We start from the raw sequence: 56,599 nt of genomic DNA, 5'->3' as shown, positions 1-56,599 counted from the left end.
GCGCCGGGCGCGATGACGGGGAACAGTCCGGGGGGCGGGAAGGTCGCCTCGTCGACCGCGTCCAGTTCGACCGCGAGCCGAGCCGGGTCCGAGGAGAGCGAAAACCGTCCACACATGCCGACATCCTTGCACCCGGGTCCTCCGGAGGCCGCCGCGATGGGCGACAATGGCCAGGTGAGTCATTGGAACGCACCCGTCGCCGCCGGCCCAGTGGACGCGGATGTCACCGTCCCCGGGTCCAAGTCGTTGACCAACCGCGCCCTGGTGCTCGCGGCGCTGGCCGACGGGCCCTCCCGCCTCGTCGGCACCCTGCGCAGCCGGGACACCGACCTCATGATCGCGGCGCTGCAGGCACTGGGGACGCGCGTCGAGGGCCCGTTCGGTCCGCTCGCACCAGAAGAGACGGACCTCGTCATCACCCCCGGGACGTTGCAGGGGGCCGACGTCCAGTGTGGCCTTGCCGGCACCGTGATGCGCTTCGTGCCCCCCGTCGCCGTCTTGGCCACCGGCCGATCCACCTTCGACGGCGACCCCGCGGCACGCGTCCGCCCGCAGGCGACGGTGCTCGACGCGCTGCGTTCACTCGGCGCGGAGATCACCGGGAACAGCCTGCCGTTCAGCATCGACGGCCGCGGCTCGCTGCGTGGTGGCCGCGTCGAGATGGACGCCTCCGCCTCCTCCCAGTTCGTCTCCGGCCTGCTGCTCTCGGCCGCGCGGTTCGACGAGGGCGCCGAGCTGGTCCATGTCGGCTCCTCGTCGGTCCCCTCGGGTCCGCACATCGAGATGACCGTCGAGATGCTCCGGGAGTCCGGCGTCACCGTCGACGAGCCGACGCCCGCGTCCTGGCGGGTCGCCCCGGGTCCGATCACAGCCGTGGACAGGGTCGTCGAGCCGGACCTGTCCAACGCCACCCCGTTCCTCGCTGCCGCCGCGGTCACCGGCGGGACGGTCCGCATCCCGCATTGGCCGGTCACCACGACCCAGCCCGGGGACGCCATCCGCGGCATCCTGCGAGACATGGGTGCGTCCGTGACGCTCGACGCCGCGGACGGTGCGAGCCACGGCACCCTCGTCGTCGTCGGACCCGGGCGCCTCTCCGCCGTCGATAAGGACTTGTCCGCCATCGGCGAGCTCACCCCCACTGTCGCCGCGCTGTGCGCTTTCGCCGACGGTCCCTCCAAGCTCACCGGGATCGCACACCTACGTGGGCACGAGACCGACCGCCTCGCCGCGCTGGCAGCCGAACTCGGTGCCGTGGGGTGCGGTGTCACCGAACTCGACGACGGACTCGAGATCACCCCGGCCCCGCTGCACGGCGCCCCGTGGCGCGCCTACGCCGACCACCGCATGGCCACCGCCGGTGCCATCGTCGGCCTCGTTGTCCCGGGCGTCGAGGTCGACGACGTCGAGTCCACGTCAAAGACCATGCCCGGTTTCACCACGATGTGGGCCGACATGCTCACCGGCCAGAGCTGACGGGCGGCCATGCCGAGCGGACGGGGTGCAGGGAACGCACGCGGGTGGGACGAGACCGACGTCCGGATCAGGCCCGGGAAGGGCTCACGCCCGCGGACTAAACGCCGGCCCAGCCACTCGGACGCCGCCGCCGCGATGGTCGTCGCAGTGGACCGCGGGCGTTGGGGCTGCGTTCTGCTGGACGACGGGCCCGAGCGCACCGCAGGCACCCGTGTCGTCGCCATGCGGGCCCGGGAGCTGGGCCGGACCCCCGTGGTCGTGGGTGACCACGTGGGTGTGGTCGGCGATCTCACCGGCGCGCGGGACACCCTCGCCCGGATCGTCCGCGTCGAGGAGCGCTCCACGGTGCTGCGCCGGACCGCCGACGACTCCGACCCCTACGAGCGGGTGGTGGTCGCCAACGCCGAACTGCTGCTCATCGTGGTGGCCGTTGCCGACCCACCGCCGCGGGCCGGGTTCGTCGCGCGCGCTCTCGTGGCCGCCTACACCGGGGGGCTCGAACCGGTCCTGTGCCTGACCAAGGGTGACCTCGACGACCCGTCGGTGTTCGCCGCCGAGTTCGCCGAACTCGACGTGCCGGTGCTGCGGGTGGGCGTCGACGACGAGTTGAGTGACCTCCACGAGCTGATCGACGGCCGGATCTCAGCCATGATCGGACACTCGGGTGTCGGAAAATCGACGTTGGTCAACCGCTTGGTTCCCGATGCGGAAAGGGCGACGGGCGTGGTCTCAGGGGTGGGCAAGGGCCGGCACACCTCCACCCAGTCGGTCGCGCTCGAACTGGCGACCGGTGGTTGGGTGGTGGACACTCCGGGAATCCGCAGTTTCGGGCTGGCACACGTCTCCCCCGACGACGTGGTCGCCGCCTTCTCCGACCTCGACGAGGTCGCTCGCGACTGCCCGCGCGGCTGCACTCATCAGGGCCCGCCCGCGGACCCCGAGTGCGCCTTCGACACGATCGTCGACCCGGCCGTGCACCGGCGGGCCCTGGCCGTGCGCGAACTGCTCGGGGCACTTCAGTCCAACGATCCGTGGGCGCTGGGGCAGGACCACGACTGACCCCGCTGGTCCGACGGTCCGGGGCCTGCGCGACCCGCACCGGAAGCGGGGCGCTGGCTAATCGATCAGATCTTGAGCTCGACGTCCCCCAGCGCCACGGAGACGCAGGTCTGGATCCGCTCCCCCGGCCCGTGGTCGGTTCCATTGCGCAGGTCGCGCACGTGGCCCTCCTCCAGGCCCACCACGCACGTCTGGCAGATGCCCATGCGGCAACCGAACGGCATCTGCACACCTACACTCTCCCCGCCCTCGAGGATTGTGGTGGCGCCGTCGAGTTCCACCGACTTACCAGTGGAGCCGAATGTGACCGTCCCACCCGAGGCTCCCGCGTTCCGATCCACGGTGAAACGCTCGACGTGCAAGTCGTCTCGCCCGGTGGCCTCGAAGTGCTCCGTCAGCTCATCGAGCATCGCCGAGGGGCCACACGCCCACGTCGGACGCTCCGACCAGTCCTGCACGAGCGCCGACATCTGCTCGGAGTTGATGCGGCCGTCCTCGCTGGTCACGCGCACGTGCAGGGTGTAGCCCGGTTGGGTGCGCTCCAACGCGAGCAGTTCGTCGTGGAAAAGCGCGTCCTCACGATTCCTGATCGAGTGGACGTGGACCACGTCGGGGAACCGCTCATCCGCCGATCTCCGGTCCAACGACCGCAGCATCCCCATGACCGGGGTGATGCCCGAGCCGGCGGTGACGAACATCAGCTTGTCGGGCGTGGGAGAGGGCAGGTGGAAGTCACCGGCCGGCGCCTGCAGCCGGACGATGGTCCCCGGCTCGACCGTTCCGACGATGTGGTTGCTCAGCAAGCCCTCCGGCATGGCCTTGACTGTCACCGAATACTCGCCACGGCCGCTTGTGGGCGCGGAGGTCAGTGAATACGACCGCCACGTCCACCGGCCGTTGAGCAGGACGCCGATCCCCAAGTACTGGCCGGGACGGTACTCGGGCATGGCACCCCAACCGGGCTTGATCACGAGGGTTACGGCGTCATCGGCCTCGCGACGCACGGAGACGACCTCACCGCGCAGCTCGCGCGAGGACCACAGCGGGTAGATGAGCGACGAGTAATCGTCCATCTTCAGTGGGTGGGTGAGGCGGTTGATCAACCTGCGCGCCCCCCGCGGCTCCGGAACCCGCGCGGCCGCTGCCCGAAGGACACGATTGAGCCCTCTTCTCGACTCGGACACTGGTGCCTCCTAGAACCCGGATATGTGTGGCCCGCGGGTCGGACCGACGGTTCCGGGCGATGAACCTACGGTAGCGTAGGTTCCCCTCCGGCGGGACAACCCGGGGCGACTTTTCATCCGCACCGGTCCGGGCAGTCGGGTATCAGAGCAGCGTGAGCAGGAATGGAAGCTCCACGGCGTCGTACCATGCCAGATCCACGTCCAGTGCGTCGCCGACCGTCAGTTCGGCGTCCTCGTCCCCCAGATCGGCTCGGTCCACCGCCTCGACTGCGTCCTTCACGAGGTCTACGGCCCCGGCCAGGTCCACGTGGACGGCGGCGATGTCGGCGGTCTCCACTGTGCCGCCAGTCAGCCGCACCACGGCGGTGTCCAGATCCGGACGCAGCTGCACGCGCTCGTCGGGGGCATCGACGCTCACTACCACCCGTCGGTACGGGTGTGCCTCATGTGCGGTCCCGGAGTCGAGTTCCCCGCCGAGCAGCCTGAGCGACGCTCGGGCCGCCTCGAGGAACGCGACGTGCTCGATCTCCTCCATGTCGCCCTCCGCGTAGGACTCGACGAGCGCAGGGGTCGCCGCGAACGTAGTCCCGCTCCGCACCGGCATCTCGCCCGCCTCGAGCAAGGTCTCGAGCATCGTCAGGGTGGCGGGGATGAACAAGCGCATGGTGGGACCTCCTGGGGTGGGGGACGGTGAGCGGGCGGGTCCGGTCACGTGGCCATTCGGGTCACGTAGCAGTCTCGGTGAGCTCGTCCAACGCCGACGAGATGAGCTCGCCGATCTCCTCGACGTCGGGAACGGCCTGGCGGTCGGAGGTGAACCCGCAATACACGGTGCCGGAGTAGCTGCTCATCGACACCGCTAGCGCCTGACCGTCGAGTAGCGCTGGGACGGGGTAGGCCTCGACAAGTTCGCCGTCACCCCAGAACACCTTCCGCTGAGGGCCGGGCGCGTTGGTGACCACCAGGTCGTAGCTCTCCGACGGCAACATAATCGCCGCCCGGGACGCCAGCGCGTGAAGGGTGGGTGCTGCGAAGCCGGACAGTCGCGCCAGGGACTTCGCGCCCACCGCCTCACGCGGATGACGCTGGGTGGCGGTCTCGCGGGCAATTTGCGCCAAACGCATGCGGGGATTGGGCTCGCCGACCGGCATGCCGATGAGCGCCGAGGCGATCTCTGCGGAGGTGGCCCCGTTGTGCCCCTCTTGCCCATCGGCTTCCGCGGTCACCGCCATCGGCACGATCGCCCTGAGGGTGTCCGACGTGGACAGGGGATGGCCACACGACAGGATCCAGGACCGCAATGCCCCACACAACACGGCGAGCACCACGTCATTGACCTTGCAGGAGTGCTCACGGGCGATCTCCCGCGCCGTCGCCAGCGGGAACGACGCCAAGCCCACCCGACTGCCGCGGGGGCGGTTGGTGCGGAACATCTCCGCCAGGCCGCCGGAGGGACGCAGCACCGCCAAGTTTACCGCGCCCACCAGGCCTCGGGTGGCCCGCTCAAGCGCGTGGCCCAGGCGAGCCGAGCGTCGTACCAGCTCCAGCGGGTCGGTCGCGATCGTCATGAGCGCGTCCAGGACGAGGACTCCGTTCCCGGGGGATGGCACCGGGGTCCAGGTCGCGACCTCGGCGACCTCCGCAGAGGCCCTCTCGTCCGTCACGAGCACCTGGGCGAGGTCCACGGCGTTGGGTCCCCCCAACAGCGCATGGTGTGTCTTGGTCAGGATCGCCAGTCGCCCGTCCGGGAGCCCCTCGATCAGATAAAGCTCCCACAGGGGGCGATCCGCCTCCAGCGGCCGGTCGACGAGCCTGGCGACCAGGTCCGCCAACTGCCGCATCTCGCCGGGTGCGGGGAGCGCCGACCGTCGCACGTGGAAGCTCAGGTCGAAGTCCGGATCATCCACCCAGACAGCTCTCGCCAGCGCGAACGGGACCTGTCGGATCCGCTGACGATAGCGGGGCGCATCGGCCAAACGGGCGTCGACGAACTCCATCACGCGATCGATGTCCCACGGCTCATCTCTGGCGACCAGCGCCAACGAACAGGAGTGCCTGCTCCGGGATCGCGCGGGGTCCCCGAGGAGCAGGTCCGCGTCCGCGGTCGCCAACCTGGTCGCCACGGTGTCAGACCGTCTCGTCCAGCCCGAGGAGTCCCCGGATCTCCACGGCCGCGCGGTCGAATACCTGGTAAAACACGCCGATCATGCCGGTTTGTACGGCGCCGAGAACGTTCTCGATCGCGTCGTCGACCATCACGCACTCCCGCGGCTCGAGCTCGAGCCGGCGGGCCGCCTCGAGGAACGCGTCGGGATCGGGCTTTTCCACACCGGTCACGCCGCTGAGCACCACGTGCTCGATCCCTAGGTCGCGAGCGTCCGCGCGAACGCGATCCGCCCCCGGCCCCTCGGGCTCATTGCTCAGAATGGCGAGACGAACGTCGTTCGCCCTTGCACCGGCCAGTATCGACCGCCAGTTCTCACGGTCCTCCTCCGTGCCGTCCAGCACCCCGAAGTAGTCGACTATCAGTCCACGCATGGGGACAGCCTAGGCAACACCCGGTCACGGTGCAGTAGCGAGGTGGAACCGGGCGCCCGATCCGGAGCGTCAAGAGGGGTAGAGGATGCCAGACCAGTCCGGGTCCGGCGCGGGAGGGAGAAGACCCCAGATGGCACCAACACCCGTTTCACCGACCACTACCGGGCGACCCCCGCCCTCGGCCGGCACGGTTCAGGAGGCTGGCCGGGTCCGTCCGCTGCCCTCGATCGAACCGTCGCCGGGCGCGCCGAGCGGTGCGGTCCGGGAAGACCGCGAACGCCTCCTCGATCGCGTTCCGAGGCCGCTGCCGGCACCTGACGGTGACGTACCGGTTCCCGCCAGGAGGGCTGCCCACGCCCTTGTCGTCATGGCACTGGAGGTCGTGGACCGCAGACGCGCGCCACAGCACACGAAAGGCGCGTTCCCGCCGCATCTCATGGAGATGCTGCGCACGCTCGCCCGCGACGGTGTGCCCGGACGGCACCTCGGCCCCGCCAGGGTTCACCGCCTGCACATCCAGGCGCCCGACCCCGGCCGAGCGGGCCCCGGATCTGCCGACGACAGAACCCCTGTCGACTATGAGGTATGCGCCACTTACGCCCGCGGACCGCGACTCTTCGCCGTCGCGGCCCGTATCCGGGTCGGCCCTACCGGGGCCAGCTGCGCAGCGCTCAGGCTCGTGTGAGCCACCCGGGGGTGGCAGGACCCGCGGGTCAGTCCTTGCGTCCCCTGGAGGCGGTCTTGGCCGCCCTCTCGCGGCGCTCTGCACGCTGCTGGCGCTCCTGCGATCGCCGCTCGGCACGGTTCGCGGAGGCGCCCTCGTCGACCAGTTCCGCCTCGCCGGTCTCCGAGGGGCCGGAGAACTGCATCTGGTCCGCACTCACATCCCGGCCCGTACCGGCGGCCTGGAAGATCGGGTTGGCGCCGGCTAGGGCCGCGGCCTGCGCCGCGGACGGACCAGCCATCGCCTTCTGCTGCTGGCTTGCCTCGACCTTGACGTTGAACAGGAACGCCACCGTCTCCTCGCGGACGCCGTCCATCATCGCCGAGAACATGTCGTAACCCTCGCGCTGGTACTCGACGAGCGGATCGCGCTGAGCCATCGCCCGGAGACCGATTCCCTCCTTGAGATAGTCCATCTCGTAGAGGTGTTCGCGCCACTTCCGATCGAGCACCTGCAGCATGACCGACCGCTCGAGTTGACGCATCGCGCCCTCGCCGCCGATGCCCTCGATCTCGGCCTCACGCTCGTCGTAGCGAGCGAAGACGTCGTCGAGGACAGCGTCCTTGAGGTTCTTGGCGGACAGGTCTCCGGACGCCCCGTACTCGTCCCCATCGATGATGTCCTGCGCGGAGATCGTCACCGGGTAGAGCTGACGCAGTGCGTCCCACAGCTTGTCCAGATCCCAGTCCTCGACGTACCCCTCGGCGGTGGCCCCGTCGACGTAGGCGCTGACGACCTGGTAGATCATCGACTCGACCTGGTCGGTGATGTCCTCGCCCTGGAGAATCCGCTTGCGCTCGCCGTAGATCACCGTGCGCTGCTGATTCATGACCTCATCGTATTTGAGGACGTCCTTGCGGATCTCGAAGTTCTGCGACTCGACCTGCGTCTGCGCGTTCTTCACCGCACGGGAGACCATTCCGGCCTCGATCGGCACATCATCGGGAAGGTTCAGACGGTTCATGATCGCCTCGACAGCGGCACCGTTGAAGCGCCTCATGAGCTCATCCCCGAGCGAGAGGTAGAAGCGTGACTCGCCCGGATCGCCCTGACGCCCTGAGCGTCCTCGCAACTGGTTGTCGATGCGCCGTGAGTCGTGGCGCTCGGTGCCGAGGACGTACAGTCCGCCGGCCTGGCGCACCAGTTCGGCCTCCTCCTTGGTGAGCTTGCGCATCCGTTCGATCTCGACGTCCCAGGCCTGCTCGTACTCCTCCGGGTCGTCCACAGGGTTGAGGCCGCGCTCGCGAAGGTTGAGATCGGCGATGATGTCCGCGTTGCCGCCGAGCACGATGTCCGTGCCGCGACCGGCCATGTTCGTGGCGACGGTGACCGCACCGGGCCGGCCGGCTTGGGCGACGATCTGCGCCTCCGAAGCATGGAACTTGGCGTTGAGGACGTGGTGCTTGATCCCCTTGCGCGTGAGGAGCTTGGACAGGTGTTCGCTGCGCTCGACGGAGGCAGTGCCCACGAGAACCGGCTGCTTTTTCTCGACCCGCTCGGCGATGTCCTCCACGACGGCGGAGAACTTCGCCTCCTCCGTCTTGTAGATGAGGTCCGCCTGGTCCTCGCGCGCCATCGGTCGGTTGGTCGGGATGGGCATGACCTCGAGCTTGTAGATCGAGTAGAGCTCGGCGGCCTCGGTCTCGGCCGTGCCCGTCATCCCCGCCAGCTTCTCGTACAACCGGAAGTAGTTCTGCAGCGTGATGGTGGCCAGTGTCTGGTTCTCGGCCTTGATCTCCACGCGCTCCTTGGCCTCGATGGCCTGGTGCATACCCTCGTTGTACCGGCGACCATCGAGGACGCGCCCAGTGAACTCGTCGACGATGATCACCTCGCCGTCTCGGACGATGTAGTCCTTGTCCTTGGTGAACAGTTCCTTGGCCTTGATGGAGTTGTTCAGATAGCTCACCAGTGGCGAGTTTGCGGCCTCGTAGAGATTGTCGATTCCCAGCTGGTCCTCGACCAACTCGACGCCCTGCTCGCTCACGCCGATGGTCCGCTTCTTGCGATCGACCTCGTAGTGCGTGCCCTCTTCCAGCAGCGGCGCGATGCGCGCGAACTCGGCGTACCACTTGCTGGAGCCGTCGGCGGGCCCGGAGATGATGAGCGGGGTACGCGCCTCGTCGATGAGGATCGAGTCGACCTCGTCCACGATCGCGTAGTTGTGACCGCGCTGGACCAGCTCCGCGGTGTCGTGCGCCATGTTGTCGCGCAGGTAGTCGAAGCCGAACTCGTTGTTCGTCCCGTAGGTGATGTCGGCGTGGTAGGCCTCGCGGCGCTGCGCCGGGGTCATCCCGCCGAGGATCGCGCCCACCGACAGTCCCAGGAAGCGGTGGACACGGCCCATCCACTCCGCATCGCGCTTGGCCAGGTAGTCGTTGACCGTCACCACATGAACACCCTTGCCTGACAGGGCGTTGAGGTAGGCGGGCAGTACACAGGTAAGGGTCTTTCCCTCACCGGTCTTCATCTCGGCCACCGAACCGGTGTGCAGGACGATGGCTCCGACGATCTGCACCTTGAATGGCTTCTGCCCGAGGACGCGGTGCGCTGCCTCGCGGGCCACCGCGAACGCCTCCGGCAGGAGGTCGTCCAGTGTCTCCCCGTCGGCCACACGGCGCCTGAACTCGTCGGTCTTCGCCCGCAGTTCGTCGTCGCTCAGCTTCTCGATCTCGTCAGAGAGCGAATCCACGTAGTCGGCGAGAGCGGTGTACTTCTTGAGCTTTCGCCCCTCGCCGGCCCGGAGCAGCTTGGAAAGAATCGACACAGTCTCGAACGTCCTCGTGGTCGGGGAAGTGGTCGTGGATACGGCAACCTGCATGGCGACACGCAGGCCCGTCATCATCCTAGGGGCTGCGGGCCGTTGTGACACGCCGAGGGCGGTCCGGTAAGGGGAAACCGGACCGCCCTTGTGGGGTACGGGACGGGGCCGTCAGGCCTCGTCGCTCAGGGTGATGAGCCCGTAGTCGAACGCGTGCCGCCGGTAGACGACGGTGGCGCGACCGGTCTCGGTGTCGCGGAACAGGTAGAAGTCGTGACCCACCAGCTCCATCTTCTCGAGCGCCTCGTCGACTGACATCGGGGTGCCATCGTGCTCCTTGCGCCGCACGATCTGCCCCGGCATCTGGTCATCGTGCCCGTCGCCGTACTCGGCGCCGTCGACCCGGTCAAGCACCTCGGCCGGGGCGGCGTCGGCGGTCAGCTCCGCAGTCGCCTCGGCGACCGACTGCGGGCGACGGTGGCCGGAGTGGCTGATCTTGCGACGGGTCCGGGCCTTTCGCATCTGCCGTTCGAGCTTGGCGACGGCCGACTCGAGGGCCGCGTAGAAGGTATCCTCGGCCGCCTCGGCGCGGGCCACGCCGGGCTTTCCCTTCAGGGTGATCTCGATGCGCTGGCTCACCTTGGACAACCGGGGGTTGTTCTCGTGCAGCAAGATCACGTCGAACCGCTGGATGGAGGGCGAGATCTTCTCGATCTTCGCGAGCTTGGCGTTGATGCGGTTCGCGAAGTGATCGGGGACCTCGACATTACGGCCACGAATAGTGACCTGGGCCTCCGGAGTACCGGGATCATCGGTCGCCGGACCGTCGAAGGTGGCGGGGTCGAGCAGGACTGCGGGGGTCTTCGCCATCGAAGCTCCTCCTCATCGGGCCTGCGGCGGACCGCTGCGACCAAGCCCGGTGACCGCCCAGGAATCCCGGCCGAAGCGGCCACCCACATGGCTGAGTGGACACTCTACAGACGCGGTCCACCGAAGCCAGAAAACGGCGAACGTGCAGGTGAACCCGTCCAAAACCCACCCTACCCGCTCGCGTGTGCGCCGACCCGGGGACCGCAAAGGTCGCGCCTCCCCTCCCCCACCACGGCCCTCAGGCAGCGGTCACGGTGAGGACCCCGGTGACACGCAGCCCGCCCGATTCCAGAACCGCGACACAGTGCGCAGCCGTCGCGCCCGTGGTCACCACGTCGTCGACGAGCAGCACCGTCGACGGTGTTTTCAGCAGGGCGGGGACAGTGGACGGTGCCCCCGGAGACGCTGTCAGCGGGGTCCCCAGCGGACGCCGACCGATCCGCCCCGAGAGGTTGTCCTCGCGGGCCCGGGCTCCGAGCCCGGAGGCGTCCTTCACCCGTCCACGGACCTCGAGTACCGGGGCCACCCCCACCGGGCCGCCGGGCAGAGATCCCGCGAGTTCGGCAGCGAGGACGTCCACCACCTGACGGACGTGGTCGAACCCCCTCCGTCGGCGGGCGCGCGCCGACGCCGGGGCGGGTACCAGCACGGTGGGACGCTCCGCGGCCTCGGCGATCTCTCCACTGGCCCGAAGCACATCGACCGCCGCGGCCAAGGCGCCTCCGAGAGGTCGGGCCAGGTCAGTCCGTCCGCGGTCCTTGTAGGCGGACACCGCCCGGGCTGCCGGGCCAGCGTGCCGGGACAGCGCCCAGACCGGAACCCCCAAATCGGCACGGGTGCGTACGCGCAACGGGGCGGTCGCGAGTGTCGCCGCGCAGTCCGGGCACCACCGCTGGCGGGGGTGTCCGCATCCAGCGCATTCCAGGGGCACGACGAGGTCGGCGAGTGCCGCGGCCCACGATCCATTACCCTGCCACCAACGTGGCCCGTCTTCGGTCCCGACGGTCACCTGCTCAGCCCGCGACCACGGGGTCGGCGCGGATCGCGGCAAGCCCGGGGATCTCCCGCCAGTACCTGTCGCCGGTCTCGGCGACGGAGTCGAGCCGCAGGAGCGACCGTCGGTCCACCACATAGATCTCGCGCCCGGCCGCCGCGACCGCGGTCACCGGTCCCGAGATGTTGCGCTGGGACAGTGGCTCGGCGATCGCCCCGTCCACAGAGATTGTCGCGACGGGAGCCTCGGTGGTGTCGCGGCCCACCACGATCGTGGACCGGTCCCGCCACGCCACTGAGGAGGCGGTCTCCCCCAGTGCGCGGCCGATCTGGCGGAATGTGCCGGCCAGCGGCTGCCCGGTCTCCGCGGACATCGAGCCGATGAACACCTTGCCGTCGACGACCACGGCCAGCTGGGCTCCCGACTGGTCTATGCGCAGACCTGTGACCCGCGAGCCCAGGGAGAGTATCGGTCCTGCGTCCATCTCCTGGACCGTGGGGCCGTTAGCCCCCATCCCGATCCGGAGCAGCCGCGCATCGTCGACCAATACCCAGGCCTGGCCGGTGACCGGGTGAAACGTCGGGCCCGCGACAGTCCTCGCGGTGAGCGCCTCAGTAGGCGCGCCGTTGATCGCCCCCACCAGGATCCGGCGCGGTCCGCCCTCGTCCCCACCGGCCACCACCGCGAGAGTGCGCCCGTTGTAGGACACCACGGCGTTGCGGCCGCCGCGGACATCCGACCATGGCCCCCCTGCCGGTCGCGCGCCCCCGGCCTCGAGCCGGACCAGGCCGTCTGCGGCGGTGAGGGTGTAGCGCATCGGCTCCGCCGGCGGGTACGGGTTGAAGTCGCGGACATCCTCGGTGGTCCAGCCATTCGCGTACCGCTCGTCGAGCGGGGCACCGTCCCGTTCGAGGCGGTAGGGGCCGGGGACGTCGGCACGCGCGAGGGTCCATACGACCTGCGCGGCGAACTCGGTGGTCGCCTGGGTGCTCAGGACGGGCAGTCCGGCGAAATCGATGGTGGTACCCGTGGGCCCTGTACGGTCCCCGTCTTCGCCGGGGCGGACCGAGACCGACGCCGGAACGCGGGACAGCACCGATTCCGATAGCCCGGGTCTGGGCCCGGTGGCGAGGAGGTTGACCAGGGAGTATCCGACGTCCGTGCGGTCGGCGGCCGTCCAACGTGGATCCGGGACCAGCGCATCGCCGGTTCCGGACAGGAAGAACAGGTCCCGCTGGGCGTAGGTGGAGAAGAACTCGGTGCGCTCGATCACCGCCCCGGGTGGCAGTTCATCGATGCGCCATTGGCCGTCCGTGCGGGTCAACCCGATGGTCACCTCGAGCTGACCGTCGTCCTCGCGGAAAATCCCGCCGGGGTCGAGGGTGCCGACCTTCTCCGCGCGCAGCGTGTACTCGGCGCGGTCCGCCGACCGACCGCCCACTGCACTGAGGTCCGCGCGGAGCACGATGACCGTCTCCGCGAGATCGTCCCAGCTCTTCGCGGCCTCCGGGGTGAGGAACTGGCGGGCGGCGGCGTGCCTCTGGTCAGCCATCGCCGCGGCCTTGAGGAAGTCCCGGACCAAGAGGTCGGGTTCCTGGTCTGGGACCGGGGTGGGGACGGACAGTTCGCTACCCTCCGGAGAGAAGGTATCGATGACCTGCGGCGACGACGACGACGGCAGCGTGGCACACCCGGTCGTCGCAAGCCCGGTCGCGCAGGCAAGCGCCACCGACACGAACAGGAACCGGGGCCGCGTCATGGCCGGCTCTCCCCTGCCCCGGGGACCCGCTCGAGCGGGGTCGGCGAGCCGGTACGCATGAGTCTGGCTTCGTCTTCGGGAGTGAGGGGCAGCGGGCTCGAGGTGAGGGTGCCGCCGCGGCGCCGCGGAATGGTCAGGCGGAAGCACGACCCCTCCCCCGGGCTGCCCCAGCAATCCAGCCGACCTCCGTGGAGCTTGGCATCCTCGAGGGCGATCGCCAGGCCGAGCCCGGTGCCACCGGAGCGACGCACGCGCGAGGGGTCGGCGCGCCAGAAGCGGTTGAACACCCGGGTCTCCTCGCCGGGCTTGAGCCCCACTCCGTGGTCGCGCACCGAGACCGCGAGGGCGGCGTCCGAGCTCCGCAGGGTGACCTTGACGGGCTTGGACTCACTGTGGTCGAGCGCGTTCGCCACGAGGTTGCGCAGGATTCGCTCGACGCGCCGCGAGTCGACGTCGGCCATAACCGGCTCCTCGGGCATGTCGACCTCGACCTCCACGCCGGTGGCCTCGGCAATGTGGGCAACCGTGCCGACGGCGTCCTTCACGGCGGTACGCACATCCATCTCGGCCACCGCGAGCTCGGCCATGCCGGCGTCGTGGCGGGAGACCTCGAGCAGGTCCGTGAGCAGGCTCTCGAATCGGTCGAGTTCGGATTCGAGGAGCTCCACCGCCCGCTTGGTGGGGGCGTCCAGGTCGTCGGCCGAGTCGGAGATGATGTCGGCTGCCATACGAACGGTGGTCAGCGGGGTGCGTAGCTCGTGGGAGACATCAGAGGTGAAGCGCTTCTGCAGGTCACCGAATTCCTCGAGCTGGGTGATCTGGTCGGACAGGCTCTGCGCCATGTCATTGAACGCCAGGGCCAGGCGCGCAACGTCGTCCTCACCGCGGATGACCATCCGTTCCTTGAGGTGTCCGTTCGCGAAGCGCTGGGCGATCGAGGCCGCCTGCCGCACCGGCAGCACGACCTGCCGAGCCACTATCCACGCGATCGCCGCCGACAGGACGATGATCGCCAGGCCCGCGGTGGCGACGATGCCACGCATGATCCCGAGGGTTTGTTCCTCCGCGATGAGCGGGTACACCAGGTACAACTCGAGCCCGGGTATCGACGAGTCCGTCGGTGTGCCGAGCATGAGTGCCTTTGCCTGCTCGCCGCGGAAGTCGACGGTGACGTATTGGTACGCGATCCGGCCCCGTTGGACGAGGGACTGCAGTTCAGGTGGCACCTGCGCGTCTGCGGGGCTGACAACCTGGCCGCGACCAGTCTGATCCGGCACGACGAGGATCGGGTCAAAGGTGCCGGCGTGGACAGAGTCCCCTCCCGACGCCAGGCCACGATCACTGATCGCACTGCGGGCCTGGTCGAGTCGAGACTGTTCGCTCGTGCCCTCGTCGGTGGCGGCGATCTGCGCCTGCACCGTGATGCGGAGTCTGCTGGCCTGCTCCATCGCGGCGTCGAGCTTGGTCGACAGCAACTGTGCGGCCATCTGGCTCTGCAGCATGAACGCGATGGTGAGGATCACGCCCATCGACAGCGCAAGGGTCGAGGTGACGACCCGCAACTGCAGCGAACGCCGCCACAGCCTCGCAATCCGCCCACCGATGGCGGCTGGGTCCAGGTAGGCCAGCCGCTCCCGGAGGGTCGGTGACGAGTCCGTCGCGTCCGGGGCCTCGCGCTCGTCCCCGGTGGACGCTACCGCGTCGTCGGGACGAGCGGTGGTCACGAGACCGGGCCCGCCTTGTAACCGACACCACGGACCGTGAGTACGACCTCCGGGTTCTCCGGATCCTTTTCGATCTTCGCGCGCAAGCGCTGGACGTGGACGTTGACCAGCCTGGTGTCAGCCGAGTGGCGGTAGCCCCAGACGTGCTCGAGCAGAACCTCACGGGTGAACACCTGGCGGGGCTTGCGGGCGAGTTCCACGAGAAGGTCGAACTCCAGCGGGGTGAGCGGGATCGGCGTGCCGTCGCGGGTGACCGTATGCGCGGGAACGTCGATGGTGACGTCGCCGATGTGCAGCAGTTCGCTGGGCTCGTCCTCGCCGCGGCGCAGCCGCGCCCGTATCCGGGCCACCAGCTCTTTCGGCTTGAAGGGCTTCATGATGTAGTCGTCCGCCCCGGACTCCAGACCGAGCACCACATCGACGGTGTCGGTCTTGGCGGTCAGCATGACGATCGGCACGCGGGACTCGGCGCGGATGTCGCGACACACGTCGATCCCGCTCTTTCCGGGCAGCATGAGATCCAGCAGCACCAGATCGGGCTGAACGGCGCGGAATGTCTCGATGGCCTGGACTCCGTCGCCGACAATCTCGGTCTCGAACCCCTCGCCCCGCAGGACGATGGTGAGCATCTCTGCCAGTGCGGCGTCGTCGTCGACGACGAGGATCTTCGGGCTCATGGTCACCACTTGTGTCGGCGTGTCGTGTAGGCGTCGTCAGGGGCACCACCCGTGGGCGCTCTCCGCGGGTCGCGTTCCTGCCTCTCAGACCTTACCCGGCCGCCCCTCAGGATCGGGATGCCGCGCGGCGCCGGACGGCGGGACGACGAGCTCGGCCAACTCCCGGACGCCTAGGTCCGCCCCGATCACGCGCCAGGGCGACCGCCACCCGGCGGTGGCGAGCCGACGATAGACCTGCCCGGTCGCCGCCTGCAGGTCGGTGTCGCGTTCGTAGCGGTCGCGGGTGCGTCCCGGGTCAGCCTCCTCCCGGGAACCGGCTCGCTCGACGGCCAGCTCCACGGGGGTATCGAGCAGGAGCTGCAGGTCCGGGACCGGCAATCCGAGTCGTTCGAACTCGAGCTCGCCGATCCACTCGACCACTTCTTCCTCGCGGCCCGGGCCGAGCCTGGCGGCGGTGTACGCGGCGTTGGACGCCACGTACCGATCGAGCAACACCACGTCGTGCGTCAAGCCCAACTCGGTGAGCTCCCCCAGCGCGGCGTGCCGGTCCATCGCGAACAGCAGCGCCATCGCGTGGGGCGAGTCCGCGGTGCCGGCCTGGCCGCCGTGCAGGGCGTCGGCAGCCAGGTCGGCGTGGAGTGTGCCGTACCGGGGAAAGGACAGGCGACCCACTGAGAGTCCGCGGGAGCCGAGCTCCGCGACGAGCGCCGTCGTCAGCGTGTTCTTGCCCGCACCGTCGAGTCCCTCGACGACCACCAGTCTCGCGACCATCAGCAGGGTGCGATCAGTAGCGGTAGTGCTCGGGCTTGTAGGGGCCCTCGACGTCCACACCGATGTACTCGGCCTGGTCCTTCGCGAGCGTGGTCAGGGACCCGCCGAGCGCCTCCACATGCAGGCGGGCGACCTTCTCGTCGAGGATCTTGGGCAGCAGGTGTACACCGATCGGGTACTGGTCGGCCTTGGTGAACAGCTCGATCTGGGCGATCACCTGGTCGGAGAAGCTGTTGGACATCACGAAAGACGGATGTCCGGTGGCGTTGCCCAGGTTGAGCAGGCGCCCCTCGGACAGCACGATGATCGAGCGACCGTCATCGCCGAAGACGAACTCGTCGACCTGCGGCTTGATGTTGATGCGGGTGACGTCCTCAGCCGACTCGAGACCCGCCATGTCGATCTCGTTGTCGAAGTGACCGATGTTTCCGAGGATGGCCTTATTCTTCATCCGCGTCATGTGATCGAACGTGATGATGTCCTTGTTGCCGGTGGCCGTGATGATGATGTCCGCGTCGGCAATGGCCTCATCAACGGTCACCACGTCGAATCCGTCCATCAGCGCCTGTAGGGCGTTGATCGGATCGATTTCCGTGACCTGCACACGCGCGCCCTGTCCCGCCAAGGCCTCCGCGCAGCCCTTACCCACGTCACCGTAGCCACACACCAGGGCCTTCTTGCCACCGATCAGGGCGTCGGTGCCGCGGTTGATGCCATCCAGCAGCGAGTGGCGGGTGCCGTACTTGTTGTCGAACTTGCTCTTGGTGACCGCGTCGTTAACGTTCATCGCCGGGAACGGCAGCACGCCCTCGTTGTGGAAGTGGTACAGGCGGTGCACGCCGGTGGTGGTCTCCTCGGTCACACCCTGGACGGACTCGGCGATCGCCGTGTACTTGCCCGGGTTGGCCGGAACGGACTCACGCAGCAGCGCGTGGAAGACCCTCTCCTCTGCCGACCAGGCTGCATCGTCCGACGGGACCGCACCAGCCTGCTCGAACTCCTTGCCCTTGATGACCAGCATCGTGGCATCGCCACCGTCGTCGAGGATCATGTTCGGCTCGGTGCCCGGCCAGGTCATGATCTGCTCGGTGCACCACCAGTACTCGGTCAGGGTCTCGCCCTTCCACGCGAACACCGGCACACCCTGCGGGGCTTCCGGCGTCCCCTCGGGGCCCACCACGACAGCCGCGGCCGCCTCGTCCTGCGTGGAGAAGATGTTGCACGACGCCCAACGGACCTCCGCGCCCAGCGCGGTCAGCGTCTCGATGAGCACAGCGGTCTGCACCGTCATGTGAATCGACCCGGCGATCCGTGCGCCAGCGAGCGGTTGCTCGGTCGCGTACTCCTCGCGCAGCGCCATCAGACCCGGCATCTCGTGCTCGGCCAGACGGATCTGCTTGCGGCCCGCCTCCGCCAGCGACAGATCCGCCACCTTGAACTCGACACCGTTGACGGACTGAACCTGCAGATCAGCGGACATATTCTTCGACCAGCTCCTCATTGACTCGCGAAAGACTTCCGTCCCACACTAGCCGCAGGGCCTGCGGGTGTGTCGGCCCCGTCACCTGTCCCCGACGCGGGTACGGAACACGGTGGCCTCGCCGGTGCCGCGCAGGCACACCCGCGAGGTCGAGGCGGGCACCCACACGGCCCTCCCCGGGACAAGCACTTCACTCGCTCCGTCTTCGACCACGATCGCCTCGCCGGCGGTGCACAGCAACACCTCGGGACCGCCCGGCCGCCACTCGACTGGTCGATCCGCCGACAGATCGATGCGCGACAGGGCGAAGTCCGGCTCCGGCGTGGGGTAGTCGACCTCTCCGGGAATGCCGCGTTCGGCGTCCACAGCCCGGACGGTCGGGTCGGCCAGGGGGCCGAACTCGAGCACCCTCATCAGCTCGGGAACGTCGACATGTTTCGGCGTCAGGCCACCGCGCAGGACGTTGTCGGAGTTGGCCATGACCTCCACGCCGACTCCCCGTAGGTAGGCATGAAGCTGCCCCGGGCCCAGATAGACGGCCTCGCCGGGCTGCAAGACGACCCTGTTGAGCAGCATCGCGCACAGGACTCCCGGATCAATCGGATACCGCTCGGCGAGCTCGGTGACCGTGGCCGCCACCTGCGACCACGGACCCTCGACGCCGTGCTCGGTGAGATACACCACGGCCCGGGTCACCAGCTCGGCCACGACCGCGGCGAGCGCGGCGTGCGGCATGGTGATGAACGTGGTGAAGACCGCTCGCAGGCCCTCCGCGTCGGGTTGTCCGGCGAGCATGTCCCGATAGGGCTTCAGGGAAGCCACGTCGAACGCATCGAACAGTGCGACCGTGGACTCCACAGGGCGGAAGCCCACGAGCGCGTGGAACTCGGTGAGCGCGACCAGGATCTCCGGTTTGTGGTTGCCGTCGCGGTAGTTCCGGTCCGCTGCATCGACGGCGATCCCACGGGCGTCCTCTGCCGCGAAACCCTCCCGCGCCTTCTCCGGTGACGGGTGTGCCTGAAGTGACAGCGCCTGCTCAGCGGAGAGCAGTTTGACCAGGAACGGCAGTCCCCCGCCGTATTCGGCTAGCACCCGCGCGCCCAGTTCACCCTCTGGGTCCGTGGCGATCCGGGAGTCGAGGGAGCGACCGTCGGCGCACTGCGAGGACCCGGAGTCGTGGGCGCCGAACCAGTGCTCGGCGACGGGGTGGGGCGCCGGCGAGGTGGTCCCGCACAATTCGGGGAGCGCTGTCCGGGAGCCCCAGGCGTAGGCCTGGACCACCGGTTCGAGTGCGACCACTGACCTACAGCCCTCCGACGAGGAAGTAGGCGGCGGACAGTTCTGTGCGGGCCATGAGCGCTGCCGCCTTTCCGCTCAACGGGGCCGGGGCGTCGCCGGCCGTGTCCCGACCACGGTTGGTTATCCACTCGACGTCCGCGAGCGGGCCCGCGGCCAGCCGGACGATGTCCTCGTCCGCGCTCATCACCATACCGAGGTACCTGACCGGCAGATCGTCGCGTGGCCCGTCCAACTCGTCGTCGTGGAAAAGGCTGGCCAGCGGGTCCGTCGGGGGACGTCCCTGGGCCCGTTCGACGTGGGCGCGAACCGCGTCGGCGACCGAGGACGCCGCTGTGATCCTGCCAGCGTCGCAGAACGCGGCGACCGCTCGGCCGCAGAGGGCCGCGGACACCGGGTCCGAGTGGATCCATACAAGCCGATCACTGCCCGCCACCGATGTCGCGAGCAATTTTGCCGGGTTGACCGGAGTCGACAGTTCGGGCCCCAGCCCTTCGAGTTCGACGTCGACCGCGGCGGCCGCGGCGCCTACGTCGAGGCCCGCGGCCCCGAGCGCTGTGAGAACAGCCATCCCGGCCGCCAGGTGGCGCAGCACGCCGCGGAACGGGGGCACGTACGGGAGCGGCGCGAGCCACGTGGCACGTCCTCGGCCCGATTCGGCCACCGGACCTTCCCGTGGGACGTCGACGACGACGGTGGCGCCGCGACCGGCGGCGGAGTCGATCGCGTTCGCCAGGTCCGGGTCCCCGGCGTCATCACCGGAGACGAGGACCACATCGAGAGCCCCGGCCCACGCGGGAAGCGTGTGGGCCAGCACGAGCGGGGGTACCGCAGGTCCGCCAGCGACCTCCGCCAATGCGGCGACCACGCCGGCCGCCTGGCGCGCCCGGTCGGACCGCCCGAACACCCAGACGACCGCCCGCGGACGGAACCGATCGAGGGCGTCGAGCACCCCGTTGTCCACCGCGGTGGCGACGGTGCGCAACTGGGCGCCCGCCATGGACGCGTGGAGCAGAGCTCCCGTGGCGTCGGCGGCGCGCAGGGCCTCGGGGTCGTCGAGATCGACCCGGCCGGCCCCGGTGTCGCTGGTCAGATCAGGCACGGACGATCGCAAGGACCTCGTCGACCACAGCGGCGACGTCCTCCCTGGTCGGCGCCTCGGCGTTGAGGCGAAGCAGTGGCTCGGTGTTGGATGCACGCAGGTTGAACCACGAGCCGCCCCCGAGGTCCACGGTCACGCCGTCAAGCCGGTCGATCGAGACGGCGCGACCCGAGAACGCCGCGACGACGGCCTCCATGCGCTCCGTCTGCGCCTCGGCGGAGTCGAGCGTGGAGTTGATCTCCCCGGAGGCGGCGTAGCGGGTGTACTCGTCCATGAGCGCTGACAGGGTGCCGTCCTGCGCGCCCAGGGCAGCCAGTACGTGCATCGCCGCGAGCATCCCCGAGTCCGCGCCCCAGAAGTCACGGAAGTAGTAATGCGCCGAGTGCTCCCCACCGAAGACGGCGCCGGTGTCGGCCATCTGCGCCTTGATGAAGCTGTGACCCACCCGGGTGCGGACGGCGACGCCGCCCTTCTCCTCGACGAGTTCCGGGACGGCCCGGGACGTGATGAGGTTGTAGATGATCGAGGCGCCCGGGTCCTTGGCCAGCTCCCGCTCGGCAACGAGTGCGGTGATGGCCGACGGTGCGATCGGCTCGCCTCGCTCGTCCACAACGAAGCAGCGGTCGGCGTCACCGTCGAACGCCAACCCGATGTCGGCCCCGCTGTCCCGGACGAGAGCCTGGAGATCGACGAGGTTGGCCGGCTCCAGCGGGTTGGCCTCGTGGTTGGGGAAGGTCCCGTCGAGCTCGAAGTACAGCGGCACGATCTCCAGCGGCAGCCCGCCGAGGACCGCAGGCACGGTGTGCCCGCCCATTCCGTTGCCGGCGTCGACGGCCACCTTGAGCGGGCGGATGCCCGACAGGTCAACCAGACCACGCAGGTACTCCCCGTAGGCGTCGAGCACGTCCCGCTCGGTCGCGGTCCCCGCCTCACCGTCGTACGCGGGCACGCCCTCGATCACCTCGTCAGCGATCGTCCGCAGGCCGGACTCCTGGCCGACCGGCTTGGCTCCGGCGCGACACAGCTTGATGCCGTTGTAGCGGGCGGGGTTATGACTTGCGGTGAACATAGCGCCAGGACAGTCGAGCAAGCCGGAGGCGAAGTAGAGCTGATCTGTCGAGGCCAGGCCGATGGTCACCACGTCCAGCCCCTGGGCGGTGACGCCGTCCGCGAACGCATCAGACAGGGCCGGCGACGAGTCCCGCATGTCGTACCCGATCACCACGGTGCCTGCACCCTCAGAACGCATGAGCCGGGCGAACGACGCGCCGACCTCACGGACGAAGTCGCCGTCGATCTGTTCTCCGACGACGCCGCGGACGTCGTACGCCTTGATGACTGCTCGGACGGACTCGGCGCTACGTGCCACGTGGTGCTCCAGGGGGTGAGACGGGGTCGGTCGGTTTGATGCCTGACACTACCCGCGACGGACAGTCGGCGGACCACCCTCTCGGGCGCGGCTCAGCGCGGGGTCGGGCCCGGCTCGTGCCGGCCGTCACCGGATCCGCCGGCTTCGGCGTCGGATGCAGTGGTCATATCAGGCACCACACGCAGGTGGGGGCGAGCTGCGGCCCCGGGGGCACCTGGGTCGGACCGTGGACCGGTCTCCGCCCGGGTGCGGGCGTGGTCGAGTACCGGCCCGGGATCGGAGACGCCGAGGCGACGCAGTCGATCAGCATCGACCAGTGCGGTGCCCGTCCTGCGCCCGCCGATGGGCCCGCCGGTCACCGCGTCGAGCAACGCCGTGAGATCCGAGTCCTCGGCCGAGGTATCGATGTCTGGATGGCGCACTAGATCCCAACCCCTGGGGGCCGTGATGCGCAGCGCGTGGGCAGCGCACAGATCCCAGGCGTGCGGCTCCTGCACCGCGGGCAACGGGCCGATGACGGCCGTTGAGTCCGCGTATACGTAGGTGAGCGTGGCGACCGCGCGGTTGGGACACCCCGGACGGCAGCAACGACGGTTCTCACTCACGAGGCCCCAGGGTAGCCCCGGACCCGCGGCGGGTGGGCCGCGACCCGCCCACACCGGTACGACACGCCCGTCACGGTCGGGGTTATCCTCGCGCCATGACCCCCACCGCGCCGGTTCCCGGACGACCGCCAACCGGTACCGCGATCCCCGGCGCCGGCCAGAGTGACGTGTGCGCAGGTAGCCGGATCTCGGTCCGCGACTTCCCCGGGGACCCGGGCCGTCGCGGGCCTCGGGTCGTGACCTCCCGGCGCGCGGATCGACGTGGACACGGTCCCCGCGGCCCGATCCTGCCCCCGGAGATTCCGAGATGGCGCAGCCGGTCGGCCGAATTCGACGGTGCCGCTCTGGAGGCGTTCGCGGAGATCGACCAGTACTGGCACGCACGACTGGTGCACCTCGACCTCGCAGTGGACATGGTGCCCCGGATGCGGCTGCGGCCCGGCGAGACGTGGCCCGAGGAAGTCGTGGCGGACGGCGACGTCCCCCTCGCACGCCTGGTGCCGGCGGGCGTCGATCGCTCGGGGCAGCCGACCCGGGCGCGCCTGGTGTTGTTCCGCAAGCCGCTGGCCCTGCGAGCGCCCGACGGCGATGACCTGCGGGACCTCATCTACTCGGTGCTCGTTGAGTTGGTTTCCCAACACCTTGAGATCTCGCCCGACGAGGTCGAGGCCGGCCCCGACGAGCACTGACGGTCCGACGTCGATCCACCGGGTTCGGCATTGATGGGTATTCCGGCAGCGAAATCCCGCCCGGCGTGGGGCGGTCAGAAGCAGTTCAGGCGCTCAGGCGTCGGGACACGTCCTGGCAACCAGTAGTGGGTGACCTGTCCGCGAATCACATGACCGCGTCGCGCTTGATGCGTCGCCGCTCGCGCTCGGACAGCCCGCCCCAGATTCCGAACCGCTCGTCGTTCGCCAGCGCGTACTCGAGGCACTCGGCCTTGACCTCACACCCGGTGCAGATCTTCTTGGCCTCGCGGGTTGAGCCACCCTTCTCCGGGAAAAACGCCTCCGGATCGGTCTGCGCACACAGAGCCCTCTCTTGCCAGCTCTCCTGCTCGTCCTCGACGAACAGGCCGGAGACACCGAGGTCGACCAAGGCCAGCTCGGGTCCCGCGACGGTGCGTGACTGTCGATCCACGGTCATCCCTTCGTGTTGCATGTTTGTCCGCGATGCTCCGCGTTGGAGTGATCGCCGCTGACGCGACCGAGGGAGCCTCGCCGAATCGCGGCCTGTCTGATGCCTGCGCAATCTTTACGTCACCCACCGGGGAATGACACACATGTGATTACACACATGAGAGCCGCGAAGGTCAAGCGAAATCGGGCAGGCCTAGCATTTTCCCTTCGCGCCACGGCCCGTGACACGCCGCCCCGAGTGTGGCGTACGACACGATAGGGCCGCTTTCCGCCCCCTCGATGCCACCCCGGGCGCAGGAGTCCTCGGCCCACCGGGTCAACGCCGGTGGCACCGTCACTAGTCTCGTCCCTGTGAAGATCTGTGTTCTGGCCGGCGGCGTCGGTGGCGCCCGCTTCCTGCTCGGCGCCCGCCGACTCCTCGGACTCGACTCCGAGTCCATCCGCTCGGGTTCGCCGCATCGTATCGATGCGGTGGTCAACGTCGGCGACGACGCGTGGATGCACGGAGTGCGCATCTGCCCGGACCTCGACACCTGCATGTACACCCTCGGTGGGGGTATCGACCCCGAGCGCGGCTGGGGCCATGCCGGCGAGACGTGGAACTGCCGCGACGAACTCGCGGCCTACGGAGTGCAGCCCGACTGGTTCGGGCTGGGTGACAAGGACCTGGCCACCCATCTGGTCCGCACTCAGATGCTCGATGCCGGTTACCGACTCACCGACGTCACCGAGGCGCTGTGTGCCAGGTGGTCCCCGGGCGTCCGCCTCCTGCCCGTCACGGACGACCGCTGTGAAACCCACGTCGTGGTGACCGGCGGCACGGCTGACACCGCGGAGGACGCGGGAGACGGCCCGGAGGCGGACGGCTCCGGCCCGCGGGCGATCCACTTCCAAGAGTGGTGGGTCAAGCACCGGGCGCAGTTGCCGGCCTCCGGGTTCGTGCAGATCGGCGCGGATTCGGCCGCTCCCACGCCGGAGGTCCTCGAGGCGATCGAATCGGCAGACCTCGTCGTCGTCGCCCCCTCCAACCCTGTGGTCTCCGTGGGCGCGATCCTCGCGGTGCCCGGGATCCGGGCCGCACTGCGATCCACTCCGGCCCCCGTGGTGGGCATCAGCCCCGTGATCGGGGGGGCGGTCCTACGCGGGATGGCCGACGCGTGCCTCACCGCGATCGGCGTCGAGACCTCCGCCACGGCCGTGGCGCGTCACTACGGCGCCCGCTCCGGCACCGGCCTGTTGGACGGCTGGCTCGTGGCCCCAGGCGACGCGCCCACCGACGGCACCGGCGCGGTTGACGGCATCGCTGTCCGCGAGGTGCCGCTGCTCATGACCGACCCCGACGCCACCGCGGACATGGTCTCGGCCGCGATCGATTTGGCCGGCCTCGAAGCGCCCGCGCGGACCGACCGATGACCGACGGCGCGGTCCCGGAGATCCGCCGCTGGTCCGTCGAGCACGCCGCGCCCGCGGACGTGACCATGTGGGCCCCCGACGGCCTGCCCGAGTTCCGACCCGGTGACGACCTCTCGCGCATCCTCGCCGACGCACTGACCGCCGACCCGCACGGCCTGGTCGACGGCGACGTCGTGGTGCTCACCTCCAAGGTCCTGTCCAAGACCGAGGGACGGATCGTGCCCGCGCCCACAGACCCGGACGAGCGCGACGCCCTGCGGCGACAACTCGTGGACGCCGAGTCGGTCCGGGTGGTCGCGCGGGTCAACCGCACGCTCATCACGGAGAATCGGCTCGGGATCGTCCAGGCCGCCGCGGGCGTCGACGGTTCCAACGTCGAGTCCCGCGAACTCGCACTGTTGCCCGAGAACCCCGACGCGTCCGCCGCGGCGCTCGCCCGCGACCTGCGCCGCCTCACCGGCGCGCGTCTCGCCGTGGTGGTCACCGACACCATGGGGCGGGCCTGGCGGACCGGCCAGATCGACATGGCCATCGGCGCGGCCGGACTGCGGGTGTCGGTCGGGTACGACGGCGCCGTCGATCGCCAGGGCAACGAACTACTGGTGACCGACGTGGCCGTGGCCGACGAGATCGCGTCGGCGGCCGACCTGGTCAAGGGCAAGCTCGGTGCGCGGCCCGTCGCCGTGGTGCGCGGGATCGGACACCTGCTGGTGGGCGACGACGAGCACGACGACGAGGTGAACGTCCCCCGGCGAGCCCGTGACCTGGTCAGGGACGGGTCGTCGGACCTGTTTCGGTTGGGCACCGCCGAGGCCCTGGCGCAGGGGCGCCGCGAGGCCGTCCCCGCCCGTAGGTCGGTGCGACGCTTTACCGACGAGCCGGTCGACGCCGAAGTGTTGGCCGGGGCCGTGGCAGACGCTCTCACCGCGCCTGCACCGCACCACAGCACGCCGATCCGGTTCGTTCGGGTGGGAGGCCACGCGCGCGTTCGGCTCCTCGACGCCCTACGCGCGGACTGGGAGCGTGACCTGCGCGCCGACGGTCACACCGGCGAGGTCCTAGCCCGTCGGCTCGGTCGGGGCGACCTCCTGCGCACCTGCCCCGAGCTGATCCTGCCGTTCGTCGACGACGACGCCGGCGCGCACGACTACCCCGACGACCGGCGGGCCGCTTGCGAAGCGACCATGTTCACTGTTGCCGGTGGCGCAGCGGTGCAGTCGCTACTGGTGGCGTTGGCCGCGCGCGGGCTGGGCTCGTGCTGGGTCGGCTCGACGATCTTCGCGGCCGACACCACCCGCCGCGAACTGGGGCTGCCGGGCTCGTGGCGACCGCTCGGTGCGGTCGCAGTGGGCGTGCCGGCCGAGTCGGTCCCACCACGCGAGCCGCGGCCCGCCGGCGACTCGTACCTGACGGTGGAGTAGCCGCCGCCGCGTCGATCTCCGGGACCTACATGTCCGTGGAGTAGCGGATCCCGCCGTCGGGGATCTCGACCCCCGGCCACACGCGGGCGCCCCGCAGGAGCTCACAGCGGGCGCCGATGACAGCGCCGTCGCCGATCACGCCGTCCCGGATGAGAGCCCTGTGGCCGATGCGCGCGCCGAACCCGACGATCGAGCGTTCGACCGTGGCCCCGGCCTCGATGCGGGCACCATCGAAGACCACCGCGCCGTCCAGTCGGGCCCCGGCCCCGATCTCTGCGCCACGCCCCACGACGGTGCCACCGACAAGGACGGCCCCCGCCCCGATCCCGGCACCCTCGTGCACCAGCGACTCCCCCGCGTGGCCCCCCAACGCCGGCGACGGAGCGATCCCGCGCACCAGGTCCGAGGAGCCCCTAACGAAGTCCTCCGGCGTGCCCATGTCCCGCCAATAGGCCGAGTCGACAAAGCCGTAGACCCGCTTGCCCTCGGCCAGCAACTGGGGGAAGGTCTCACGCTCGACCGAGACCGGTTGCCCCTCGGGGATCTGCTCGATGAGGTCGCGGCGGAAGACATAGCAGCCCGCGTTGATCTGATCGGTCGGCGGATCCTGCGTCTTCTCCAGGAACTCCTGGACTCGGCCGTCGTCGTCAGTGGTCACGCACCCGAACGCGCGCGGATCCGAGACGCGCACGAGATGCATCGTCAGGTCGGCGTCCTTGGCACGGTGAAGTGCGAGAATGTCGCGCAGATCGGTCCCCCCGAGCACATCACCGTTGAACACCATGACCGTGGAGGCCGTGAGCTCGGGCAGCACGTTGCGAATGCCGCCGCCAGTGCCCAGCGGCTCAGTCTCCACGACATAGGAGATCTCCAGGTCCAGGTCCGAACCGTCCCCGAAGTACTCCTCGAACACCTCGGCCCTGAACGACGTTCCCAGTACGACCCGCCGAAGTCCGGCGGCCCGGATCCGAGAGAGCAGGTGGGTCAGGAAGGGCAGGCCCGCGGTGGGCAGCATCGGCTTGGGTGCCGAGATCGTCAGGGGACGCAACCGGGTGCCCTTACCGCCGACCAGCACCACCGCCTCGGTGTCCGCGATGAGGTCGTCGCCGACGGTGGCGCTCCCGGGGGTCGTCGAGGTCACGATGAAGGCTCCTGCTGTCGTCGGGCCCTGCCGGTCGCGCTCGCGCTGAGCAGGCAGGGCGGTGGATGGGATCGTCGTGGGTGTAGCTGGGGGGTCCTAGCCGGGGTCAGTTCGCAGCGCGCCGGGCGGAGCGGATCGCCAGACGGCACCGAAGGCCCAGGCCCGCTCTGAGAGCCCAGCGTATCGGTGCCTGCCAGGCGTGCGGGTGCCTGTCCGCCTGGAACAGATACGCACTGCGGTGGTGCGCGCGAAGCGTGAACTCCGGCACCGCGTTGGCCGCGTGACCCTGGTCGTGGTGGATGACCGCGGTGGGGACGTACACGTTCTGCCATCCGGCCTTGCCGAGACGGTCGCCCAGGTCGATGTCCTCGAGGTACATGAAATACTGCTCGTCGAACCCTCCCAGCGAATCGAATGCCTCGCGGCGCAGGAGCAGACACGCACCGGACAGCCACCCGGCCGTCCGCTCGGTCTCCATGTCCGCGTCGTCGAGGTAGCTCGCCGTCCACGGATTGCGCGGCCACACCCGGCCCAGCACCCCGTGGCCGATGCCCGCACCGAGGCGCGGCACCGCCCGGGCGGACGGGTACACCGAACCGTCGGGCTCGGAGATCCGCGGACCGAAAGCAGCGGCGCGTGGCCAGCGCGCGGCGGCGGCGAGAAGTTCGTCGACCGAACCGGGCTCGAACGTCACGTCCGGGTTGACCACGAGGACGAACTCCTGGTCGAACTCCCCTGGCCGTCCAGCGATCTCCGTCACCGCGCGGTTGATTGCGGTGCCGTAACCCAAGTTCCCGCCAGTGGGGAAGAACTCGGCGAACTCGTACTCCGCCGCGATTGTCTCCGGCACCCCGTCCGTCGACCCGTTGTCCGCCATGACCAGCCCAACCTGCCGCGTGGTGGCCGCGGGAAGACTCTCGACGAAGCTGCGGAGGTGGTCGCCCGGCGAGTACGTCACCGTTACGACGGGTAGTCGGGTCGTCACGCTCAACACACTACGACGCACCCCACGGATTCCGACGCCCGGCGCGCGGCGCGGTACCGTTGGAGATCATCGGCGGCCTCGAGCGGCCCTATTCGACGACAAGGACGGTGGATGAGCGCCGAGCTGCCAGTGACCCCCCGTCACGCCCCCAGCCGTGCGCGGGGCACGCGTCACACCACCCCCGCCCGACCGATCGCTTCCCGGATCGGCCGGGTCGTCGCGGCCCTCGTCTCGACGATCTGTCTCCTGGTCACCGGCGTCGGGTGGACCCTGTTCAACGGCCTCAGTTCGGACCTGACCTCCGCCGGCGGTCTCAACGTGGGCGACGGCGGCCTTGACGGTGCCGTGGACATCTTGCTTGTCGGCACCGACAACCGGACCGACGCCCAGGGCAAGCCGCTGAGCCAGGAGGAACTCGACACAATTCGGACCGGCGAGGACGACGGCGAGAACACCGACACGATCCTGCTCATCCGGATCCCCGAGGACGGCAGTTCCGCCACCGCAATCTCCATCCCCCGCGACGTCTATGTGGAAACCAGCTCGGTCGGCGGCAGCAAGATCAACGGCGTCTACGCGGCCAACAAAGAGGCTTATCTCGAGCGCGCCGTGTCGACCGCATCGGATGGCGCCCTCACCGAGCAGGATCAGCACGATGCGGTCAAAGCCGGGCGAAATGGGCTCATCGGCGCTGTCCGCGAACTCACCGGAGTTCAGGCCGACCACTACGCCGAGATCGGCCTCCTGGGATTCGTCCTACTCACCGATGCGGTCGGCGGTGTACCCGTCTGTCTCAACGAGAGCGTGAACGAGCCGCTGTCGGGCGCGAACTTCCGAGCCGGGGTCCAGACCGTCTCCGGCTCGGACGCCCTGAGCTTTGTGCGCCAACGCCATGACCTGCCCGCCGGCGACCTCGACCGAATCGTGCGACAGCAGGCATTCATGTCCCAGCTCGTCAAGAAAATCCTGTCGGCCGGCACCCTCGCCGACCCCTCGAAGCTCGGTGCGCTGGTCGACGCCGCCAAGCGGTCCTTCGTGATCGACGAGAACTGGGATTTCGTCGACTTCGCCATGAAGCTCCAGGACATCAGTGGCGGAAGCGTTCGCTTCGAGACCATCCCGGTCACCAGCATCGACTCGTACACGGAGTGGGGCGAGTCGATCGTGACCGCAGACCCTGCCCAGGTCTCGGAGTTCGTGGCCGGGTTCGCCAGCACCGAGGATGACGACGCCGCCGGGCCCGAGCAGACCCCCACCAGCACCCCGGGTGTCAATCCTGCGTCGATAACAGTCTCGGTGGTCAACACCACCAGCATTGACGGCCTGGCCTCCCAGGTCTCCGGTTCCCTCACCGAACTCGGCTACAAGGAGGGCGACCTGTTGACCGACCCCGCCGCCGCATACACCTCCCACGTGGCCGCGGCCTCCGCCGACGACGCCGCCGCCTTCGCCGTGTCCGATGCCCTCGGCGGCCTACCCGTGCAGGTGGACCCGGCAGTGCCGGCCGGCTCCGTCCGCGTGGTTCTGGCCGAGGACTACAGTGGCCCCACCGGCGACGCCGTCGGAATCGAGTCGTACTCCCCCACCACCGACACCTACGAGCCGCTGCCGCCGTCCATCGCGGAACGGCCGACTTTCGACGCGGGCGGCTCTGACGTTCCCTGCGTCAACTGACCGACCACCACCCGGGAGGCCCAGAGTGAACAACGCTGCCGACACCGTCTTCCAACCGCTCCTCGCGATCGACCCGGGGACCCCGATGGTCACCCACTACGACCAGCTCGCCCCGTCACGCATCGAATTGTCCGTGACCTCCACTGCGAACTGGGCCGCGAAGATCGCGGGACTCCTGCGTGACGAACTCGGTGTCATGCCCGGCGACGTGATCGTGTGCGACCTGCCCGCCCACTGGCTCACCGCGGGCGTCCTGCTCGGCGCCTGGTGGGCGGGCGCGGAAGTGAGCACACGGGACGTGGACGACGCCGTCGTCGTCGTCACCGTCCCGGACCGTCTCGACCGCCACCCCACCGACGTCGAGACCCTGCTCATGACCACCGACCCGATGGGCCGCCCGCTGGCGGCCGCCGGCGTCGAGGTCCCTCCCGGCGTCACCGACCTCGCCGAGGCCTGTCGCATCCACCCGGATGCCTTCGTGCCCTCAGGTGGGGGCGCCCTCGCCCTGGACGGCTCGCCACTGGCGGAACTGGCCGACCCCGAGCTGGCTGGCCGCGCCCTCGTGGCGGGCCCCGATCGGGACGACGTGGTACAGGTCCTGGCCCGGGTGTTCGCCTCCGGGGGCACCGCGGTTCTCGTCACCGGGGTGGGCGCCGACGACCCCTCCGTCGCCGACGTGGCGGCCACCGAGCGCACCACGCTCACCCTCTGAACACCGCCCGCTGAACACCGTCCTCGCGGCACCGCGCGGACGGCAACGCCGAGAGCCCCCACCTCCTTCAGGGAAGTGGGGGCTCTCGTGTGCCGGTCAGCGGGCCGGCGACCGGGACGTCAGGACAGGATCTGGCGGGCCATCACCATGCGGCAGACCTGGTTGGTGCCCTCGTAGATCTGGGTGATCTTGGCGTCGCGCATCATGCGCTCGACCGGGAAGTCGCGCGTGTACCCGGCGCCGCCGAACAGCTGCACGGCGTTTGTGGTGACCTCCATCGCCACATCGGAGGCGAAGGTCTTGGACGCGGCGGCCATGAAGCCCAGCTTCTCGCCACCGGGCGCCGTGCCGCGCTCCGCGTTGGCGGCGGCCGTGTAGACCATCAGCCGCGCGGCCTGCACCTTCATGGCCATATCGGCCAGCATGAACTGCGTGTTCTGGAAATCGGAGATCGCACGACCGAACTGCTTGCGCTCCTTGGTGTAGGCGACCGCCGCGTCCAGTGCGCCCTGCGCGATACCGACGGCCTGCGCGCCGATCGTCGGGCGGGTGTGGTCGAGGGTCTGCAGTGCCGTCTTGAAGCCGGTGCCCGGCTCGCCGATGATGCGATCGCCCGGGATGCGGACGTTCTCGAAGTACAGCTCCGCAGTGGGCGAGCCCTTGATCCCGAGCTTCTTCTCCGTCTTGGAGACACCGAAGCCCTCGTCGTCGGCGTGGACCATGAACGCAGAGATCCCGCCGGCCCCCTTCTCGGGGTCGGTGACGGCCATGACGGTGTACCAGGTGGACTTGCCTCCGTTGGTGATCCACGCCTTGCTGCCGTTGAGGACCCAGTCGTCACCATCCTGACGGGCACGGGTGCGCATCGAGGCCGCGTCGGAACCTGCCTCGCGCTCCGACAACGCGTACGAGGCCATCTTGCCCTCGGCGATTTCGGGCAGGACCTTCTGCTTGAGCTCCTCGCCGCCGGCGAGGATCAGGCCCATGGTGCCGAGCTTGTTCACGGCCGGGATCAGCGAGGACGACCCGCAGACGCGGGCGACCTCCTCGATCACGATGCACGCCGCGACCGAGTCGGCGCCCTGCCCGCCGTACTCCTCCGGCACGTGGACGGCGTTGAAGCCGGACGTGTTGAGCGCGTCGAGAGCCTCCTGCGGGAACCGCTCCTCCTCATCGACGTCCGCGGCGTGGGGCTCGATCTCCTTCTCGGCGAGCGCGCGTATCGCGGCCCGGAGCTCCTCGTGCTCCTCCGCCGGGCGGTACAGGTCGAAATCGGGGTTGCCAGACATGTGCGGGCCTCCAAGAGGGAATCGTCGGTGCTGATCGCGCGGCGGGCGCTGGCCGGGTTCTCGAGGAGGGGCCGCTGACGCTTGTCGGCCGCCGTGATCTCCGCGGGAGACGCGAGGCCGCGTCCGGCCCTTCAAATTACCAGTCGGCTGCCGGTCCTTGTCGGGACGTCGGCCCCCGGCGGATGGCCACCCGGCGCCGGCCGCGCACCTCCACGGCCGGCCGCGCCACCGCCGAGCCGCAGGATCGGTCAGCCCAGCAGCTGCTGACGCAATGCGTCGTCCTTGCGCTCGACCATCGCCTCGAGCTCGGCCTGGAACTCCTCCATCCGTTCGCGCAGCGCCTGATCCGAGGCGGCGAGGATCCGCACCGCCAACAACCCTGCGTTCCTCGCCCCGCCGATCGACACGGTGGCCACCGGGACGCCTGCGGGCATCTGCACGATCGACAGCAAGGAATCCATGCCGTCGAGGTACTTGAGCGGGACGGGAACTCCGATGACCGGCAGCGGCGTAGCCGAGGCGACCATCCCCGGAAGGTGCGCGGCGCCGCCCGCACCGGCGATCACCACGCGGATGCCCCGGCCGGCCGCCGACCGGGCATAATCCAGCATCTTCTGCGGTGTGCGGTGCGCGGAGACCACCCCGACCTCGAAGGCGATCCCGAACTCGGCGAGCGCCTCCGCGGCGGCCTCCATGGTCGGCCAGTCGGAGTCACTACCCATGATCAGGCCGACCTGTGGCCCGCCCTGTCGCTCGGTCATCCCGTTGCCTTTCGTAGTGGTGTGAAGTTCAGCGGTCGAAGTCCCCGGTGGGAGCCCCCGAGTGGGGGTCCCACCCGTCGGCCCACACCCCGTGGGACAGCCAGTGGGCCGCGAGTTCTGCCACCGCGCGGACTGCGGACACCTGGTCCCCGTCGTCCGGGTCGACGCCCGGGTCGGAGAGGACGTTGACGTGCCCGATCTTGCGGCCGTGCCGCTCGGACTTGCCGTACAGATGCACCTTCGCGTGCGGGAACCGGGCGCCGAGGTGATGGACCCGTTCGTCCATGCTCATCTCCGGCGTCTCGGGGGCGCCGAGGACGTTGGCCATGACGGCAAGCGGCGCGGTCGGGACGGTCGAGCCGAGCGGATAGTCGAGAACGGCCCGCAGGTGCTGCTCGAACTGACTGGTCGTGGCGCCGTCCATGGTCCAATGACCGGAGTTGTGGGGCCGCATCGCCAATTCGTTGACGAGAACCCCGGGGCGTCCGTCCGAGCCGATCACCTCGAACAGTTCGACGGCCATCACGCCAGTCACGTCGAGGTGCTCGGCCAACCGCAGCGCGGTGGCCTGCACGGCCGAACGGAGATCGTCGGGCAGTCCGGGAGCAGGCGCGATCACCACCGAGCAGATCCCGTCACGCTGGACCGTCTCCACGACCGGCCACACGGCGCCCTGCCCGAACGGGGATCTGGCCACCATCGCGGACAGTTCCCGGGTCCACGGCACTCGGGCCTCGGCCATCATCGGCACGCCTGCGGCGAGCTGCTCGTCGGCGATCCGCTCGGCCTCCTCCAGGGAGTCCGGCATCCATACGCCACGGCCGTCATACCCTCCGCGCGCCGCCTTGAGGACGATGCGCCCGTCTTGTTCGGCGTGGAAGCGCCGGACGTCATCGAGCGACTCGACACCGGTGAACGGCGGGACGGGGGCGCCGATCTCCGCCAGTGCCCTACGCATGACCAGCTTGTCCTGGGCATGGATGAGCGCGGAGGCACGCGGCCGCACTGCCACCCCGGCCGCTTCGAGATCGAGCAGGATCTGCGGCGGCACGTGCTCGTGGTCGAAGGTCATGACGTCGGCCCCCTCGGCCGCGGTCCGGACGGCGTCGGGATCGTCGTGGGCACCGATCACCACGTCGGGCGTGACCTGAGCGGCCGGGTCGAGTGGGTCCGCGGCCAGGACCCTCAACGTCTGGCCCAGTGCCACGGCGGCCTGGTGGGTCATGCGGGCGAGTTGCCCGCCGCCGATCATCGCCACGACGGGCGCTGCGAGTGGATTGCGGCGGATGCGCGAGTCGTCGTTCACGACGCCCATAGTCTCACGTGGGGCGGGGTGGTCACCGGCGCCCCGGGAGCCCCCAGCGGAACCGCGGTGTGGCAGCGAGCGAAGGGGGCGGGGGTGGCGGTGGCAACCGCATGAGCTCGTCGTAGACGACGGCATGCACGCGGGCAACCTCCGGGACGTGATCGATCTCCACTGGCGGCAGGTGACCGAGCTCGAGGATCAGGCAGCCGGTCCCGAGGGCCCGGTCAGTGAGGGTGTGGCGGAACCTGACCGCACTGATCCTGCGCAGTGGCACGTCCACGCACCGCCTCGAGGACCCTGCCGGCCGGTAGAGGACCCTCTCGTCGGTGACCACGAGATCGGTTCGGGCCCACCGGACCAGTGGCCACAATCCGAGCCTGAGCACGATCAGCGTGTACAACAGCGCCACCAGGGCCCAGGTCGCAGTGCGGTCACCGGCGTGGACCACCTGCACCTCTATGAAGCCGCCGGCGATCCCCGCCAGGCCGGCGCCGATGACCGTGACCAGCGCGGGCCTGACCAGGGCGCGCCAGTGCGGGTGGGCGTGGACGATGAGCGTCTCCCCCGGCGCGAGGACCGATCGGATGAACCCCACGGGTCAGCCGTTCCACCGACCGCCGGCGCCTCGGACGTGGGTGACGTCACCGGCGGCGACGGCGAACTCACCGTCGGAATCGACGACGACGAGGCGGCCGTCACGGTCGACCCTGTCCGCGCGCCCGGTCCGCACGACGTCCCCGGGAAGTTCGACCCTCACCTCGGCGCCGAGGGTGGAGCAGGCCTCGGTGTAGGTCGCCATGAGGAGGTCCGACACCGTCGACCCGCTCCCGTGGTCACACTCACGCCATTGGCGGTGGCGCAGAGCCAGCGCCTCCAGGACGGCACGGGCCACGGCATCCCGGTCACGTGACCCACCGACGAGCGCGAGGGAAGTGGCATGCGGCACCGGGAGTTGCTCGCGGGAAAGCGAGATGTTGATTCCGACTCCCACCACGACGGCCGGCAGGCGGACCGTGAAGTCTCCCCCGCCCGGCACCGTGGTCATCTCCACGAGGATCCCGGCAATCTTGCGACCGTCGACCAAGACGTCGTTGGGCCATTTGAGGGTCGCGTCGACGCCACCGGCCTCGCGCAGTCCGTCCCGTACCGCGAGACCCGTGACGAGCGGTAACCAGCCGAAAAGGTTCGGCGACACGGCCCCGGGACGGAGAAGAACGCTGACAGCCACCTGCGTGCGCGGCGGGGCGGTCCACACGCGACCGAGTCGACCACGCCCGGACGCCTGGTGCTCTGCCAACAGCACACTGCGGTCCGGTGCACCCCTGGATGCGCGGGAGATCAACTCCGCGTTCGTCGAACCGATGTCGTCGACGACCTCGAGCGATGAGTACGGCGCGTCCGGGCCCTCCACCAGAGCGTGGCGGAGCGCGTGGGCGTCCAACCTGGGTGGGGTCTCGGTACCGGGATCTGCGTGCACGACCCCCAGCGTATGTGCCCGGCCCGACATCTGTCGGGGTCGCCGCCGGGGGATGTACGCCGGGTCACGTCGCCACGGAGCCGGGTCACTGGTTAGAGTCTTGCAACATGACGACTGCCTCAGAACCGGACGTGAGCGCCGACGTCCAGACGGACGCTGCGACCCCCGACATCCACACAACCGCCGGGAAGCTGTCCGAGCTGCGACGGCGCCTTGACGAAGCCCGGGCCCCGATGGGGCAGGCCGCGGTGGACAAGACCCACGAAAAGGGCATGATGACGGCCCGCGAGCGGATCGAGAACCTCCTCGACCCCGGCTCGTTCGTGGAGATCGACGCCCTGGCCCGCCACCGAGCCACCACCTTCGGACTCGCCGAGCGCCGCCCGCTGGGAGACGGCGTCATCACCGGCTACGGCACCATCGACGGCCGCAGCGTCTGCGTCTTCTCGCAGGATGCCACCGTCTTCGGTGGATCGTTGGGTGAGGTCTACGGCGAGAAGATCGTCAAGGTCATGGACCTCGCCCTCAAGACCGGTCGTCCGATGATCGGCATCAACCATGGCGCCGGCGCCCGCATTCAGGAGGGCGTCGTCTCGCTCGGCCTGTACGGCGAGATCTTCCACCGCAATGTGCTCTCCTCCGGCGTCATCCCGCAGGTCTCGCTGATCATGGGCCCATCAGCCGGAGGCCACGTCTACTCCCCCGCGCTCACCGACTTCACCGTGATGGTCGACAAGACCTCGCAGATGTTCGTCACCGGACCGGACGTCATCAAGACGGTCACAGGCGAGGAGGTCACCCAAGAGGAACTGGGCGGCGCCACCACGCACATGACCAAGTCGGGCGTGTCCCACTACACCGCCAGTGACGAGCAGGACGCCCTGGACTTCGTCAAGGACCTGCTGTCCTACCTCCCCAGCAACAACCGTGCCGAGGCCCCGCGCTACCCGTTCCCCGTCGCCGAGGGCGCGATCGAGGACAACCTCACACTCGAGGACCACGAGCTCGACACGATCATCCCGGACTCCTCCAACGCCCCGTACGACATGCACGAGGTCATCTCCCACCTCGTCGACGACGGTGAGTTCCTTGAGGTCCAGGGCCAGTACGCGATGAATGTGATCGTCGGCTACGGCCGCATCGAGGGCCGCAGCGTGGGCGTGGTGGCCAACCAGCCCACCCAGTTCGCCGGGTGCCTGGACATCAAGGCATCGGAGAAGGCCGCCCGCTTCGTCCGCACCTGCGATGCGTTCAACATCCCCATCCTCACGCTGGTCGACGTCCCGGGCTTCCTGCCCGGCACCGGCCAGGAGTTCGACGGGATCATCCGCCGCGGCGCCAAGCTGCTCTACGCCTATGGCGAGGCCACCGTCGGAAAGGTGACGGTCATCACTCGCAAGGCCTACGGCGGAGCGTACGACGTCATGGGTTCCAAGCACATGGGCGCCGATATCAACCTGGCGTGGCCGACCGCAGAGATCGCCGTGATGGGTGCCTCCGGCGCGGTTGGGTTCGTCTACCGGCCGCAGCTCAAGGAAGCCGCCGCCAACGGCGAGGACGTCGACGCCTTGCGCCTCAAGTTGCAGGCCGAGTATGAGGACACCCTCGTCAACCCCTACGTCGCCGCCGAGCGCGGGTACATCGACGCGGTGATTCCGCCCTCGCACACCCGACTGCAGGTGTCGCAGGCACTCCGACTCCTGGACCGCAAGGTCGTCGAGGTGCCGGCCAAGAAGCACGGGAACATCCCGCTGTGACCGGCGACCAGAAGCAGCAGCAGGACCGGGCCGGACAGGCGGAGAAGCCGCTCTTTTCAGTCGTGAGTGGAAACCCCACGCCGACCGAGGTGGGCATCCTGTCCGCAGTCTTCGCGACCGCACAGGGGAACGCCGTCCACGCGAGCGAGCACGACACCGGCATCAAGGACGACTGGGGATCCTACGAAGATCGCCTCCGTCCGCCGTTCGGGTACAACCCGAGTTCGTTCCTCAACCGCCGCCACTACTGAGCGTCGAGGCGTGATTGCCTGGGACTGAAACCCCGAGGTCGGCACCCCCGCGCGCTCACACCCAGCCGCCCCGGCTCCTGCATTCGCAGCGTGTACCGATTCACACGCTCCGAATGCAGGAGCCGGGGCGTCTGTGTCGGGGATCGGGGTGCGTCGACCCCACCTCAGTAGGCTGGGGGCGTGTCGTCGGGCCGGACGGCAAGCTCACCGAGGAGGTTCCCATGACTGAGGACACCACGCCCCCCGGGCGGGGCGCGACCACAGGCGGGCCCACCCGCGACCCGGCAACCGAGGACCGCGCCAGCGGCCGGCGAGCCGGCACCGACGAGGGAACCGCGACGCACCATACCGACATCATCGGGCGGGCCGAGCCATCCGCGAAGCGACCCGGGGCGGCAGTCGTTCACGAGGACGAGACCACCAAGATCGTCGTATTCGAGTTCGACGAGGGCCAGGAGATGCCCGACCACGCCGCGTTCCACCCCATCCTCGTCCAGTTGCTGAAGGGCAGCGTGGAATTCGGGTTACCCGACCGCACACTCGAGTTGCATACCGGTGAGGTCCTCCACCTCACCGCCAAGCTCCGCCACCGGGTCCGGGCGCTCGAGCCCACCACATTGACCATCACGATGCTGCTGCCGCGGTCCTGAGCAGGTGGCTACGCTGACCCCATGATCGCGTTAGTCCTCGCCTCCGCGTCCCCGTCCCGCCTGCGGATCCTCGAGCAGGCAGGGGTGGACCCGATCATCCGCCACCCACAGGTGGACGAAGACGCACTCCAGGCCGCCCTGCCGGCCGGTACCCCGCACGTGCGGGTGGTCGAGGAGTTGGCCCGCGCCAAGGCGGAGGACGTCCTGCACCGGGAGGGTGAGACCCTCGCTGCCGAGGCGAGGGCGGCAGGCGCGGACACGCTGGTCGTGGTCGGGTGCGACTCGATGTTGCTCGTCGATGGCCAGCTCGAGGGTAAGCCGCACACCTATGAGCGCGCGATGGAGCGATGGCGGAAGATGCGCGGGCGGCACGGGGTCCTGCTCACCGGCCACTCGCTGATAGTCGCAGACCTCACCGGCGACGACCCGGTCGTCGTCACCTTCTCTGAAACCGACACGTCGGACACCACCGTGCACTTCGGCGCCCCCTCCGACACCGACTTGGACGTGTACCTGCGCACCGGGGAGCCGCTCGAGTGCGCGGGCGCGTTCACAATCGAGTCCCTCGGGGGCTGGTTCATTGACCGGATCGAGGGAGACCCGTCGAGTGTGATCGGCCTCAGTCTGCCGCTTCTGCGACGGCTGCTCGATCGGGCCGGACTGAACGCTCATCGGCTCTGGCGACCTGAATTGCGTGCCTGAGCGAGCGGGTTTCCCGCGGCCGGCCACCCGTCCCCCACAGAGACATTGCAGGTCAGAGCGCAGACGTACCGGCGGTCCCGCCCCCGGAGGGCAACCCATAGACCCCCGACACCACACATGAGGGGGGCCTCTCATTAGACTGCGGGTGTATTCGGTGGGCCCCACGGCCAATCGACAGTAGAGACCTTTATCACCAGGAGGCCCTGAGTGCCCAGTCATGCCAGCTCTCACATCACGAAGGTCCTCGTCGCCAACCGCGGCGAGATCGCCGTCCGTGTGATCCGTGCGGCGAAGGACGCCGGCCTGGCCAGCGTGGCCGTGTACGCCGAGCCCGACGCCGACGCATTGTTCGTCAAGCTGGCCGACGAGGCCTTCGCTCTGGGAGGCACCACCTCCGCGGAGTCGTACCTGGTCTTCGACAAGATCCTCGATGCGGCCGCGAAGTCCGGCGCCGACGCCATCCATCCCGGCTACGGCTTCCTCTCCGAGAACGCCGATTTCGCGCAGGCCGTCATCGACGCCGGCCTGATCTGGATCGGGCCGCCGCCGCAGGCCATCCGCGACCTCGGCGACAAGGTCACCGCCCGCCACATCGCCGAGCGTGTCAACGCCCCGATGGCGGCCGGCACCAAGGACCCGGTCTCGGATGCCAGCGAGGTCGTCAAGTTCGCCGAGCAGTATGGCCTGCCCATCGCGATCAAGGCGGCCTTCGGTGGCGGCGGTCGCGGCATGAAGGTCGCCCACACGATGGACGAGGTCTCCGACCTCTTCGAGTCCGCCACCCGTGAGGCTGTCGCCGCCTTCGGTCGCGGCGAGTGCTTCGTCGAGCAGTACCTCGACAAGGCCCGCCACGTCGAGGCCCAGGTCCTCGCCGACCAGCACGGCAACGTGATCGTCGCCGGTACCCGCGACTGCACCCTGCAGCGCCGCTTCCAGAAGCTTGTCGAGGAAGCCCCCGCGCCGTTCCTGACCGACGACCAGCGCAAACGAATCCATGACTCCGCCAAGGCCATCTGCAAGGAGGCCGGCTACTACGGAGCCGGCACGGTCGAGTACATGGTCCAGGGCGACACGATCTCGTTCCTTGAGGTCAACACCCGTCTCCAGGTGGAGCACCCCATCACCGAGGAGACCGCCGGCATCGACCTGGTCCTCCAGCAGTTCAAGATCGCCGAAGGTGAGGTGCTCGAGTTCACCGAGGACCCGACCCCGCGTGGCCATGCCTTCGAGTTCCGCATCAACGGCGAGGACGCTGGCCGTGGCTTCCTGCCCGCCCCCGGCACGATCACCGGTTACAAGGAGCCGAATGGCCCGGGCGTCCGCATGGACTCCGGCGTCGAGGAGGGCGACACCATCGGTGGCCAGTTCGACTCGATGCTCGCCAAGTTGATCGTCTGGGGCGAGGATCGCGACCAGGCGCTCGCCCGTTCGGCCCGCGCGCTTGCCGAGTACAAGATCGATGGCATGGCCACGGTCTTGCCGTTCCACGCCCACATCGTGGAGAACCCGGCGTTCGTCGGCGACGGCAAGAGCTTCGACGTCTACACCAAGTGGATCGAGGAGGAGTGGGACAACCCGATCGAGCCGTGGACGCCCACCGGTGCACCGGCCGACGACGACGAGCCAGTCGAGCGCAAGAAGGTCGTCGTCGAGGTGGACGGTCGTCGCGTCGAGGTCTCCCTGCCCGGCGACCTGGCCTTCGGCGGCTCGCACGCCGGCGGTACGGTTCGCCGCAAGGCCAAGTCCCGCACACGTGGCGGCGCCGCCGGTGCAGCCGCGTCCGGTGACGCCGTGTCGGCTCCGATGCAGGGCACCGTCGTCAAGGTCGCCGTCGAGGAGGGCCAGGAGGTCAAGGCCGGCGAGCTCGTGGCCGTGCTCGAGGCCATGAAGATGGAAAACCCGGTCACCGCGCACAAGGACGGCGTCATCACCGACCTGTCCGTCGATGCCGGCGCCGCTGTCACCCAGGGAACGGTCCTCTGCGAGATCAAGTGACCCGCCGCTGAGACAGCAGCCACGAGGGCCCCGCGACCATCTCGGTCGTCGGGGCCCTTCGGTGTCTGCGGGTCGGACGGCGGGTGGGACGACGAGGTGGGACGCCGCCCAACAGTCGCGGGTCCCCTACATTTTCTGGCCGGACGAGCTCTCGATCACGGGTCGGGCGCTGGCGGGGTCGAAGGCCGCATCCGCCAGAAATTCCCGGACCTCGGGCACACGCCGGAGGAATCCGTCCGCCTCGTCGTCGGACTCCGCCACCTGGCTCGCCTCCTCGGCGGCGATCCGCTGTCCGAAGAGTTCCACCTCGCGAGCGATGCGGTCCTCATCCCACCCGAGTACTTCAGCCATCAGGTCGGCGACCTCGCGGGCGCAGTCGACGCCGCCGTGCAGGTATTCCATGGAGATCCGCGTCCGGCGCACGAGGACGTCCTCGAGGTGTAGGGCGGCCTCAGCGACAGCGGCGTGGAGGATCTCCACGCGCAGGTATCTCTCGGCACCCCGGACGGGATCAAGCAGGTCGGGGCGGCCGGTGGCGAGTTCGAGGACGTCCTCGGCGAGAGTGCCGTACCGGCCGAGGAGGTGCTCCATCTGGTCCTCGCGGATCTCGTACTGGTCGGCGATCCGGTCGGCCCGGTTGACCATCCCCGGGTAGCCGTCGGCGCCCAGGAGCGGGATTCTCTCGGTCGTCGAGGGCGGCACCGTGGCGGCTCGCTCGCCAAGTTCTCCGACCGCCACATCCACGGCGTCGGCCGCCATCACCCGGTAGGTCGTGTACTTGCCACCCGCTACGACCACGGCGCCGGGTGCCACGGTCATCACCGCGTGTTCGCGGGAGAGTCTGGCGGTGGAGCTAGCGCCGCCCGAGAGCAGCGGGCGCAGGCCCGCGTAGACACCGCGCACGTCCTCGCGCCTGATCGGGGTGGTGAGCACCGAGTTCACGTGGCCGAGGATGTAGTCGATGTCGGCGCCGGTAGCCGCAGGGTGGGCCAGGTCGAGTTGCCAGTCGGTGTCGGTGGTGCCGATGATCCAGTACTCGCCCCACGGGATCACAAACAGGACGGACTTCTCGGTGCGCAGGATGAGCGCGGCCTCGGAGTCCACCTTGTCGCGGTCCACCACGATGTGCACGCCCTTGGACGCCCGCACCGTAAAGCCGCCCTCCTCGCCCAGCATCTTCTGCAGCTGGTCGGTCCACACGCCGGCGGCGTTGAGCACGACCCGCGCCCGGACATCGGTCTCGCGTCCCGTCTCGGCGTCGCGCACCCGCACCCCGGTGACCCGGTCACCGTCACGCAGGTAGCCGATCACCTGGGTGGAGTTGGTCACGACCGCTCCGTGGTGGGCGGCGGTGCGGGCCAAGGTGAGGGTGTGGCGGGCGTCGTCGACCAGGGTGTCCCAGTAACGGATCCCGCCCACGACGGCGTCCTCGCGCAGCCCCGGGGCGATCCGGTGCGCTCCGGCGCGACTGTAGTGCTTCTGCGGCGGGACGCTCTTGGAGCCGCCCATGACGTCGTAGAGCACGAATCCCGCGGCCATGTAGGGGCGCTCCCAGAACCGGCGGGTGAGCGGGAAGAGGAACTTCAGCGGGGTGACCAGGTGCGGGGCCAGGCGAGTCATGCTGAGTTCGCGCTCGTGCAGGGCCTCGGCGACCAGGCCGAAGTCGAGCTGCTCGAGGTAGCGCAGTCCCCCGTGGAACATCTTGGAGCTGCGGGATGAGGTGCCGGCGGCGAAGTCGCGGGCCTCGACGAGCGCCACGTTCAACCCTCGGGTGGCCGCGTCGAGTGCACTGCCGGTGCCCACCACGCCTCCGCCGACGATAACGATGTCGAAGGTGTCCTCCGACAATCTGCGCCACGCCTCGGCTCTGCGGTCGGGGCCGAGGATCGAGCGGGACCTTCTCGTGGGCATGGGCGCTCCCCTCCGGGGCCGGGCACGTGTTCCGGCCGGTCGTCCCGACTCTACGCGCGGGCGCACGTAGTGTTGGCCGTGTGACTCGCAGCACCTACATTCTGGCGATCGATCAGGGCACGACATCGACACGGGCGATCCTCTTCGACCACCTGGGGATGCCGGTGCCGGCGGCGACGGCGCAGGTCGAGCACCGCCAGATCCTGCCGCGGGCGGGGTGGGTGGAGCATGACCCGCTGGAGATCTGGCAGAATGTGCGCACCGCAATGGCGCAGGTGGCGGGCCGCGTGGATCTCGAGCCGGCGGCGGTCACCGCCATCGGCATCACCAACCAGCGCGAGACGGTCGTCGTGTGGGACAGGGCGACCGGCGAGCCGGTCTACAACGCGATCGTGTGGCAAGACACCCGGACGTCCGGAATCTGTGCCCGACTCGCCGAGGCGCACCCGGACGGCGACGACCGGTTCCGCGACACCACCGGGTTGCCCCTGTCGACGTACTTCGCGGGTCCCAAGATCCGGTGGATCCTGGAGCACCTGGATTCGCGAGGCGAGCGCGGCACCGAGCGAGCCGAGGCCGGGGAACTCCTGGCGGGGACCATCGACTCGTGGCTGGTGTGGAATCTCACCGGCGGGCGTCGGGGTGGCGACGACGGCGAGGAGGCCCTCCACGTCACGGATGTCACCAACGCGTCGCGGACTCTTCTCATGGATCTGCGGTCCCTGGAGTGGAGTGATGAACTATGCCGTGAGGTAGGCGTACCTCGATCCATGCTGCCGCGGATCGTCCCCTCCTCCGGGGTGTCGGGGCACGTGACCAAGCGCAGGATGTTCGGCGGGACACCCATCGCCGGGATCCTCGGCGACCAGCAGGCCGCGATGTTCGGACAGGCCTGCTTCGAGCCGGGTGAGGCCAAGAACACCTACGGCACAGGCGCATTCCTACTGCTCAACACGGGCACCACCCCGCAGTTCAGCGAGAACGGTCTACTCACGACCGTCTGCTACCAGTTGGGTGACGACGACCCCGTGTACGCCCTTGAGGGGTCGGTGGCTGTGGCGGGGTCGCTGGTGCAGTGGCTGCGTGACAACCTCGGGGTGATCTCCACCGCGGACGAGACGGAGGATCTGGCCAACTCGCTGGAGGACAACGGCGACTGCTACCTGGTGCCGGCGTTCTCCGGGCTGCTCGCCCCACGGTGGCGGCCCGATGCCCGCGGCGTGATGGTGGGACTGACCCGCTTCCACACCCGGGCGCACCTGGCGCGGGCAGCGCTCGAGGCCACCGCATTCCAAAGTCGTGAAATGGCCGCAGCGATGGTCGCCGACGCCGGCAAGTCCGCGGAGTCGCTGCGCGTGGACGGCGGGATGGTGGTCAATGACTTCCTGATGCAGTTCCAGGCAGACATCCTCGGGGTGGACGTGATCCGGCCAGAGGTCACAGAGACCACCGCGTTGGGGGCCGCTTTCGCCGCCGGTCTGGCGGTCGGCCAGTGGGACTCCCCCGACCAGTTGCGTGAACTGTGGCGCGAGGATCGCCGCTGGACGCCGCGGATGTCCGAGCAGGAGCGGGAGCGGCTGCTCGCACGATGGGACGACGCGGTCGAACGGACACTGGGCTGGGCTGACATCGAGGGCTGACATCGAGGGCCGTACGTCAGGGGCCGACGCCCCGTCGCCTCTCCCGGCGCGAATTGTGCTGCCTTACCCGGCCCGAATTGCGCTGCCTCGTCGTTCCGTCCGCAAGCCCGACATCCGCCTCCACAGGTCGCCCAGGGCGGGATCCGGCCGCGAGCCTTGCGCGGAGTCACTGCGCGCAGCGTTCCTGCAGGGCGGACCTCATTCCACGCTGACTGAGTGACTCCACACGGGCGTGCACGCTCGGGCAGGGCCTGGGGCGGGCGTGCGGGCCCGGGCCGAGCCCGAGGCGGGCTGTTCGGACGGCGTCGGGACAGAGGAGTCGAGCGCGACCCCGGGCTAGAGCCGAGTGGATACGCGGTCCGGGCTGCTCAGTCGAGGTCGTCGTGGCGCATGAGCTGGCGGGCCGCCTCCGTGATGGTGCCCGTCATCGACGGGTAGACCGAGAACGAGCCAGCGAGATCGCCCACCGTGAGCTGATTGCGCACCGCCACCGAGATCGGCAGGATGAGCTCGGAGGCGGTGGGGGCGACGACCACGCCGCCAATCACCACGCCCGAGGCCGGGCGACAGAAGAGCTTGACGAAACCGCGGCGCAGGCTGCGCATCTTGGCCCGCGGGTTTCCTGCCAGTGGCATGACCTCCACGCGCGCCGGCACCTCGCCGCTTTCGATCTGCGCGTGCGAGATGCCGACGGTGGCGATCTCCGGACGCGTGAAGACCGCAGATGCGACAGTCCGCAGCTTGATGGGGTTAACGCCCTCGCCGAGTGCGTGGTACATCGCGATGCGCCCCTGCATGGCCGCCACCGACGCCAGCGGGAACAAGTCGGTGCAGTCACCGCCCGCGTAGATCCCCGGAGCGGTGGTGCGCGAGACACGGTCGACCTTGATGTGACCACTGCGCTGCAGCTCGACGCCGGCGCTCTCCAAACCGAGGCCCTCGGTGTTGGGCACGGATCCCACGCAGATGAGCGCATGGGATCCCTTGACCGTGCGTCCGTCCCCGAGACGGACGATGATGCCGTCCTCGAAGTGCTCGACGGCGTCGGCACGAGCGTGCTTGACCAGCGACACGCCGCGTTCGCTCAGTGCTTCCTCCAGCACGAGGGCGGCGTCGGCGTCCTCGTGCGGCAGGACGCGGTCACGACTGGACACCATGGTCACCTTGACGCCCATCTCGGTGAACGCCGAGACGAACTCGGCACCGGTGACGCCCGAACCGATGACCACCAGGTGGGTGGGCAGTTCGGTGAGGTCGTAGAGCTGACGCCAGTTGAGGATCCGCTCGCCGTCGGGTTCGGCCCCCGACAACACGCGAGGGCTGGAGCCGGTCGCGACGAGGACCACGTCGGCGTCGAGTATCTTTTCCTGCCCGTTGTCAAACGTCACCGCCACCCGGTGCGAGGCCATGCCGGGTTGCGAGTCGTGGAGACGGGCCCGCCCGGACAGCAGCCGGACGCCCTCACGCTGGAGTTGCGACCGGATATCCGCAGACTGGGCGCGGGCCAGCGACTTGACCCGGCCGTTGACCTGTCCCAACCGGTAGGCGGTGGGATCGAAGTGGGCCTCGACGCCCATCTCCTCCGCGCGCCGCATGTCGGTCCGCACGCCGGTCGTGGCGATGAACGTCTTGGACGGGACGCAGTCACTCAAGACACAGTTGCCGCCGATACCGTCCGAGTCGACGATCGTGACGTCCGCACCGTACTGGGCCGCGACGAGCGCGGCCTCGTAGCCGGCGGGGCCGCCGCCGATGATGATGATGCGTTGCGTCACATGTCCTCCACGGCTCACAGGGTCAAGGGCCGGGCGCCGCGGCCCGCTGTGGCGGATCGCGTCACGTCCGCAGTACACGGTAGTCGAACCACCGGGGCGGGGCCGGAGGACATCGAGCCGACACCGCCGAAGGGGCTAGGGTTGTGCTCGTGCCTCTCTACGCCGCGTACGGGACGAACATGTATCCCGACCAGATGAACACCCGCGCGCCGCACTCACCCTTCGCGGGGACAGGGTGGCTCGAGGGTTGGCGCCTCACCTTCGCCGGGGACGACCCCACGTGGGAGGGTGCCGTCGCCACGGTCGTCGAAGATCCGGAGTCCAGAGTGTTCGTGGTGCTCTACGACGTCCCCGACGAGGACGTCCGCGCCCTGGACCGTTGGGAGGGCACGGATCGGATGCCCGCGCCCAAGATCCGTGTCCGAATCACGCGCCGACCCACCGTTCCCGACGCCCCCCCTGTCGACGCGCAGGAATCCGAATTCGCTGTGGACATCACACCGACCGGGACCGACGACACCGTGCTCGCCTGGCTGTACGTGATGGACGCCTTCGAGGGCGGCCTCCCGTCCGCGCGCTACCTGGGACTGCTCGCCGACGCCGCCGAATGCGCGGGCGCGCCCGCGCAGTACGTGCGCGAGCTGCGCACCCGCGAATCGCGCAACGTCGGCCCCGGCGCCTGACGCGGATGGCGCCCCTGCTGTCCCCCACCGACGAAGCCCGCGCCGCCGCCGAGCGGATCGCGGAACTCACCGGCCGGGACCACCATGACGTAGCCCTGGTCCTGGGGTCGGGATGGTCCGAGGTCGTGGACGGGCTCGCCGACCCGGACACCGCCGTGACCATCCCGGCCCGCGACCTACCCGGTTTCCTCGCCCCCACCGCCGCCGGCCACCGCGGGACCGTCACCAGTTGCCTGGTCGACGGCGTTCCGTTGCTGTCCGTGGCCGGGCGCACCCACCTCTACGAGGGCGTGGGCACCGCCCCTGTCGTTCACCCCGCCCACGTGGCGGGGGCGGTCGGGGCCCGGGTGCTGGTGCTCACCAACGCCGCCGGCGGACTGCGCGGCGACATGGCCGTCGGCGATCTGGTCCTCGTTCGCGACCATCTCAACCTCACCGGGCGCTCGCCGCTGACCGGGTCGCTGTTCGTGGACATGGTCGACGCCTACTGCCCACGTCTCCGCGCCGCGGCGGCGGGCGCGATCGGAGCAGCCGAATCCATCGAGTCCGATGACCCCACCGCAGATGGCCCCACCGTCGGAAACGCTGGCGTCCGCCCAGCGGAGGGCGTCTACGCTGCCATGTCCGGCCCGCAGTACGAGACCCCGGCCGAGATCCACATGCTGCGCGCCCTCGGAGCCGACCTCGTGGGCATGTCGACGGTGCCCGAGACCATCACCGCCCGGGGGCTCGGCCTCGGCGTGGTCGCGGTGTCGCTCGTGACCAACCTCGCCGCCGGAGTCACCGGTCAGCCGCTGGACCACACCGAGGTGCTGGACGCCGGAGCCGCCGGGTCCGCTCGCCTCACCGCCGCACTGCGCGCGCTCGTCCCGTCCGTCGCCAGAACCTGAGGGAACCACCCGTGACCGCACCCGTGCCCCTGAGTTTCGGCACCGCCGGCGTCCGAGCACCGCTGGGGCCCGGGCCGGACCACATGAACGAGCGGACCGTGGCCGCCGTCGCGACCGCCGTGGCCCGGTACCTGCGTGAACGCGAACCATCCGGATCCCTGGTCATCGTGGGCGGAGACGCCCGGCACGGATCGGCCCGATTCGTCGACGTCGCGGCTGCGGTGTTGGCTGCTCACGGCCTCGTCGTCGTCGTCCCCGGCGCACCTATCCCTACACCTGTCGTGGCCGCGGCGGTGCGCGCCCGCAACGCGGCGGCCGGTCTTATGGTGACCGCCTCGCACAACCCCGCTGGCGACAACGGCATCAAGGTCTACGGCCGCGGCGGCGCCCAGATCGTGCCACCGGCCGACACCCACATCGAGCGGCACCTGCGCGCCGCAGCGAAGGAGGGGGTCTACGCCGCCTCGTCCCCGCCGGGGTCTGTGCGGGTAGACGCCACGCTCGTCGACGACTACGTGGCCGCGGTCGTCGCCGCCCTGCCCCGGCCCGGCCGGTCGCCCCGCGTTGCCCTGACCCCCGTCCACGGGGTGGGGGGCGATCTCTGCCGCCGCGTCCTGGCCGGGATCGGGGTTCGGGACGTCCGCGTGGTGGCCGAGCAGGCGCGCCCCGACCCGGACTTCCCCACCGTCAGCTCCCCGAACCCCGAACGGCCCGAGACGACCGCGCGGCTGTTGGAGTTGGCCGCGCGGATCAATGCCGACGTGGCGATCGCACTCGACCCGGACGCTGATCGCTGCGCCGTGGGCTTTGCGGACGCGGGCGGGCGGTGGCGGATGCTCGACGGCGACGAGACAGGGGCCGTGCTCGCCGACCAGCTGCTGCGAGTGCCATTGCCGGGATCAGATGCGGGCGAGGACGGTCACACTCCGGTGGTGGCGTCGACGATCGTGTCCTCCCGGCTTCCGGCACTGCTGGTCCCGGCGCGCGGGGGGCGGCACGTGGAGACGCTGACCGGCTTCAAATGGCTGGTGCGAGCCGGCGAGCCACTGCGGTACGCCTACGAGGAGGCGATCGGGCACTGCGTGCTTCCGGACGTGGTGGCCGACAAGGACGGGATCTCGGCGGCAGCGACGTGGTGCGCGATGGTCGGGTCGGGCGGCCCGACGGTCGGCGCGCGACTCGACGCGCTGGCCGTAGAGTTCGGGGCACACCTCCGACGCAACGTAGCTCTTCCCCTGGAACCCGGCGGCGACCCGGAGGCTGCGTTGGAGCGTGCAGCCGGGCTACTCGCCTCCGTCGGTGAGGTCCGGCAACTGGTGGGCACCGCAGGTTTCCGAGTGGATGCCGACGGCTCTCGCGCGGTGGTGCGGCCGTCTGGCACGGAGCCACTACTCAAGACATATGTAGAGGCGTGGACCCCGCTCGCGCCGTCCGTCGGAGACCGCGCCGACGCGGCGCGGCGACTGACCCTGCTCGGCGACGCGGTCGCCGGTGCCGTGGGCCGCTAACGCGGACCGAAGAGACGGTCGCCCGCGTCACCCAATCCGGGGACGATGAAGGCGTTCTCGTCGAGGCATTCGTCGATCGTCGCGGTGACCAGGGTCGCCGCCAGCCCGGAATCGCGCACGGTCTCGACCCCCTCCGGGGCGCACAGGACACACACCACGGTGATGCCCGTCGCCCCGCGCGCCGCGAGCGTCTGCAGCGTCGACACCAGCGAGCCGCCCGTGGCGAGCATCGGGTCCAACACCACCACATGCCGACCGGCCAGATCCTCCGGCAGCGAGCACAGGTATGACACCGGCTCGTGACTCTCCTCATCGCGGGCCAGACCGATGAACCCGACCTGCGCCCCCGGCAGCAGACGGGTCGCCGGATCCAGCAACCCCAGCCCCGCCCGCAGCACCGGAACCAGGAGCGGGGCACCGTTGACGGCGATCGCGGTGGTCTCCGTGATGGGCGTGGTCACGGTGACCTCGGTGGTCGGCACGGACCGGAAGGCCTCGTAGCAGAGCATTGTCCCGAGGGCGTCCATCGCGGCGCGGAATCCAGCCGTGTCGGTGGCGGTGTCCCGCAATGTACGGAGCCGGTCCCCGACGAGTGGGTGGTCCACGACGATGATGTCCATGCCCGACAGGATCGCACACGGAACCAATCCCGTATCGAATGGAACCGGATCACCCTCCCCCGGCGTCGAACCCTGTGACGGACAAGAAAGAGCGACGAGGGGACGGGGCCATGACGGACGGGGCGATCGACGTCCATGTCGACGGATTGCGCGAATTGGGGACGGGGCTGACCACCCTGGCAGACACGCTGGGAGGTGCTCTCGAGGCGGTGGACGGGCTGCCCATCGACGCGGTGGCGCCGGTCGTCGGGCCCGTGGGCGCCGACTTCATGTCCGCGCTGATGGCCGCGACGGCGCGGCATCGCGAGGTCTTGGCGGGGCTCGCGCGCGTCACCGACGCCGCCGGGGAACTCGTGCTGGAGACGACCCGACTCTTCGAGGAGTCCGACGCCGCCGGTGCCCGGGCGATCGGCACCGCCGGGACCGACCTGACCGAGAGGTGGGTGTGATCCGGTGATCGCGGACGCGTTGGCCTATGCCGGCCCCATCAAACAGGTCCTCGACCTGCTGTCGGCGGAGGAGTTCGTCCCCGCCGAGGCGCAGAACATCATGCGGCCGGTAAGCGACGGGTTGGAGGTCGCCCAGCAGTTGGGCTCTCCGCTGGAGCGCCTACTGTCCGAGTCGTGGGACTCCCTGGCCTCCCTCGGTGCCGCGCACTCGATCGCCGAGGTGGGGCGGACGATGGGGGCGCTCGGCGAGTCGGCCGCCGAGATCGCGCGGGTCACGGCCGTGGCCGCCGAGATCGTGGTCCGCGGGACGGTGGAGGTGATAGGGATCGTCCAGCAGTTCCTCGCCCGCGCCGCCGCCTTGGGGCCGGCCCTGATCACCCCTGCGGGACAGGCCGCCCTGCTCGGGCTGGCCGCCGAGCACCTGGCGCGGGGGATCCAGGTGGCCGAGCGAGTCCAGACCGAGCTCAGGGCTCCTACCGCCGAGATGCGGGCCATCGCCGCCGGCATCCCCCCGGCGCCCCGCATGCCGGGCACGATCAGCGCCGACTCCGGCTCCGCGGGCGCGATCAACGCCACAACAGTGGCCTACACAGGATCCGGGCCCGGCGCGATCTCGACCGGTGGCAGCGCGCCCGGCGCGTCCTCCGGCGGGCCATTCGACGGGGGCTCGTCCGGCGACGCGTCCTTCGGTGGCGGCGCCGGTGGGGACGTGTCTGGCGGAGGCGACGGTTCCGCGGCGGGGGCCGCAGGGGCTGCAGCAGGGTCGGCGTCAGCATCCGGATCGGTGGGATTCGGTGACGCCGGGTCCGGGGTGATCGAAGGCGGCACTGAGGTCACCCTCCCGGACGGTTCCGTCGCCACCGCCCCCAATGAGCAGGCCGCCGGGGCGGTCCGCAATGCGCTCAGTCAGCAGGGCGTGCCGTACGTGTGGGGCGGCACCACCCCGGGCCAGGGACTGGACTGCAGCGGCCTGACCCAGTGGGCGTACCGAGACGCAGGCGTGGAGATCCCGCGCCTGGCCCAGGAGCAGGGCGTCGGCGTCCAAGTGTCACCGCAGGACCTCCTACCGGGTGATCTGCTGGTGTGGGACGGGCATGTCGCGATGTACATCGGCAACGGACAGATCGTCGAGGCCGGGTTCGCTATCCGTTACTCATCTTCACGAGCCTTCTGGAACACTTCGGCCGCCGCCAGCGATAGCTGAGCATGACCGGCCTCACGTTCACCTTCACAGGCCCCGACGGCCAGACCATCGGGGCCGTAGACGGGCGCGTGTTCGTGGACGCGGGCTCCCTAGTGGAGTCCCTCATCCTCCGGGCGGACCTGGCGGACGACGCTGACCGCCGGTGGCCGGTGACCCCCACGGGTCCGTGGTGGCTGGGCGGAGAGGGCATCCAGGACGCCGCCAGCGTGTTTTGGGCGGTGAAGCACACGCTCCCCCGGTGGGAGTGGACCCACACCGGTGACACGCCTCCAGTGCCGGACATCGGCCCGACGGACCCGTGGGTGGTGTACTAACCGCCAGCGGCCGAATCCATAATCCACAGGTATTGCGCGGTTACCCACAGGGGTAGGCCCAGCGTGTCCGGCGCGGCGACTAACGTCATTCTCATGCGCCCCGGTTACGGCACCTCCAAGCACATAACGACGTTCATTGACGAGTCCTACCGCGACGGCCACTACTACGTGGGCGCGGTGGTGTGCGCTGACGAGAACCTAAAGGCGCTCACCGAATCGTTCTCCGCACTCCGCGACGAATGTCGGTCCAAGTACGGCATTGAAGAAGCCTGGTCGGTCGAGTTTCACGCGCACGACATGATGCAGGGCAGGAAGGACTGGGCTCCGATCCGTCGGCAGACCTCCGAGGCTGTGTGGGTGTACCGGGAAGCCCTTCGTGCCCTGGTGGCGTCAGGCTCGTTAGTTTTTATCGAGGGCGTAGACGTTGATCGCCTGAATGCTCGGTACAGTTCCCCTCACGCTCCTTACGAAGTGGCTCTACGGCACCTCCTCGAGCGGATTAACGAGCGCTGCAAACCGGCTGCGAAAACCACTACCGTCCTATGCGACATGATCGACCGCCGCGAAGAATTTCGAGAGGCGATCAAGGGCTATTCTCGGGTAGGTACCCCTGGATACCGACCGAGCAAACTGGAGTGCATCGACCAGCCGATCCAGTTTGTCGATTCTCGAGATCACGACGGGGTGCAGGCGGCCGACCTCTCGGTCTACCTTTATCGGCGGGATCGGGAGGAGACTGAGTCCCACCCGAAGGCACGCAAAGCGACCAGACGCCTCATGAACGTGATGCGGCCTGCCCTGGCGTATGACCGAAAGTGGGTCCCTAGATAGCGCTAAAGCCCCGGGCCGAGTTCACGGCAGGGGCTCTAGGCAATCAACGCTCCGGTATCCGGCTCGTCGTGACCTAATGCTAACACGCACGCGCGCAGCCCATCTAGTAGAAGTGAGGCCTGACTCGGGCTGGAGCGCAAGCCGGAGCACCCGCCAAACCACCGCCGCCGGACCAATCCACCGTGAACGCCGTGCACACCTGATACAGATGAGGGAATCCCTACGAAAGGCCCTCAAATGCGTCGCACCCTAGCGTCCCTCGCCGCTGTCCTACTCCTGTCCGCCGGATGCGTCACCTCCGAACAAGATGTGACGGCTTGGGCCAGAAGTCAGGCGGGACTGTCCGGATCGAGCGGATACGAAGGAACCGGTGGATGGATGGACACGCTGGTCGGTGCGCGGGTCGAAGGTTCGAACCTTTACGTCACCTTGCAGGTGGATCGTTCCGACAAGGCAACGGCAGGCCGCGCGGAGAAGTTCTACGTGAACACACTCCGGCTTACCAACAATCAGCCTGACTGGGCCGATGATGTGAAGTTTGTAATCGTGGAAGACGGTGCTGGAACCGTCATCACCCAGGAGAGCGTCTAACTGAAACTCCGGCCCCTAGGCCAGTGTGAAGGGGTGGGGCTGCCTCCTGCTGGCGGAGACCTCTACCAGGGCTCGGAGATCGACGTCGGTGACCTCTTTGACGCCTCCGACCTCCACGACCCTGGTCACGATCCGCACGACGACCAGGGCAACCGCTACGTCGGGGTACTCCGACCTCGGCACGGGGCCGATCCGGCGGCGAAGGAGACGGCCAGCGGCATGTCCCAGCCGGTAGGCCCGGGAGACTTCGGAGTCCGTGACGGGACGATGAAGGGCAGCCTCCAGGGCCTCCTGGAAGTTCGGCGTGCTGGAAGTGGTCACTGGACTACCTCCGGGGCCTTCCCGGCTTTCAGTCGGACCGTGACGCCGTAGAAGTCCGGCCCCAGCCACTCACCGGGCACGGTGGCCGCCTCACCGTGCTGGAGAGCGTCAGCGGCGACTGTTGCCGGGTTCGGCGTCTCCGCCATCTGGCCGTAGAGCCTCATCGTGCGGAGGAAGTCACCGGTGAGGAAGTCCTCCACGGCATCGTCGGCCGCGATGGCCAGGTTCTTCATGCGTGCCACTACCGCGCCGCCTTACTGTTGGCCACGCCGTCCCAGCGTGCCCGGGCGGCCTTCTGGGCCCGCCAGTCCTTCTTAGAGCTCGTCACCACGGCCTGGGCCGCGTCGGTGATCTGTTTAGCCCACCGCTCCGCCTGGTTCTCCTGGAGCCGGGACTCCGCCAGGAGCTCCGTGACCCCTCGGGAGGACTTCCCAGCGGCGCGGGCCTTAGCGGCGTCCCGGTCCAGGTCGGCGGCCCTGTTGTAGGCCCGGGCTATGGCGGTGAGTAGATGCTCCTCGTGCTCGTCCAGGACGATCTCCGGGTCGATCCCGGCCACGGTGGCGCGAATGGCTGCGACCGCGTCGGTCCCGCGCTTGCGTGCTCCCACGTCGGTCTCCTTCGGTTGTGCCCCCTCGGGGCGTCGAAACTGCGTGCTCCCGGCCTCGGATGCAATGCCTAGCCGTAGAAGCTGGCGGCCGGGGGGAGGGATAGGCCCCCTGGGTACCCCGTTGTCCCTGGTCAGCCGTGGTGAACCACGACGGTGACGGGCGCTCTCCCGTCACCGCCGTGGGTGTCACCGGTCAGGCCGGGAGGGTGACCTTCACGACCGCGTCCGCGTTCGGCACGGCGAACCCGACGCCCATGGTGGAGCGGATCATGGTGACGTCCTCACGGAAACCCACGCTGGTGTCCGTGTCGAAGCGGACATCAGTGGACCGGAGCACGAAGGTCTGGGACTTGTCGGTCACCCAGATCACGCCGGGTTCGATGGCCGGGGAGACGATCAGCTCCATCCCCGCCAGCCGTCGCACCTCACCGGAAGCGGACGCGGTGTCCATGTCGATGAGGGACTTACCGGAGTCCGCCGTCTCCTTCACCTGGCGGAGCCGGGTCAGAGTCAGCGGGTTCATGTGGATGGTGGTGGCCTGGTAGTACGCAGCCTCCATCAGACCGGCCGCCATGACCAGCGCGTCGATGGAGTCCACCGTGGTGGGCTCCACCTCCTGGATCCCGGTCAGCGATCCCAGCCCCGCCGGTGCGTTGGGCACCGTGCCGTCACCGTAGAACGCGGCGTCCACCTTCATGGCCGTGTCCCGCGCCATGGACCGTGTGTGGACCTTCACCAGGTCCACGTCTCCGGATAGGACGGCTTCATTCGACACGGCGGTCAGCGCGGCCACCTTCGACAGTCGGACCGGGAGGGTCTCCACGTCGATGGCGCTGGCCACGATTGGGCTGGCCTCGGGCGTCCACGCCGCCGTAGCTCCGGCCCGAAGGACCGGGACCTGGGCCAGGTAGGTCCCCGTGGTGATGAGGGTTCCGGCACGGAACGCGGCGGCCTCGGCCTCCACGCGCTCCACCAGCGCGGTCTTAAACGTCTTCAGTAGCCCCTCATTACCTGGACCGGTAGTGAGGAAGGCGAGATCAGATAGTGCCATGGTGTTGTTCTCCCTGTGGAGGTTGGATACGGGACCGCCGCCGTTCCTTCACCACGCGGGAGGGAGTCGTCCCTCCACCGCTTTGGTGGGCGGCGGTTACTTCTGGTCCCGGTCGGTGTCCACCTCACGGGGGCGGAGCGTCAGCTCCTGGTCGTGCGTCTCACGGCGGTCCTCGGTGTCTTGCCGTGGTGGACCTGATGGGGAGGGTGGCGGCGGTCGTGGCGTCCTGCCCGTACCGCCGCCGTACAACTAACCCCAGAAGCTCCGCCCGTCGGGGAGCACCCCTCACTCTACTCGTGTAGAGACTGGGTGGCTAGGCCACGGCGGAGGCCGCCGAGAACGTGGTCCGCCGGGCCGATCTGCTGGGCATCTTCGGATGCACCAGCGCGAACGTGTGACCGGCGAGAGTCCCGGCCACCTTCGCGCGCGGGCTGGCCTCCACCCACTCCCTGCAGTCCGCCATGACCGGACACCGGCCACAGACGGCCCTGGCGTCCGCGCTGCGGGCCTGGAAGGCCTCCTCCGCCTCTCTGGCCATCCGGGGATCGTGGAGCGGAGCATGGCCCGCACAGGCCGCCCGCGCGGTCCACTCCGGAGGGGTGGGGATGGCTCCGCCGTAGACCGGGACGTGGGCACCTTCCCAGCGTCCGGCGCTCACTCGTCCACCTCGTGGTCGGGGTGAAGGTTCCGCCAGCTGGCGGCCTCGTCTTCGATCTCCCGAAGGGACCACGGCTCCCAGAGGGCCCCGGATACCCGGCCCGCCCCGTTCTCCGTGAGGACGCCCACGGGGGCGTCAGCTGCATCGTCGGCGTTCCAGTCAGCGGCCATCGTCGGCCCCCTCTCCATCCAGGCTGAACGGTTCGTCCAGCGGCATTACCCCGGCCTCCGTGACATGGACGCCATCGTGAACCTCGGCGGAGGCTGGGAAGTTATGACGCCAGGCGTCCACGGCGTCCGCGTGCGTGTTCGCGTAGACCAGGGCGGCCTCCCCCATCGTCAGCATCTCCAGGGGCCGGCCGGGGCCGTGGATCCGCCGCTGGCGTGGTCCATCGTCGGGATTCGGTGGCGGGGGCGTGTAGCTCCCCGCCTCCGGCAGGTGTGCCACGTAGGGCTTCGGCAGGAGCTCCCGAAGCCGGAGGCGT

General features: G+C 69.4%; 57 protein-coding genes (2 of these 57 only partly in view). 22 read left to right on the top strand and 35 right to left on the bottom strand.

Annotation, left to right across the window (positions count from 1 at the left end):
- Positions 1-116, bottom strand: the beginning of a protein-coding gene (locus tag FQ137_RS12495) for an SOS response-associated peptidase (protein WP_149292959.1). The gene continues 709 nt to the left of window position 1, outside the view; only the first 116 of its 825 coding nucleotides appear in the window; the start codon lies at positions 114-116; its stop codon lies off the left edge, out of view.
- 40 nt (positions 117-156) lie between these two features.
- Between FQ137_RS12495 and aroA the strand changes: the two genes are divergently transcribed.
- Positions 157-1,476, top strand: coding sequence for a 3-phosphoshikimate 1-carboxyvinyltransferase (gene aroA / locus FQ137_RS12490; RefSeq protein WP_149293284.1), 1,320 nt, complete (start codon positions 157-159; stop codon positions 1,474-1,476).
- Positions 1,477-1,485: 9 nt separating this feature from the next.
- The gene (gene rsgA, locus FQ137_RS12485) at positions 1,486-2,535 is read left to right on the top strand and encodes a ribosome small subunit-dependent GTPase A (RefSeq protein ID WP_149292958.1); all 1,050 of its coding nucleotides are present in this window, start codon (positions 1,486-1,488) and stop codon (positions 2,533-2,535) included.
- Between the two features lie 65 nt (positions 2,536-2,600).
- Here the strand turns inward: rsgA and FQ137_RS12480 are convergent, their stop codons facing one another.
- From FQ137_RS12480 to FQ137_RS12465, 4 genes are all read right to left on the bottom strand, one after another.
- Positions 2,601-3,719: a ferredoxin reductase gene (locus FQ137_RS12480; RefSeq protein ID WP_149292957.1), complete on the bottom strand. Its 1,119-nt coding sequence runs from the start codon at positions 3,717-3,719 to the stop codon at positions 2,601-2,603.
- A gap of 142 nt (positions 3,720-3,861) precedes the next feature.
- Complete coding sequence (locus FQ137_RS12475; RefSeq protein WP_149292956.1) at positions 3,862-4,383, bottom strand: hypothetical protein; 522 nt, start codon at positions 4,381-4,383, stop codon at positions 3,862-3,864.
- Between the two features lie 61 nt (positions 4,384-4,444).
- The gene (locus tag FQ137_RS12470) at positions 4,445-5,842 is read right to left on the bottom strand and encodes a wax ester/triacylglycerol synthase family O-acyltransferase (protein WP_149292955.1); all 1,398 of its coding nucleotides are present in this window, start codon (positions 5,840-5,842) and stop codon (positions 4,445-4,447) included.
- Between the two features lie 4 nt (positions 5,843-5,846).
- Positions 5,847-6,257: an HAD family hydrolase gene (locus tag FQ137_RS12465; RefSeq protein WP_149292954.1), complete on the bottom strand. Its 411-nt coding sequence runs from the start codon at positions 6,255-6,257 to the stop codon at positions 5,847-5,849.
- Between the two features lie 367 nt (positions 6,258-6,624).
- Between FQ137_RS12465 and FQ137_RS12460 the strand changes: the two genes are divergently transcribed.
- A complete protein-coding gene (locus tag FQ137_RS12460; RefSeq protein WP_255584251.1) occupies positions 6,625-6,942 on the top strand; it encodes a hypothetical protein in 318 nt (105 codons plus the stop codon).
- 28 nt (positions 6,943-6,970) lie between these two features.
- On the opposite strand, the gene secA is transcribed toward FQ137_RS12460, so the two are convergent.
- The 12 genes from secA to FQ137_RS12400 all read right to left on the bottom strand — a co-directional run bounded on the left by secA (position 6,971) and on the right by FQ137_RS12400 (position 22,389).
- Positions 6,971-9,748: a preprotein translocase subunit SecA gene (secA, locus tag FQ137_RS12455; RefSeq protein WP_149292953.1), complete on the bottom strand. Its 2,778-nt coding sequence runs from the start codon at positions 9,746-9,748 to the stop codon at positions 6,971-6,973.
- A gap of 165 nt (positions 9,749-9,913) precedes the next feature.
- Entirely contained in the window at positions 9,914-10,612 is a 699-nt protein-coding gene (hpf, locus tag FQ137_RS12450) for a ribosome hibernation-promoting factor, HPF/YfiA family (protein WP_149292952.1), read from the bottom strand.
- A 238-nt stretch (positions 10,613-10,850) separates the two neighbouring features.
- A complete protein-coding gene (locus FQ137_RS12445) occupies positions 10,851-11,621 on the bottom strand; it encodes a ComF family protein (protein ID WP_255584247.1) in 771 nt (256 codons plus the stop codon).
- A gap of 4 nt (positions 11,622-11,625) precedes the next feature.
- Complete coding sequence (locus FQ137_RS12440; RefSeq protein ID WP_149292951.1) at positions 11,626-13,365, bottom strand: LpqB family beta-propeller domain-containing protein; 1,740 nt, start codon at positions 13,363-13,365, stop codon at positions 11,626-11,628.
- Positions 13,362-15,089, bottom strand: a complete 1,728-nt coding sequence (gene mtrB, locus FQ137_RS12435; RefSeq protein ID WP_149292950.1) for an MtrAB system histidine kinase MtrB — start codon at positions 15,087-15,089, stop codon at positions 13,362-13,364. Before mtrB ends, FQ137_RS12440 begins: the two co-directional genes overlap by 4 nt.
- Positions 15,086-15,766: an MtrAB system response regulator MtrA gene (gene mtrA, locus FQ137_RS12430; protein ID WP_149292949.1), complete on the bottom strand. Its 681-nt coding sequence runs from the start codon at positions 15,764-15,766 to the stop codon at positions 15,086-15,088. The genes mtrB and mtrA overlap by 4 nt, the downstream gene beginning before the upstream one ends.
- 84 nt (positions 15,767-15,850) lie before the next feature.
- Entirely contained in the window at positions 15,851-16,537 is a 687-nt protein-coding gene (locus FQ137_RS12425; RefSeq protein WP_149292948.1) for a dTMP kinase, read from the bottom strand.
- A gap of 13 nt (positions 16,538-16,550) precedes the next feature.
- Positions 16,551-18,017, bottom strand: a complete 1,467-nt coding sequence (gene ahcY / locus FQ137_RS12420) for an adenosylhomocysteinase (protein WP_149292947.1) — start codon at positions 18,015-18,017, stop codon at positions 16,551-16,553.
- Positions 18,018-18,098: 81 nt separating this feature from the next.
- Positions 18,099-19,316 (bottom strand): mannose-6-phosphate isomerase, class I, encoded by a 1,218-nt coding sequence (gene manA / locus FQ137_RS12415; RefSeq protein WP_149292946.1) that lies wholly within the window; start codon positions 19,314-19,316, stop codon positions 18,099-18,101.
- A gap of 4 nt (positions 19,317-19,320) precedes the next feature.
- Positions 19,321-20,415, bottom strand: coding sequence for a hypothetical protein (locus tag FQ137_RS12410; RefSeq protein ID WP_149292945.1), 1,095 nt, complete (start codon positions 20,413-20,415; stop codon positions 19,321-19,323).
- Positions 20,408-21,784 (bottom strand): phosphomannomutase/phosphoglucomutase, encoded by a 1,377-nt coding sequence (locus FQ137_RS12405; RefSeq protein WP_149292944.1) that lies wholly within the window; start codon positions 21,782-21,784, stop codon positions 20,408-20,410. The genes FQ137_RS12410 and FQ137_RS12405 overlap by 8 nt, the downstream gene beginning before the upstream one ends.
- 92 nt (positions 21,785-21,876) lie before the next feature.
- On the bottom strand, positions 21,877-22,389 hold the full coding sequence (locus FQ137_RS12400) for a DUF3499 domain-containing protein (protein WP_149292943.1): 513 nt from the start codon (positions 22,387-22,389) through the stop codon (positions 21,877-21,879).
- A gap of 167 nt (positions 22,390-22,556) precedes the next feature.
- Between FQ137_RS12400 and FQ137_RS12395 the strand changes: the two genes are divergently transcribed.
- Complete coding sequence (locus FQ137_RS12395; RefSeq protein WP_370452404.1) at positions 22,557-23,078, top strand: metallopeptidase family protein; 522 nt, start codon at positions 22,557-22,559, stop codon at positions 23,076-23,078.
- 145 nt (positions 23,079-23,223) lie between these two features.
- Here the strand turns inward: FQ137_RS12395 and FQ137_RS12390 are convergent, their stop codons facing one another.
- Positions 23,224-23,535: a WhiB family transcriptional regulator gene (locus FQ137_RS12390; protein WP_067712264.1), complete on the bottom strand. Its 312-nt coding sequence runs from the start codon at positions 23,533-23,535 to the stop codon at positions 23,224-23,226.
- Positions 23,536-23,879: 344 nt separating this feature from the next.
- Here FQ137_RS12390 and cofD point away from each other — a divergent pair, with 344 nt between their 5' ends.
- Together cofD and FQ137_RS12380 are read left to right on the top strand one after the other, a co-directional pair.
- Positions 23,880-24,941: a 2-phospho-L-lactate transferase gene (gene cofD, locus FQ137_RS12385; RefSeq protein ID WP_149292942.1), complete on the top strand. Its 1,062-nt coding sequence runs from the start codon at positions 23,880-23,882 to the stop codon at positions 24,939-24,941.
- Positions 24,938-26,362 (top strand): coenzyme F420-0:L-glutamate ligase, encoded by a 1,425-nt coding sequence (locus tag FQ137_RS12380; RefSeq protein ID WP_149292941.1) that lies wholly within the window; start codon positions 24,938-24,940, stop codon positions 26,360-26,362. Before cofD ends, FQ137_RS12380 begins: the two co-directional genes overlap by 4 nt.
- A 25-nt stretch (positions 26,363-26,387) precedes the next feature.
- On the opposite strand, the gene FQ137_RS12375 is transcribed toward FQ137_RS12380, so the two are convergent.
- On the bottom strand, positions 26,388-27,503 hold the full coding sequence (locus FQ137_RS12375; RefSeq protein WP_255584243.1) for a sugar phosphate nucleotidyltransferase: 1,116 nt from the start codon (positions 27,501-27,503) through the stop codon (positions 26,388-26,390).
- Between the two features lie 106 nt (positions 27,504-27,609).
- Positions 27,610-28,488 carry a glycosyltransferase family 2 protein gene (locus tag FQ137_RS12370; RefSeq protein WP_149292940.1) on the bottom strand — a complete coding sequence of 293 codons (879 nt, stop codon included), beginning with the start codon at positions 28,486-28,488 and terminating at the stop codon, positions 27,610-27,612.
- Positions 28,489-28,599: 111 nt separating this feature from the next.
- Here FQ137_RS12370 and FQ137_RS12365 point away from each other — a divergent pair, with 111 nt between their 5' ends.
- Together FQ137_RS12365 and FQ137_RS12360 are read left to right on the top strand one after the other, a co-directional pair.
- On the top strand, positions 28,600-30,162 hold the full coding sequence (locus FQ137_RS12365) for an LCP family protein (protein ID WP_149292939.1): 1,563 nt from the start codon (positions 28,600-28,602) through the stop codon (positions 30,160-30,162).
- Between the two features lie 25 nt (positions 30,163-30,187).
- Positions 30,188-30,874 carry a TIGR03089 family protein gene (locus FQ137_RS12360; RefSeq protein ID WP_149292938.1) on the top strand — a complete coding sequence of 229 codons (687 nt, stop codon included), beginning with the start codon at positions 30,188-30,190 and terminating at the stop codon, positions 30,872-30,874.
- Between the two features lie 119 nt (positions 30,875-30,993).
- Here the strand turns inward: FQ137_RS12360 and FQ137_RS12355 are convergent, their stop codons facing one another.
- The 5 genes from FQ137_RS12355 to FQ137_RS12335 form a co-directional block, all read right to left on the bottom strand.
- Positions 30,994-32,163, bottom strand: a complete 1,170-nt coding sequence (locus tag FQ137_RS12355) for an acyl-CoA dehydrogenase family protein (protein ID WP_149292937.1) — start codon at positions 32,161-32,163, stop codon at positions 30,994-30,996.
- Positions 32,164-32,411: 248 nt separating this feature from the next.
- Positions 32,412-32,924, bottom strand: a complete 513-nt coding sequence (gene purE, locus FQ137_RS12350) for a 5-(carboxyamino)imidazole ribonucleotide mutase (RefSeq protein ID WP_149292936.1) — start codon at positions 32,922-32,924, stop codon at positions 32,412-32,414.
- Positions 32,925-32,952: 28 nt separating this feature from the next.
- Positions 32,953-34,239 carry a 5-(carboxyamino)imidazole ribonucleotide synthase gene (locus FQ137_RS12345; protein ID WP_149292935.1) on the bottom strand — a complete coding sequence of 429 codons (1,287 nt, stop codon included), beginning with the start codon at positions 34,237-34,239 and terminating at the stop codon, positions 32,953-32,955.
- Between the two features lie 22 nt (positions 34,240-34,261).
- Positions 34,262-34,825 carry a PH domain-containing protein gene (locus tag FQ137_RS12340; protein WP_149292934.1) on the bottom strand — a complete coding sequence of 188 codons (564 nt, stop codon included), beginning with the start codon at positions 34,823-34,825 and terminating at the stop codon, positions 34,262-34,264.
- Between the two features lie 3 nt (positions 34,826-34,828).
- The gene (locus FQ137_RS12335) at positions 34,829-35,737 is read right to left on the bottom strand and encodes a biotin--[acetyl-CoA-carboxylase] ligase (protein WP_149292933.1); all 909 of its coding nucleotides are present in this window, start codon (positions 35,735-35,737) and stop codon (positions 34,829-34,831) included.
- 77 nt (positions 35,738-35,814) lie between these two features.
- On the opposite strand from FQ137_RS12335, the gene FQ137_RS12330 reads away from it, so the two are divergent.
- The 5 genes from FQ137_RS12330 to FQ137_RS12310 all read left to right on the top strand — a co-directional run bounded on the left by FQ137_RS12330 (position 35,815) and on the right by FQ137_RS12310 (position 41,062).
- Positions 35,815-37,464 carry an acyl-CoA carboxylase subunit beta gene (locus FQ137_RS12330; protein ID WP_149292932.1) on the top strand — a complete coding sequence of 550 codons (1,650 nt, stop codon included), beginning with the start codon at positions 35,815-35,817 and terminating at the stop codon, positions 37,462-37,464.
- Positions 37,461-37,715 (top strand): acyl-CoA carboxylase subunit epsilon, encoded by a 255-nt coding sequence (locus FQ137_RS12325; RefSeq protein ID WP_149292931.1) that lies wholly within the window; start codon positions 37,461-37,463, stop codon positions 37,713-37,715. Before FQ137_RS12330 ends, FQ137_RS12325 begins: the two co-directional genes overlap by 4 nt.
- Positions 37,716-37,936: 221 nt before the next feature.
- Positions 37,937-38,365 carry a cupin domain-containing protein gene (locus FQ137_RS12320; RefSeq protein ID WP_149292930.1) on the top strand — a complete coding sequence of 143 codons (429 nt, stop codon included), beginning with the start codon at positions 37,937-37,939 and terminating at the stop codon, positions 38,363-38,365.
- Between the two features lie 21 nt (positions 38,366-38,386).
- On the top strand, positions 38,387-39,067 hold the full coding sequence (locus FQ137_RS12315; RefSeq protein WP_149292929.1) for a nucleoside triphosphate pyrophosphatase: 681 nt from the start codon (positions 38,387-38,389) through the stop codon (positions 39,065-39,067).
- Positions 39,068-39,274: 207 nt separating this feature from the next.
- Positions 39,275-41,062 carry an acetyl/propionyl/methylcrotonyl-CoA carboxylase subunit alpha gene (locus FQ137_RS12310; protein WP_149292928.1) on the top strand — a complete coding sequence of 596 codons (1,788 nt, stop codon included), beginning with the start codon at positions 39,275-39,277 and terminating at the stop codon, positions 41,060-41,062.
- A 126-nt stretch (positions 41,063-41,188) separates the two neighbouring features.
- Here FQ137_RS12310 and FQ137_RS12305 read toward each other — a convergent pair whose 3' ends face one another.
- Entirely contained in the window at positions 41,189-42,973 is a 1,785-nt protein-coding gene (locus tag FQ137_RS12305) for a glycerol-3-phosphate dehydrogenase/oxidase (protein ID WP_149292927.1), read from the bottom strand.
- Between the two features lie 80 nt (positions 42,974-43,053).
- Here FQ137_RS12305 and glpK point away from each other — a divergent pair, with 80 nt between their 5' ends.
- The gene (gene glpK / locus FQ137_RS12300) at positions 43,054-44,613 is read left to right on the top strand and encodes a glycerol kinase GlpK (RefSeq protein WP_149292926.1); all 1,560 of its coding nucleotides are present in this window, start codon (positions 43,054-43,056) and stop codon (positions 44,611-44,613) included.
- A 368-nt stretch (positions 44,614-44,981) separates the two neighbouring features.
- On the opposite strand, the gene FQ137_RS12295 is transcribed toward glpK, so the two are convergent.
- A complete protein-coding gene (locus FQ137_RS12295) occupies positions 44,982-46,388 on the bottom strand; it encodes an NAD(P)H-quinone dehydrogenase (protein ID WP_149292925.1) in 1,407 nt (468 codons plus the stop codon).
- A gap of 149 nt (positions 46,389-46,537) precedes the next feature.
- Between FQ137_RS12295 and FQ137_RS12290 the strand changes: the two genes are divergently transcribed.
- Genes FQ137_RS12290 through FQ137_RS12280 form a run of 3 tightly spaced genes read left to right on the top strand, consistent with a single transcriptional unit; the run spans position 46,538 to position 49,469 of the window.
- Positions 46,538-47,071, top strand: a complete 534-nt coding sequence (locus FQ137_RS12290; RefSeq protein ID WP_149292924.1) for a gamma-glutamylcyclotransferase family protein — start codon at positions 46,538-46,540, stop codon at positions 47,069-47,071.
- Positions 47,072-47,076: 5 nt separating this feature from the next.
- Entirely contained in the window at positions 47,077-47,961 is an 885-nt protein-coding gene (locus FQ137_RS12285) for a purine-nucleoside phosphorylase (protein WP_149292923.1), read from the top strand.
- Between the two features lie 11 nt (positions 47,962-47,972).
- Positions 47,973-49,469 (top strand): phospho-sugar mutase, encoded by a 1,497-nt coding sequence (locus FQ137_RS12280; RefSeq protein ID WP_255584242.1) that lies wholly within the window; start codon positions 47,973-47,975, stop codon positions 49,467-49,469.
- On the opposite strand, the gene upp is transcribed toward FQ137_RS12280, so the two are convergent.
- Positions 49,466-50,089, bottom strand: a complete 624-nt coding sequence (gene upp, locus FQ137_RS12275; RefSeq protein ID WP_149292922.1) for a uracil phosphoribosyltransferase — start codon at positions 50,087-50,089, stop codon at positions 49,466-49,468. The two genes, FQ137_RS12280 and upp, sit on opposite strands and share 4 nt — an antisense overlap.
- A 110-nt stretch (positions 50,090-50,199) precedes the next feature.
- Between upp and FQ137_RS12270 the strand changes: the two genes are divergently transcribed.
- The 5 genes from FQ137_RS12270 to FQ137_RS12250 all read left to right on the top strand — a co-directional run bounded on the left by FQ137_RS12270 (position 50,200) and on the right by FQ137_RS12250 (position 53,478).
- Positions 50,200-50,538 carry a type VII secretion target gene (locus FQ137_RS12270; protein ID WP_149292921.1) on the top strand — a complete coding sequence of 113 codons (339 nt, stop codon included), beginning with the start codon at positions 50,200-50,202 and terminating at the stop codon, positions 50,536-50,538.
- Positions 50,539-50,542: 4 nt separating this feature from the next.
- Positions 50,543-51,742, top strand: coding sequence for a C40 family peptidase (locus FQ137_RS12265; RefSeq protein WP_149292920.1), 1,200 nt, complete (start codon positions 50,543-50,545; stop codon positions 51,740-51,742).
- Between the two features lie 2 nt (positions 51,743-51,744).
- Positions 51,745-52,056 (top strand): hypothetical protein, encoded by a 312-nt coding sequence (locus tag FQ137_RS12260; protein ID WP_149292919.1) that lies wholly within the window; start codon positions 51,745-51,747, stop codon positions 52,054-52,056.
- Between the two features lie 93 nt (positions 52,057-52,149).
- Positions 52,150-52,887 carry a DUF3800 domain-containing protein gene (locus FQ137_RS12255; protein WP_149292918.1) on the top strand — a complete coding sequence of 246 codons (738 nt, stop codon included), beginning with the start codon at positions 52,150-52,152 and terminating at the stop codon, positions 52,885-52,887.
- A 378-nt stretch (positions 52,888-53,265) separates the two neighbouring features.
- Positions 53,266-53,478 (top strand): hypothetical protein, encoded by a 213-nt coding sequence (locus FQ137_RS12250; protein ID WP_149292917.1) that lies wholly within the window; start codon positions 53,266-53,268, stop codon positions 53,476-53,478.
- 15 nt (positions 53,479-53,493) lie between these two features.
- Here FQ137_RS12250 and FQ137_RS12245 read toward each other — a convergent pair whose 3' ends face one another.
- The 7 genes from FQ137_RS12245 to FQ137_RS12220 form a co-directional block, all read right to left on the bottom strand.
- Positions 53,494-53,799: a hypothetical protein gene (locus tag FQ137_RS12245; protein WP_149292916.1), complete on the bottom strand. Its 306-nt coding sequence runs from the start codon at positions 53,797-53,799 to the stop codon at positions 53,494-53,496.
- On the bottom strand, positions 53,796-54,041 hold the full coding sequence (locus FQ137_RS12240) for a hypothetical protein (RefSeq protein WP_149292915.1): 246 nt from the start codon (positions 54,039-54,041) through the stop codon (positions 53,796-53,798). Before FQ137_RS12240 ends, FQ137_RS12245 begins: the two co-directional genes overlap by 4 nt.
- The gene (locus FQ137_RS12235; protein ID WP_149292914.1) at positions 54,041-54,406 is read right to left on the bottom strand and encodes a hypothetical protein; all 366 of its coding nucleotides are present in this window, start codon (positions 54,404-54,406) and stop codon (positions 54,041-54,043) included. The genes FQ137_RS12240 and FQ137_RS12235 overlap by 1 nt, the downstream gene beginning before the upstream one ends.
- Before the next feature lie 193 nt (positions 54,407-54,599).
- On the bottom strand, positions 54,600-55,457 hold the full coding sequence (locus tag FQ137_RS12230) for a phage major capsid protein (RefSeq protein WP_149292913.1): 858 nt from the start codon (positions 55,455-55,457) through the stop codon (positions 54,600-54,602).
- A 313-nt stretch (positions 55,458-55,770) separates the two neighbouring features.
- The gene (locus tag FQ137_RS12225) at positions 55,771-56,115 is read right to left on the bottom strand and encodes a WhiB family transcriptional regulator (protein WP_188065015.1); all 345 of its coding nucleotides are present in this window, start codon (positions 56,113-56,115) and stop codon (positions 55,771-55,773) included.
- Positions 56,112-56,285 carry a hypothetical protein gene (locus tag FQ137_RS15400; RefSeq protein WP_188065012.1) on the bottom strand — a complete coding sequence of 58 codons (174 nt, stop codon included), beginning with the start codon at positions 56,283-56,285 and terminating at the stop codon, positions 56,112-56,114. Before FQ137_RS15400 ends, FQ137_RS12225 begins: the two co-directional genes overlap by 4 nt.
- On the bottom strand, positions 56,275-56,599 hold the 3' portion of the coding sequence (locus tag FQ137_RS12220; RefSeq protein WP_149292911.1) for a hypothetical protein. It continues 20 nt past the right edge of the window; only the last 325 of its 345 coding nucleotides appear in the window; its start codon lies off the right edge, out of view; its stop codon occupies positions 56,275-56,277. The genes FQ137_RS15400 and FQ137_RS12220 overlap by 11 nt, the downstream gene beginning before the upstream one ends.

The sequence above is a fragment of the Dietzia sp. ANT_WB102 genome, assembly GCF_008369165.1.
Lineage (GTDB): Bacteria > Actinomycetota > Actinomycetes > Mycobacteriales > Mycobacteriaceae > Dietzia.
Note: the sequence above shows the minus strand (reverse complement) of the source record. Positions and strands in the feature narration are given on the sequence as shown.

Bases quoted from the DNA above. Each gene is read 5' to 3' on its own strand.
- FQ137_RS12335 (WP_149292933.1), bottom strand. From the start codon at position 35,737: ATGTCGGGCCGGGCACATACGCTGGGGGTCGTGCACGCAGATCCCGGT.
- FQ137_RS12260 (WP_149292919.1), top strand. From the start codon at position 51,745: ATGACCGGCCTCACGTTCACCTTCACAGGCCCCGACGGCCAGACCATC.
- FQ137_RS12380 (WP_149292941.1), top strand. From the start codon at position 24,938: ATGACCGACGGCGCGGTCCCGGAGATCCGCCGCTGGTCCGTCGAGCAC.
- FQ137_RS12475 (WP_149292956.1), bottom strand. From the start codon at position 4,383: ATGCGCTTGTTCATCCCCGCCACCCTGACGATGCTCGAGACCTTGCTC.
- FQ137_RS12425 (WP_149292948.1), bottom strand. From the start codon at position 16,537: ATGGTCGCGAGACTGGTGGTCGTCGAGGGACTCGACGGTGCGGGCAAG.
- FQ137_RS12440 (WP_149292951.1), bottom strand. From the start codon at position 13,365: ATGACGCGGCCCCGGTTCCTGTTCGTGTCGGTGGCGCTTGCCTGCGCG.
- aroA (WP_149293284.1), top strand. From the start codon at position 157: ATGGGCGACAATGGCCAGGTGAGTCATTGGAACGCACCCGTCGCCGCC.
- FQ137_RS12255 (WP_149292918.1), top strand. From the start codon at position 52,150: ATGCGCCCCGGTTACGGCACCTCCAAGCACATAACGACGTTCATTGAC.
- hpf (WP_149292952.1), bottom strand. From the start codon at position 10,612: ATGGCGAAGACCCCCGCAGTCCTGCTCGACCCCGCCACCTTCGACGGT.
- upp (WP_149292922.1), bottom strand. From the start codon at position 50,089: ATGGACATCATCGTCGTGGACCACCCACTCGTCGGGGACCGGCTCCGT.
- FQ137_RS12270 (WP_149292921.1), top strand. From the start codon at position 50,200: ATGACGGACGGGGCGATCGACGTCCATGTCGACGGATTGCGCGAATTG.
- FQ137_RS12460 (WP_255584251.1), top strand. From the start codon at position 6,625: ATGGCACTGGAGGTCGTGGACCGCAGACGCGCGCCACAGCACACGAAA.
- FQ137_RS15400 (WP_188065012.1), bottom strand. From the start codon at position 56,285: ATGGCCGCTGACTGGAACGCCGACGATGCAGCTGACGCCCCCGTGGGC.
- FQ137_RS12320 (WP_149292930.1), top strand. From the start codon at position 37,937: ATGACTGAGGACACCACGCCCCCCGGGCGGGGCGCGACCACAGGCGGG.
- FQ137_RS12390 (WP_067712264.1), bottom strand. From the start codon at position 23,535: ATGACCGTGGATCGACAGTCACGCACCGTCGCGGGACCCGAGCTGGCC.
- FQ137_RS12365 (WP_149292939.1), top strand. From the start codon at position 28,600: ATGAGCGCCGAGCTGCCAGTGACCCCCCGTCACGCCCCCAGCCGTGCG.
- FQ137_RS12285 (WP_149292923.1), top strand. From the start codon at position 47,077: ATGGCGCCCCTGCTGTCCCCCACCGACGAAGCCCGCGCCGCCGCCGAG.
- FQ137_RS12465 (WP_149292954.1), bottom strand. From the start codon at position 6,257: ATGCGTGGACTGATAGTCGACTACTTCGGGGTGCTGGACGGCACGGAG.
- rsgA (WP_149292958.1), top strand. From the start codon at position 1,486: ATGCCGAGCGGACGGGGTGCAGGGAACGCACGCGGGTGGGACGAGACC.
- FQ137_RS12345 (WP_149292935.1), bottom strand. From the start codon at position 34,239: ATGGGCGTCGTGAACGACGACTCGCGCATCCGCCGCAATCCACTCGCA.
- FQ137_RS12230 (WP_149292913.1), bottom strand. From the start codon at position 55,457: ATGGCACTATCTGATCTCGCCTTCCTCACTACCGGTCCAGGTAATGAG.
- FQ137_RS12250 (WP_149292917.1), top strand. From the start codon at position 53,266: ATGGACACGCTGGTCGGTGCGCGGGTCGAAGGTTCGAACCTTTACGTC.
- mtrA (WP_149292949.1), bottom strand. From the start codon at position 15,766: ATGAGCCCGAAGATCCTCGTCGTCGACGACGACGCCGCACTGGCAGAG.
- FQ137_RS12305 (WP_149292927.1), bottom strand. From the start codon at position 42,973: ATGCCCACGAGAAGGTCCCGCTCGATCCTCGGCCCCGACCGCAGAGCC.
- ahcY (WP_149292947.1), bottom strand. From the start codon at position 18,017: ATGTCCGCTGATCTGCAGGTTCAGTCCGTCAACGGTGTCGAGTTCAAG.
- FQ137_RS12315 (WP_149292929.1), top strand. From the start codon at position 38,387: ATGATCGCGTTAGTCCTCGCCTCCGCGTCCCCGTCCCGCCTGCGGATC.
- purE (WP_149292936.1), bottom strand. From the start codon at position 32,924: ATGACCGAGCGACAGGGCGGGCCACAGGTCGGCCTGATCATGGGTAGT.
- FQ137_RS12330 (WP_149292932.1), top strand. From the start codon at position 35,815: ATGACGACTGCCTCAGAACCGGACGTGAGCGCCGACGTCCAGACGGAC.
- FQ137_RS12355 (WP_149292937.1), bottom strand. From the start codon at position 32,163: ATGTCTGGCAACCCCGATTTCGACCTGTACCGCCCGGCGGAGGAGCAC.